Below are 42828 nucleotides of genomic sequence, written 5' to 3' on the forward strand. Positions count from 1 at the left end.
ACAACCTTTTTTCCCTGAATTTAAAATTACTTGCCGTCTTATAATATCAGGACAATCTTTTAATGCCCCATCAATTAAGGAAAAATTTTTATCAAAATCATTATATAAATTATACATAATTTAAGATAACCTTTTAGGTTGATTTAAACAAATGTCATTAAAATGTTATTGAACTAAACTGCTAACAGCAGCTATCTGTTTATCTTCCTAAATTCAAGTTTACTAACAAGTTACTTATATCATTGTTGCATTCTTGGTTAATTTCTATTAGGGGTAAAACCACGAAACCGATAAACTAATATAGCCCCATAAACCTTAGTTTAAAGGCCATATATTACATGAACGGTTTATATGTATATTTATCACCATATAATGCCACTTTATAAGCTATTAGTTCGGATTCATCTACGGTATACTCTATAATATTAATAAAATGTTCGAATTATTTCATACTTAACCAAGTATTTTGGGTTTATGGTACAAGTTTTAGGATATTTTACCTTTGCTAAAAAATGTAGTTTAAGTTATAATTTTATGAATAATGGAGGTGTGTTTATGAACGTTGATTTTTCTAATATTAATATGAATACCATTATTATGTTTGTATTAGCCATATTGCTTGCTTATCTTGGTATTTCTGTATTCAAAATAATTGGAAGGATATTAAGTATTACACTTGGTATATTTCTTTTAGTATATGTCCTTCAACAAATAGGTGTAACAATACCTCTTTTAACAGATATACTTAGCTTTCTTTTACAATTAATAAATCCAATTATAGATGTTATAAAGAATTTAATCAGTTCTGTAAAACTCAAGTAGGCACAGGGATATCCCCTATGCCTATTTTTGTACTTGCAAAATTTCTTTTATATCTTTTGAGTACTTAAGAAATCCCCTATCCACTGATAAAACTATAGCTCCTATTTCATTTAAATATTCAATATATGACATTGACATTCTTTCAATTAATAAATATTTGTATATATTTTTCACATTAATATTAAAAGTTTTAGTTACAACATTCATTATTTCATCCATTGTCATATACCCATCTATAACATCATATATTCTTGATGCTCTGTTCTTATAAAAATCTATATTATCAGTTATAAGTTGTGTAATATCATTATAGATACCTTTGTGTGCCACTACATATTTGCTAAATTTGAAATCGTACAGCTTTAATTTACTTAGCAAATCTTCACTTAATATGTATGCATATGGCATTTTAGCACCACTCATCACCTCATAGCTTATGAGTGTATCCCCTAAATATACAACATCATCTGGGGTACTAATACATATATGAGCAGGACTATGTCCTGGTGTATGAAATATTCTAAATTTAATACCTTGGATAGATATACTATTTTGAGTATTAGAAATCATAATATCTGTTTTGCAGATCATGCTTCCAAAATGCTTTTTAACATCAGTTAAAGTTTGGCTACTGTAATAAAGCTTAAGATTAATTACAGAGCTACAAATGAGAGCCTCATAATCTGGCATTGCAATAATGCAGTTATATTTTTCTTTTAAATATGCATTATTACCTATATGATCTATATGAGCATGAGTACATATTATCGCAACTACCTTAAAATTATTTTTTTCAAGTAGTTCATTTATTCCTTTCCTTTCTCCCTGTGCCCATCCTGAATCTAACATAATAATTTCCTTATTATTAACTTTATAAAAGGGTATGTATGTCATCCCAGTATCAATGCAGAATGTGTTCCCCTTTATTTCTTTTATTTTCATATTTCATTTTTAGCGAGAGAATGCATTACATATACACAAATCCACTAAATACTCGCTTCCTTTCTTTTATTCTAACTAACAAATTATTCTCTTACATATATATATCACTTAAATATGTATACTATCATCTATATTTTTCCAAGATGTCACATATTCCTCAAGTATTTTATGTAGTACCCTCCCAATTTCAGAGTAGTGCACATCATCGAGGTTTGCCAATGATATTCTAATTGACCATTCTGGCCCATCAAATCCACCACCACTTAATAAAACTATGGACGACTCTTGTGCTAAACGGAAAAGTATATCAACTGGCTTATAGTTTTCCTTTAAATACTTGGCAAATTCATCACCATAATAACTACATGCCCATTCCAACAAATCAAATTCTGTATAATAAGCAGCATCGTAAGGATCTTTTCGTAGTTCTAAACCCAAACCATCAAATAATAGTCTTTGACGACGGTGACAAATATCTTTTGTAAGTTGCTTATATCTATTTTCTTTATCAAGAAGTGCAAACACTGAAAAAAATGCCATTTGAATTTGCGCAGGAGTTGATAGCCCTGCAGTATGATTTAGTGCTACTTGCCTACTATCTGCAACAATTCTATCAATAAATAAAATTTCTTCAGGGTTAGTGGACAATATAGAATAGCGTCTCCTTGCTCTTTCTTTTTTATCTTTAGGGAGTTCTCTTAATAATTTATCAAATACATTATTTTCATGCAATGCAATAGTCCCCAGTCGCCATCCTGTTACACCAAAATACTTAGAAAAAGAATATACTCCTATAGAATTATATGGTAAATCAGCAACTAACGATCTGAAATTATCAACGAAAGTACCGTAAACATCGTCTGAAATAATCATTAAGTTTGGATTATCTGTTTTAACTATACTTTTTATAAGTTTTATTGTTTTAGGTCTCATAGCTACAGATGGAGGATTACTAGGATTAACAATAAATAATGCTTTTATAGACGGATCTTTGAGTTTCTCAATTTGAGAATCAGGATATTGCCAGGTATGTGTACCATCTGAAGTCTTTTCATCTGCTAAAAGCTCCACTACATCAAATTTGTATCTAGGTAAATGTGGAATTTCAAGATAAGGCGTAAATATTGGTGCCATAAGTGCAACTTTATCCCCAATTGATAATATGTTATTAGCAATCAAACTATCGAATATATAACACATACCTGCAGTGGCCCCTTCTACAGCAAATATGTTAAATTTTCCTTTTGGTGTGTCATTATAGCATAATTCTTGAATAAGATAGTCATGCACAACTTTTTCAACATGTGTAAGCATTCTATCTGGTTGCGGATAGTTATCGCCTATAATACCATCAGCAAGTTCGTGTACCCAGTCATCTGGATTAAATCCTTTTGTTACTATTCCATATTCAATAATATTTTTAAGAAGCAAAGCTCCTGGATAATTAGAATTTTCAGCAATAAATTTCTCAAAACGCTTTGCAATTCCTAATTTTTGAGGCATCCCAGCAAGATCGTTATTATTCCAGACTCTACGTGTTTCTAATGTTGAGAAAAGTCCAAACGTGAAGAAAGCTTCACGAGGAGTTACAGCTGTCCAATTAGGATTACCCCTTCCTGCATCTAATAATGAACGGGTACTTTTTTCTTTTGATTCAGATGCAAGACTTATTAACTTGTTTTTAAGTTCAAATGGACTTACCTTACCATAAATATGTTCTATTTCTTTGCGTTGAACCTCAAATCTATTCATATTTTTCCTCCTCATGCTTTTCTAATTAAATCATCTCCTGGGTCGCTGCAACAACATTTGAAAACAGACTTGAAGCTTCCAAAATGTTGTTAAAAATAGTTCAATATATTTTATACAAATTCAAATATTTCTAAAGTCACTAATACTTATAGTATAAACTTTACTTAACGACATACTTTCTATTACATTTTAACCTATTATTTAAAACTTATTTAGATACATTTTATATTCACTTAATAATCAACATTAAATTATAATTATTGTATTACTTTTATTTAAAATTGTAAAAATTACTTTTTACTTAAGCAAAACAGTAACTAATTGCAATGCATATAATAAATGCATAGACATTATCTTATTTTAATAGCATACTTAACTTGTTTACACCTTCCCAAAAATATAGTATATTAGATAATAAGTGTAACTAAATTTATGTATTTAAATATCAATAAAATATCAATAAAATATTTTAAAATAATATAAAGGAGGTAATAACAATGGGAAGTATCATAAAACCTAACTGTACTCTCCTTGAGGATATTCAATTTAATATTTATGACTCAGAAGTTTCATATTATGGTGGTAATCAATATTGGTTCCCGAAAAAGTTTAATCAGCTTAGTGGTTGTGGACCTGTTGTTGCCGCTAATATAACTGCATATTTATCTCAAACATTTACAGATAAATATAATGATTTATACCCCTACAAGGGTATTGTTAATAAAAAAGATTTTACTTTGCATATGGTTGAAATCAGGAAATATGTGAAACCAGGTATTTTTGGACTTACCTCTGTTAATAAATTTTCTGATGGTGTTTTGTCTTTTGCAAAAAATAGAGGTGTATCTTTAACTTCTCATATTCTAGATGAAAAAGCCGATAGTATTCAACAAGCTATAGACTTTATATTAGAGGCTTTATCTCAAAGACTTCCAGTTGCTATATTAATTCTTAAACATCAAAATAAAGAGTTTAAAGAATATACTTGGCACTGGATGACAATCACCGGTTTAAATTTGAACTCTCAGTCTAATAAATGTTTTATTTCAGTTTCTACCTATGGTGAGCATCGAGAAATAAATCTAGAATTGCTTTGGAATCAAAGACGCTTAAAAGATATAATTAGATTAGCGTATTTTACTTAATATCTTACATTTAAGTACCTCATAAGGCTTATATTTCTATCTCAGTTTTATGAGGTGACTTAGGATGTTTTTTAGTTTATTTTAAAATGGTAATTATTATGAGTATTATTGCTTTAGGGCAAACCTTTTGGATTTTAAGATTTACTATATAAAAAATATAAAGGAGATTAAAAATGATATCTAATAAAATGAAAGATTTAGTGGCTAATAGTTCTGCAATAAGGGCTATGTTTGAAGAAGGTAAGCGATTATCTGATATTTACGGTGAAGAAAATGTTTTTGATTATAGTTTAGGGAATCCCAATGTTGCACCACCTGAAAACATTAAAATTGAAGTTAATAAAATATTAAACGAAACAGCTCCTAAACTTGTACATGGTTATATGAATAATTCCGGGTATGAAGATGTCAGATCTAAAATAGCTGACTTTTTAAACAAAAAACATAATATAAATATTTCGTTTAATAACATAGTTATGACCTGTGGCGCTGCTGGTGGTTTAAATATTTTGCTTAAAACGTTGCTTAACCCAGAAGACGAAGTTATTGTTTTTGCACCATTTTTTGGTGAATACAGAAACTATGTAAATAATTTTGATGGCAAGCTTATAGTCATTCCTACAAATGTTGATACCTTTGAGCCTGATATGAAGTTATTAAAAGATAAAATAAATATTAAAACAAAAGCAATTATTATAAATTCTCCAAACAATCCAACAGGTATTGTATACTGCGAAAAGGTAATACAGGATTTATCAAAAATTCTACAAGAAAAAGAAGAAGAATTAGGTACAAGCATATATTTAATATCTGATGAACCATATAGAGAAATAGTTTATGATAATGTTTATGTTCCATATATTTTAAAATACTATAAAAACTCTTTTATTGGATATTCATATAGCAAATCCTTATCACTTCCTGGGGAACGAATCGGATATGTAGTTGCAAATACAGATATAGATTGCTTTGATGATATAATGACCTCACTAAATGTAGCCAACAGAATCTTAGGCTTTGTAAATGCACCCTCACTTTTTCAAAGGGTTATTGCAAACTGCCTAGAAGTTGAAGTTGACGTGAGCATATATGAAAGGAACAGAAATCTTTTATATAACCATATTACAAAAATAGGCTTTAAATGCATAAAACCACAAGGAGCATTTTATTTGTTTATGAGAACACCAATAGCAGATGATAAGAAGTTCTGCGAAGATGCTAAACAGTTCAACTTATTACTAGTAGCAGGATCAGCATTTGGATGCCCAGGACACGCAAGATTGTCTTACTGCCTTGATTATAAGAGAATACAAAACTCACTACCAGCGTTTGATAAATTAGCTAAATTATATAATATTACAAAATAGATATAGTTACTATCTCAATTTTGTAATAGATCTTATATTATTTATAAGCATACTACGCCTGGATAAAAAAAGGTGAATTTTTTAGGATAACATTTTGGGGTATATTTTACCCTTAAATGTTATCCTAACTTTAATAATGCTCACTAATAATTTAATAAACTGAAATATCCAAGTTTTGTTCCTTAGCCAATCTAAGAAGTTCACTTTCGCTTGCTTTATCAACAATCGCAACTAGTGAATTGCTTCCTAATATACCTACCTTATCTAACAAATCTTCTTTCAATTTTTCATAGTTCATATTAATCACCATTACCTTTCTAACATTAATTTTTTTAACTAATTATTTAACTAATTATTTAACTAATGATACCAGTTCTTCCATACTCTCTATAACATGATCTGACTCATACTTAAGTATAACATCTCTAGGAAGTGCACTCCATCCAACAACTACAGATTCTATCCCTGCATTTTTTGCACATAAAACGTCAAATTGTGTATCTCCCACAAAAATAGTTTCCTCCGGTTTTCCTCCTAATTCCCTTAACGCCATAAAAGCTGGTGTAGGATCTGGCTTATGTATTTCTGTATCATCTGCAGTTATAATACTCTCAAAATAATCAATTAATCCAAAATGTTTTAATCCCCTAATTGCCGAATTATTTAAACGAGAAGTAACTATTCCAAGTTTATAGCCTTGGCTGTACAGTTCTTTTACTCCTTCTTTTACTCCATCATGAATTCTAATTAACTTATCGAAGTTATCAATTTGAAATCTCCTATAAGTTTTAATTGCTTTTTCACTATTTTCGCTAAATTTTCTGTTTATTGTAACCTTTAAAATTTCTCCAAAACTTTTAATAATTTCCTCTCTGCTCACCTGTTTATTCAAATACTTCTTATAAGTATATTGAAATGATTGTATAATTAATTCATTTGTGTCCAGCAAAGTTCCATCCAAATCAAACAATATATTCTTAATTGCCATAAAAGTATACCTCCCCCTTATTTCTTTATACTAATTATAGTATTAACTTATGGTGTAAATAAAGCAACCCTTAAAAATAATTTAAAACCAACAATCCTATACATTTACGTTACCATGCATACTTATATTAACATTTATAACCTAATAGAAAACACAAGAAATATTACATTTTCTAGTGTTTTCTGTAAGAATTTATAAACCATCATGATTAAATTTGTTTTAACAACATTTTGGAAGCTTCAAGTCTGCCATCTTCTATAAGTTGCAGTTGTCTAGCCTAGGAAAATTACTTTAGTGGCAGTCTAAATCTGCTTCCAAATGTTGTCGCAGCTCCATAGAGGAGATGATTCATCTCTTTCAGAGCTGTTTGCATCTTCTTCAAAGCTGTTGCAGCGACCCAGGAGATGATTTAATATAATTTAAATATTCTTAGATATTTTTTCTTCTGGTAGTTCTCCATCAATCCCTAAATAATAGTGCCTAATAGGCTCCAGTTTATCATCTAATTCGTATACAAGTGGAATTCCTGTAGGTATATTCAAACTTACAATATTGTCACTTGATATTTTATCGAGATGTTTTACTAATGCTCTTATAGTGTTTCCATGTGCAGAAATTATAATTTTTTTACCTGCTTTAATTTGAGGTACTATTTCCTGATACCATTCAGCCATAACTCTCTTCACAGTATCCTCTAAACTTTCTGTTGTAGGAAGTTCTTCTTGTCTTAATTCTTTATATTTTAACTCCATACCAGGATATCTATCATCAGTTTTCAAAAGTTCTGGTGGTCTTACATCAACATATCTTCTCCATTTATGGACTTGTTCATCTCCATATTTTTTTGCAGTTTCAGCCTTATCTAAACCTTGTAGCGCTCCATAATGCCTTTCATTAAGCCTCCATGACTTATATACGGGAATCCACATTAAATCCATCTCATGCAAAACAATCCAAAGTGTTCTAATTGCCCTTTTTAATACAGAAGTATACGCTATATCAAAAACATAACCATTTTTCTTAAGTATTTGGCCTGCTTTTCTTGCCTCGATTAGACCATTTTCTGATAAATCTACATCTGTCCAACCTGTAAATCTATTTTCCTTGTTCCAAACACTCTCGCCATGTCTTATTAATATAAGTTTAATCAAATTATTACCCCCCCCTACTCATTTAATCAGCTTTCTTTATTTGCATACAATACAATTATAATACACTACAGCTCATTATATATTTCCTATAAATAATAAAAATTACTTATTATATTGACTAACTATCCTTAATATTGTTTTTAGACAAAATTTTTGTTAAATAAGTTATCAAAAATCCAAAAATTATAAATCCTACTGGTCCACCATAGTTTTTTAGAATTGGAATAATTGCTTCTGAAAAATTCTTGGATCCTGCAATATTTCCGTATCCAGCTCCAAAAAATGCTAGTACGCCTAATATAAATACAACCGTTGATGCCACGATAACAGCTACTTTTGATTTTAGCATTACAAACGGAGGTACATTACCTTTAAGTCTATATATTAAATATGCAGCCGCAAGAACAATATATGGTATTGCAAGAGACAACGCTGATAAAGTCGTTAATAAGTTAAAAAAATTATCTATGTTGTTAAGTCCAGCGAGTGGTACTATTATTAATACTAATAATATGATACATTGAACCCAAAGTGCATTAACCAATGTTCCATCTTTACGTTTCTTAGTTAAAAATTTAGGGAATGTTCCAATAGGAACCTCTGAGAACATAGCTCTAATTGGGGATTCAAGCCATACTACAAATGCTGCTATAGATGAAATAGTTAAAATAAATGCATATATTTGAACAGATATTTTGCCATTTAATCCCCAATTTTCTGCTAATATCTTATAAACAACATAACCTGCATCCTTAACGCCTGCTTTAGTTATTAAAGCGGGTGACGCTACTAAACATATTGCAAGGGATCCCAGTATATATGCTCCAGCTACAAATGCCGTTGCTATAATAACTGCCCTTGGAAAAATTTTTTTAGGGTTTTCGACATCCTTAATATATGTTCCTGCTACCTCTGCACCCGCAACAGCAAGAATTAACCATGAGAAAGTTGAAAAATAATTAGCATCAAATTTCGGAATAACTGTTGATGGTGTGAAACTTGTAGCTGATGGTTGCTTTCCAACTAATACTCCAACAACTGCAAATACTATAAAAATAACTGTAACAGTTAAAGTTAGCTTTCCACCTATGTCACTAATTTTTGAGAATCTTTTAACTCCAGTTGTTGCTATGTATGTTAATGCTATTGCTAGTCCAACTCCTATCCATGGTAGCAAATATGCATTAGTATCGTTAAATCTGTTTTCACCAAAAAGAGTCCAAGATATCATAACTGGTATTCTCGAAAAAACCATTTGTAAATAAAATAGATTTGCAACAAAATATGACCAAGTGCCTATGAATGCCCATTTGGGTCCAATTGAGCATTTTATCCAAGTATATAGTCCCCCCTCTTTATCTTTGTTAGCAGATGCAAGTTCTGCTATCATAACTGATAACGGTAAAAAGAATAATAATGAAACAATAAGCCATGATGGAATTGCTGCAGGTCCAAGCGTCACCGCATTTGAAGCAATATTTCCAAATCCAAAGGTTGGAACAAAAATTAGCATTACTAAAGTCCATAAACCTAGTTTTTTTGTATCATTCATAATTTCACTCCCTAATTTTATTGTCACCTTATAATATTCTATTAAATGAACAAAATTCCTCTAAAAGGTTATATTCTTTACTCTTTATGTTAATTAAATGTAATGCTCATATTAAATATAGAAAATATAGAAATCTTGTCAAACAATATAGGCATATTCCATGGAATATGCCTATATTAAATACGTTTTATAAAAAATTTTCTATTTTATAACTTCCATCACTATTATCATCTGTGTTATCTCGCTTGCTTGTCACATTACTCGCATTTTCTGATGACAAATCATTAGATTTTTTTTCAAGAAGTAGATCTTTTATACTATGACTATTTGCTATATTATTTAGTGCATCCATTGCATTAGCTTTTTGCATTTCATCTCGTTCTTTATTACTATTGTTATTATATATCATATATACTCCTCCTCATTTCTCAAATTATAATGTTATTATTAGCTTTTTTATTATTGTAATACTATGAGATAATTGGGATTTTATTAACACAAAAAAAGATAACTGGGATTTGTCAGTTATCTTTTTTTATATATTATAAAGATTTAATATTTTAACGACATTTCAGGAGGAAAGTCGTTAATCTTAGCGCAACCCAGGAGATGATTTAATCTATTGACCTAAAGATGTTTTAACAACGTCGTTAGCAAATTCAATAGGATCCTGTGGCGTCCACCTTTTATCTGTAATTATAAATTTATATGTTTTTTCTTTTACAACATTAGATACCTTCGCGTTCTTATATTCTTTTATTAAAGCATTAATAAAAATTTTGAGAACTTTAGTACTATATTCTTTTTCATTTGTTAACTTTAAGGTTTTAACCTGCTTAGTTGCTTCTGCTATTGTTTTTTGAGAATCAGCTTTGGTATTCATAATATATGTTGATTTCAACTTAACTTGTGAATATTTAGAAGTTTGAGAAACAATTTGTGTAGTAACTGATACTTTATCTAATCCACCTATATATGCTTGATACATTTGTTCTGTTTGCTTATCTTCAATTTTTAAATTTCCCGATTCAAAACCTGTTTTCAATGCATTTTTGTACGTAACCTTTTGTGTTTGTCTAAGTTTATTTGCTTTTTCTTTCGTTACACCAATTTTTGATAAATTAGTCATGTCTCCCTTAACTATATAGTTAAACCAAACCTTAGCCGATTGATCTGAATTCATTTCGGGTTTACAACCCACAAGCAGCATAGGTACCATAATTATAATTACAAATACAATCAGACTTGTTTTAGCTTTTTTCATGAAATGCTCCTTTTTATAACACAATTACTATATATTATAACATTTTTTTTGCAAATTCACTAAAATTAAACTCGTAATAAATATTATTACTGCTACCTTTTTCTTTGACCCTTTTTACTATCTTTTACTTTCTTTTTTTTATTTTTATTTTTGTGCTTGTTCATCTTATTAATTCCTACCATATATTGAGACTTAGGTAGATCATTATTTCTTGCGAAACATTCCCAACAACCTAATTCTTCTATAGTATCTTTAAAAAATGCATACCCCTCATTTTTTAATTTGGAGAATTTCTCTTTATCATGGATTTTAATAGCTCCATCAACCTCTTCTAGAGATATACACTCCTCATCTACTAAATTATCCACATATGCTTTTTTTATATACTCATATAATTCACTAGGACCCACTTCACAAGAATCATATATTAATTCATTCCAGACTTGTGAAAACTCTCGTTCAAGTTTTCCTTCAAATAAGCTTTTATAATATTCTATTATTTCACTTTGGGATTTAACACCTTCGCCTAAAAGTACAATAAAGGATTTAATAGCAGCACATCTAACATATTCATTAACATCGTTATCTTCCACTAATTTTTTTATTGGTTCTACATCTCCACCACAAACTGAAGCTAAAATTTTATGTAAATCCTGTGTAAGATACTCACCAAAAATGTCGTCTGGTATCTCCTTTTGCAAACTAACTAAATCTATAATTAATTTAAAACTTTTCTTTTCTTTGAACTGTGCTAACAAAAATGTTGCATATATATGTGCAAAATAATTATAATTTTTTAAAACGTCATTATAATTTTCTTTTGCGTTTCTTAATACATCAAGTAATTCAGGTATGAACTCCTCTTTATGTTTTATTATTTCCTTTAATTGTGCTTCTGGAAATTTACCATTATTATACTCGATTTTCTTAAGCATTTCGCTCATTAAATAAAACTCCTTCTTAATTATAATTTTAAAAGATTATGTTCTCTAGCTACATTTTTTAGTGCTATCTCTCACCAAACCCGTTTTTGCTTTCTATAATAACTTGCACAAATGCATCAACAATGTCTTTATCAAACTGCGTGCCCCTGCATTTTCTAAGCTCCGCAATAGCCTCTTTATATGTTTTTCTTGTATTGTAAGGTCTGCTAGAAGTCATGGCATCAAAGCAATCCACTACGGTTAACATTCTCACAAGATAAGGTATATTTTCTCCTTTTAAACTATCAGGGTATCCCGTGCCATCATATCTTTCATGATGATGTAATATTAACGGAATAATTTCCTGAAGCGATTCAACATGTTTTATAATCTCTGCTCCATTTATTGAATGTTGTTTCATTATTTCCCACTCATCTTGAGTTAATGGCATATTTTTATTTAATATTTCCTTTGGAATATTTATCTTTCCAATGTCATGCATATAAGCACCATATATTAAATTTTTCTTGTTTTTATCATTTAACTCAAGTTTATCTGCTAATAATCTACTATAAATAACTACCCTTTCAACATGCCCATATGTATATTTATCTTTAGCATTTATAACACTTATCAACGTTTTTATTGATGTAATAATATCTATACGTTCATCTTCTGTATCAACTTTTAACTCATCTAATATAGAAGTATAACTTTCTACTCTATTTTTATCAAAGAACTTAGCCCTATAAAGTGCATCATCCGCACTTTTAAAAAGTTCGATAGCATTTTTAGCTTTATATGGATAAATTGAGATTCCTATCGAAACAGTCAGCTTACCATTTGGCTGGTTTTCTTCACCTTTAAAATAAGTTTTTTCTATCTTACTTCTTAATCTTTCTGCGAGCTTCATGGCATCTGCCTCAGAAGTATTTGGAAGGATTATTGCAAATTCTTCTCCACCATATCTTGCTACTATATCATTTTTTCTAAAACTATTTTTTAATATAGAACCTATAGTGCTAAGAACTTCATCACCCATTTGATGTCCATTAACATCATTATAAACTTTAAAATAATCTATATCTAATAATATCATCGAAACTAAATTATTCTCTTGTTCACTTATTTTCATTATTCCATCAAATGCATCATAAAAAAACCTATGATTATAAAGCCCTGTGAGTCCATCTTCATTTGCAAGATTCTCAAGTTTTGTTATATGTTCATTTTCAATTTTCACATAAAACCCCAATGGCCATGCAGTAAGAATGAAAACTCCGGATAAAATTAAATCATTTTCAAAATACAGATTAACCGGTGAATTAGCTGGACCCATAAGCAGATCCAATACTAATATAAAGGTTGAAGAAATACATGCTATTATCATACCTTGTTTCATACCTTGTTGTATAGTTGTTGCTATTATAATGAATAAAAATAAAAATTTGTAGTCACTTGTGTTTTTCCCTGAATAAAGTATAACAATAATAAAAAACAAAACAAACAAAAGATTTTCCAACAATGAAACAATATTAATATATTTTATATCTATTTTTGTAACAGTTGATATTGACCATATAAAGTAAATTGAAAATAATAATAATATTACTACGAAAAATGAAATAAAACTGTAACTATTATTAGGTGTGATTTTTGCTATGTCACTGCCATTGAATATATATCTTAGGAACACTATTCCTGAGAATAATAATGATGCTAATTTTACTATTGACACTATTTCCTGAATTTTTTTTTGTTTTTCATTTTCTAAATTACCCATATTATCACTACCTCATCAAATTCATTATAATAAAATAATAAGGTCAGTAAAACTGACCTTATCTTTTTATTATTTTTCCCTTAGACATTTTGGTTCTTCAGGCTGATAAGCGCACCACCAGCATGCTGAAGAAGCTGCCGAAGTTGCAGCAATAGTGGTTACTACTGCAATTAAAGTGAATAAGTGTTTTTTTAAATTTTTCATATTACTTTACCCCCTTTTCTTAATTATATGATTTAAAAAGAGATCTACTTTACCTATTAATAAGTGTCCTGAAATCGTAAGCGTAAATGTTTGCCATAATATGCCTGCATATAAACATAAAACATATAAAAAAAGCTTTTTTTCACCATTACTTATATACAGCAGGATAAGAACTACTGTTATAATAAAATATACACCTAAAAGTATTATAGATCCTTTTTTCATCCGTCTCTTTTTTTCTGCTTTAACTATAGGCTTTGCAATGCTGTCTACTGGGGCTAATTTATAAATTATATAATAAGACCATATAAAAATTACAACCCCAAGTATTACAACTAATTTTAAATTAACCCCTGAGTTTGTTAAAAATGATACTAATATTGCTTGTCCTACACTTACAACAATGCCTATAAAATTACAAATCCATGGTGAACTTGTATGAACCCCGCCAGAATATTTTCTAAGAATACTGGCTGTAAATGAAATTATTAAAGCTTCAAAAACAACATGAAATAACAATCCAAATAAAAATACAAAAATTATAGAAATAATCATCTGCATTAATGCAAAAGTTCCATAAGCAATTACTTCTTTATTATCGTCATCTAAATTTAATTCTGAAGCTACTTTATTAGCAATGTTATTAGATATTCTCTCCATCTATTACCTCTTTTAGCTTTTTTCTTCTAGACAAATAAAAATAATATGTAAATACTATAGTTGCAAAAATCAACAATGATGGAATACCATATAATACTTTTAATAAAGGTTTACTTAAAAGTTTTACAATATTCACTTTAAATATATGCTGAATTATAAACATATTAATTCCTTCACAGATGAATTCCACAGTTAATGCCATGATACTCGCTTGTATGGCTTTAATTATATTAATTTTATTTATATTAACAGTTAATACAATAATCACTATTATATTAAGAATAATATGAACCCCATACTGAATTGGTAATAACCTTATTAAATAAACTGCAATAACAAAAATTAAACTTGATATTACATACCTTTTTATATTAATAACAGTCTTTGAAAAAGCATATACTGCAAAAATGATTAAAAATTCCTCCGGAAGACCTCTTAAAAAAATAACTAATAATGTCAATTTCAGCATATTTTGCTTCTCCTTTACAACTTGGTGAATACTTCTATATATATTAATAATTATATCATAATATTACAAAATAGGATATAATTCTTAATATAATTCGATTAAATATTAGATGCTATTCGTGCGTGTTTCATCTTTCAATATTTTTGTTTTATTAATGACTTTTATGGTATTAAACACAATGATAAAAGCAAAAACTCTTATACATATATCTCCAATACTCATAACGCTATACCCTACATCAATTATGTCTGTTAAAAACTTCAGCTTAGTAACTTCACTGCCCAAAATATGTATATCATTAACTCTTATAAATGAATCTGGTTTTGCATAACCCGTTAAATATGATAATGTTGGAAATACAGGCATTTTTCCATTATTAGCCGATATTGCAATTTTATTTAAAATAGTTCCAATAAAAATAAATATTGATCCTATAATTGCACTAATATTAAGTTTATATTTAATAATCAAAATGAGAAATGTTAAAAGATAAAAATAATGAAATGTACTAGCATATTTTATAAATGTATAATTACCATTAAATATCATAACCTCTAAAATCATATACATTATTACAAATGTTAATAAAGGATATATAGCCCAATTCTTAAAAAGTGGTGTTACTTTGTACCCTTTTATTTTCGAATAAATAATTGCTAAGAGTATAGGTTCAATCATATATATTCCTTTCATTCCAAATTTTAATAATTAATATGCTTACAATAAGAATTATACTAATTATTTTAATATATTTCTACCTTTTCACAAAATAATTATCTATCCTGCAAAGCATACAATTAATTATCAACTAATTATTCTAAAAATTCGCAATGCTCTATGTTTTATTAATTTCTTATATAAAGCTCTTTTCTAAACTTAAACCAAAAAGCCAAAAGTTTCAGCATTAATCCAATGCCCTACTTTTAGCTTTTATATTTTGATATTTTAAACATCAACTTTGTAATACTACGTTAGATTTTATCCCTTAACACTACCTACTGTAAGCCCACCAACAAGATATTTAGATAAACAGATAAATAGTATCATTACAGGAACTGCTGTAATTAAAGCCCCCGCAGAATATATACCCCATGCAGTTGAAAATTGTCCTTGCATACTTACAAGTCCAACTGGCAGAGTTAACTTTCCAGCATCATTTATTATTACACTAGCCACTATATATTCAGACCAAGCTCCCATGAAAGAGAATAATGCTGTTAATGCAACTGCTGGTCTTGCAAGTGGTAATATTATCTGATAGAAAGATCTAAACACTGAAGCCCCATCTACATAGGCACTCTCCTCGAGCGACTTAGGAATGGTATCATAGAATCCTTTCATCATCCAAATGTTAAAAGGAATTGATGTAGATACATAAATTACTGCCAATGCAAAATAACTATTTGTCATATTCAACTTAATTATCATTAAATATAGAGGTAACAAAGTCATAGCTAATGGGAACATTTGAGTAACTAAAATCAGAGTCAAGCCCATTTTTTTACCTCTAAATTCAAACCTAGAGAATGCATATCCAGCAGTAACTGAAAGTATTACACTAAAAACACAAGCACAACCTGATACAATTAAACTATGCCAAAGCCAATTTAGCATATCATATTGTATAAAAGCTTGTTTAAAATTATCAAATGTTGCATTTTTGGGAATTATATTTAAAGATTTGGTAAACAATGCATTTGATGGTCTTAAAGATATTGTTAATATATTTAATATTGGATAAACTGCGCATACGCATGCAACTATTAAAAATGCATATATCAATATTATTTTTCTAGGAGAATCTGTTCTATTAAATCTTCTACTTTTCATGCATTTCACCTCTAATCATCTGATTTTTGTGCTCTAATAAATACAGTACTAAATGCTAGTAAAATTAAGAATATAACTACCGAAAGCGCTGCTGATTGACCATACCTGAAATATTGGAACGCTCTCTTAAATACCATAGTTATAAGAATTTGCGATTCATCTGAAGCTGAACCACTTGTAATTATGTAAATTACATTAACCATATTAAACGTCCACACTGTTCCAAGTACTATAGCAGGAGTTAGGATTGGTTTTAATAGTGGTAGCGTTATGCCTTTGAATTTTTGAAAGTTCGTTGCCCCATCCAAATCTGCCGCTTCATATAACTCATCTGGGATACTTGAAAGTCCACCAAGTGATATCATCATCATAAAAGGAATTCCAAGCCATATATTAGTTATAATACAACCTACAAAAGTCCAACTTGGTATAGATAACCACGGAATGGCTGCCGCGTTACCAAAAATATGTGTTAAAATAACATTCACAGAACCATATTCAACATTAAACATGCCTTTCCAAGTCAACGCAGCAACATACTGTGGCACAGCCCAAGGTAAAATTAACAAAACTCTTATAAATGCTTTACCTGGCAATTTTCTATTTAAAATTACTGCAAGAAATAATCCTATTGAGACATGAAAAAATACATTAATGGCAGTCCATAATATTGTTCTTATTAAAGTTGAATAAAATAAACTATCAGCAAGTATATTTTTGTAATTATCAAGTCCAATCCAAGGATAAACCTGACTTTTTAAATTTAATAAAGTTACATTTTTAAATGAAATTATTATTTCGTATATAAGTGGATAAGCTACAACAACTATTAAGACTATAGTAGCGGGTGCTAAAAACAAGAAAGGTGTCAATTTACCTCTTCCTATTCCTAAATTACTACTTACTCGTTTCTTTTTTGTTTTTCTCACAATCGCCTTCATGTCAACTCTCCTTTCTTAAAATAAAAGGGGATTTCTCCCCTTTTACAAATGCATTCTATAATCCTAAAGCTTTTATTCCTTCCTCAGCTTTCTTCTGCATGATTGCTCCTGCATCCTCTGGTTTTGTTTTTCCAGATAATACATCTTGTTGAACTGGTTTCATAGCATCCCAAATAGCTCTCATTTGTGTAGCTACTGGCATTGGTACTGATTTAGATAATTGATCCTTTTGCCCTGCTATTAATGGATTTCCTGTAATCTTCGCATCTTTCATAGCCTCAATGTTAGTTGGGTATTGTTGATGTGCATCAACCATCTTTAACTGTGCATCTTTTGAGTTTACAAACATAAGGAATTTTTTAACTGCAGCTACTTTATTTGCATCTTTAACTCCTGCAGACACTGTATATCCTTTAACAGCTGTCATAGGCAATGGAGATTTACCTTTTATTGTAGGTATTGCCATTATACCTAGATCAATTCCAGCTTTCTTATAATCTGCAAAACCCCATGGTCCATTGATTATAAATGCAGCTTTTCCACCTTTAAACAAGTTGTCAGCAACTGTTGCATCAGCTTCTTTAGGAATTAAACCTTCACTGTGTATTTTTTTCATGAAAGTCATCCACTGAGTAACTGCTGGTGTATTTAGTGTTGGTTTAGGTGAAGTCGCATTAACATTATCAAATACTTTACCACCATAAGCTCCTAAGAAACCAATTGAGAAAAATGGTTCAACTTCATTAAATACTAAACCATAATCAACTTTGCCGTCTTTTTTAAGTTGTAATCCCATTGCCTCTAATTCTTCAAAAGTTTTAGGTGGCGTTGGAACTAATTTTTTATTGTAAGAAACTAAAACTTCATTACCGTTTCTATCTGGAATCATATATTGTTTTCCTGTAAACTTACCACCTTCTAATGATTTTGGATCCAATGTTTTCATAAAATCTGCTCCAACAATATTATCAATAGGTTGTACTAAACTGCCTGGAACAAATACTCCAAGATTATCATTTGGTGATAATACGATATCAGGTCCTGTTGTACCTAGTGATGCAGTTGAAAAATTCTTTCTTAAATCTTCAGTTTCATAATGTGTTCTTTTAACTGTTATAGTAGGATTTGCAGTATGAAAATCTTTAATTAGTGAATCGAGTACTTTCTGTGCATTTGCATCATCTTGATCCCAAAAAGCTATATTCACTGGTTTACTTGAATCTACTGCAGTGGATGATTTACTAGCCGACTTGGTACCACACCCCGCCATTGTCCCTACTACCAATGTTGAAATCATTGCAATAGTCATAATTGTTTTAATTGTTTTCATTTTTTTGCCCCCCTTAAATTTGAGAAAAAAATTCAAAACTTGTTTCATACTTCTTAACTAAGTAGTTTTTTATACTTAAAGTTGAAAACGTTTGTAATCGTTATGCAACCGTTTGCCTAAATTTATTTTACTATTAATTTTCTTATATGTCAAACTAAATTTCAAAAATTACAACCTTATTTTCAAGCATTAATTTACCTTGTATAACGTTAACCACTGTACCATCTATAATATTAATATATTCGCCTTCAGCAACATTTATACTAATGTCTCCTTGCTGCTTACCCACATTAAATATCCCAATAATTTTTTTATTTTTCATTGAATAGGATGCTACAATAACATCTTTATCCTCTGCAGTATGAATCTCATAAAAACCCTTAGCCATAATTTCTTTCTTCTTAATTGATCCAAAAGTTTTTAATAACTCTACAAAGTCTTCTTTTATTCCATTCCAATTTATTTTATCTAAATCAAAAAGACTTGGCGTGCTAACCGCTTGCGCTTCCTGCCCTGCATATAAAAGTGTACAGCCCTTTTGAAAATATAAAAAGCCTGTCCAAATTTTTAAAATATCTTCATCATGAATAAGGTTCTTAGCTCTAATCTGATCATGGTTTTCTAAAAACCTTAGCTTAACATAGTTATCTGGATATATTGATTCTTGAATTGATACTTTATCTATATATTGCTTTAATGAATTCTGTCCACTAAAATATCCTAAATATTCTTTATTTACATCGTAATCATAAGCAATGTCAAAAGCCTGATATATCTCACTATCAGATAAGCATGTAAAACCATTTTTTCTCATACTTAAAATAAAGTTTGGATCTACACTCTCAGATAACCACAAGGTATTTCCATTAATTTTTGCTACTTCCTCTCTTGCACTTAGCCAAAATTCTAGTGGTACAAGTGATGCCACATCACATCTAAACCCATCTACCCCCATATTTACCCAATACTTCAAGGTTTCAATTTGATAATTCCATAATTTCTTGTTATTATAATCAAGGTCAACTACGTCCGACCAATCTCCAACCTTATTTCCAAGATTTCCATCCGCTTTTCTGTAAAAAAACTCTTTATGATTTTCTGTTAGAAAGGAATCTGGTGAGGTATGATTGTAAACTACATCTATTATGCACAACATACCTAAGGAATGTATCTTGTTAATTAACCTTTTAAAATCCTCTAAAGTGCCATACTCAGGATTTACTTCTCTATAATTTTTTATTGCATAAGGGCATCCAAGTTCACCTTTTTTATTTTTTGTTCCAATAGGGTGAATCGGCAAAAGCCATATAATATCTGTCCCTAGGTACTTTATTCTTTCCAAATCCTCTTCAACATCTTTAAAAGTCCCATTAATTCCATGATTTCTCACAAATACAGAATAAATTACCTTGTTTCTTAAAGAAACGTTTGTATTTTTAGCCATAAACAACCTCCATCTTTTTATTATTATATTGTGCAAACGAATTCATAAAATATTAAAAAAATAATAAACCCATTTTATAACAATTATACTTGAAATAGCAAGGTTTATTTTCTTTTTATTATATAAATATATTTAAAGTACCTGGAAACTGGAGTTACTTAGTTGATTCTCTTTCGACTAATTTTGTTTTGACAATATAATTATTTATATATTCCTTCTCATTTTCTAACTTGTTTATTAATAGTTTCACTGCAAAATAACCTAATTCTTCAGAATTAATATCTACCGAAGATAGTGTCGGATTTCGAAAGGCAGCAAGTGGTGTATTATTAAACCCGATAATTGAAATATGCTGATCTGACAGCTCACTTACAGCTTTAGATGCACCAAAAGCAATTAAATCATCAGTAGTTACAACAGCTGTAGGAATCGCTTTACTTAAAATTCTTTTCATAGCATCATAACCACTGTTTTCTGTAAACTCTGCTGCTTGTATCATATTTTCATCTATCTTTTCACCAATGTTCTCCATAGCTTTCATGTAACCTTCTAGTCTATTTATAGTTACATTAAGCGTAGGTGGACCTCCTATAAATGCAATTTTTCTCTCACCCTTCTGTATAAGATAATTTACAACACTATACATTGCATGGAAATTATCATTATCTACCCATAAAACCCCTTCTGTATTTTCTGGTTTACCTATTACTACAAATGGATAATCTGCTTCTTTCAAATAAGCAACGCATTTATCATTTTTCCTTACTACTGGTAAAATAATTCCATCAACTCTTCTACTATTTATTAAGCTTGCTATATACTCTACTTCTTGATCTTCATTATTGCTGTAAGTATACATGATAAAATATCCTTTTTTTTGAGCATAATGACTTATACCCCTCATAATTTGAATAAAGAAAGGATTAACAAACAAATCTTCATCCGTGTTAGGTAAAATAAGTCCTATAGTCTTTGTTGTTTTACTAACTAAACTCCTAGCTATTGCATTAGGATGATAATCCATTTCCTTCATTGCTATGTAAACCCTTTGTTTTGTTTCATCACTAATTCTAGGATTATCTGCAAGTACTCTTGAAACTGTGGAGGGTGATACATTTGCTATCTTCGCTACATCTTTTATAGTTACTGACATGAAAACTTCACTTCCCAATTTGTAAAAATATTCTATGCTTATTATATTATTAATTTTAATATTAATCAAGGCTACTTTTACCCCTAACGTCCCATTTTAACCTAATTACGCAATATATTGATTTATATATATTACAACAATGCTTACATGTATAAAAAATAAATAAATTTATTTTGTGCAAACGCATTCACAAATGAATAATTTTATATTATTATATTAATATAAGTATTAAATTAATATTAAAGGAGAGTTCTATGGATAACATTAAAGCAATTATATTTGATTTAGATGGTGTATTGGTTAACACTGCTAAATATCATTATTTGGCATGGAAGAGACTAGCAAAAGAATTAAACATTGATTTTACTATAGAAGACAATGAGAGACTAAAAGGTGTAAGCCGAATGAAGTCACTAGATATCATACTCGAAATAGGTAATATAACATTAGATGACGATACTAAAAATGAACTTGCGCAAAAAAAGAATGCCTGGTATGTTGAATACATATCTAAATTAACTCCCGCTGATATTTTACCTGGGGTTATAGTTTTTTTAAAAAGCATCAAAGCAAATGGCATAAAAATCGCCTTAGGTTCAGCTAGTAAGAATTCTATGCTTATTCTTACTAAATTAAAATTAAAGGATTATTTTGATGCAATAATTGATGGCACAAAAGTTTCTAAAGCAAAACCCGATCCTGAAGTTTTTCTAAAAGGTGCTTTGGAACTTAATGTATTACCTTGTCAGTGTATTGTCTTTGAAGATGCCCAGGCTGGCATCGATGCTGCCATTAATGGAGGAATGCTTGCCATAGGAATAGGTTCTAAAGATATACTAAAAAAAGCCAACTTAGTACTTCCAGGCTTTTCTAATATAATTTTTGATAACTTAGAACTATAAAGTGAGAAACTGAAAAGCTAAACAATTAATAATTGTAAATGCCCCAGAGACTAATAAGGAGGATTTTAATGAAACACTATTATAAATTAGATGAGTGGAATATTATTGAGAATGGATTTAATGCTGATAAAAATGAAATATCTGAGAGCATTTTTAGCTTAGGTAATGGAAATATGGGACAAAGAGCCAATTTTGAGGAAGATTACAGTGGTAAATCTCTTATGGGAAATTATATAGCAGGAGTTTACTATCCTGATAAAACAAGAGTTGGTTGGTGGAAAAACGGATATCCAGAATATTTTGCTAAAGTTTTAAACTCAACAAATTGGATTGGTATAAGCATTAAAATTGATGGTCTCCCTTTGGATCTTGCTAAGTGTAATGTGCAAGAATTTGAACGAGTTTTGAATATGAAAGAAGGTTATTTACAAAGAAACTTTAAGGCTGTACTTATGAATGGAAATGAAGTTGAAGTGCAAACCAAAAGATTTATAAGCATGGTTCGGGGTGAAATAGGCGTTATAAAATATTCAATTAAACCATTAAATTTTAAAGGTAAATTAGAAATTTCACCTTACCTTGATGGAAACGTTATGAATTCTGATTCTAACTATGATGAGACGTTTTGGGATGAAATTTCAAAAGGCGTTAAACCCTATGATGCATATGTGATGTTAAAGACTAAAAAATTAGATTTCCACATTTGTACAAACATGACCTTCGAACTAACTAAAAATGGTGAGATAATTAAACCACTTGTAACGCTTAATCAAAGTGAGAAATATGTTGCAAATTCGATTTCAGTCAATTGCGATAAAAATGATGAAATTGTAATTTATAAATATGTTGCAAATACTTCATCAAGATATTACGAAATATCAGAATTAATTAAAATAACTAGAGAACTTGCACTCAAAGCTAAAAAAGATGGGTTTGAAATGCTTCTAAAAGAACAATCCGAGGCTTGGCATGAAAAATGGAAAGAGAGCGATATAGTTATTGAAGGTGATGTTTCTGCTCAGCAAGGGATTCGATTTAATATATTCCAATTAAATCAAACCTATACGGGCGACGATTCTAGACTAAACATAGGTCCAAAAGGTTTTACTGGTGAAAAATATGGTGGTGGCACCTACTGGGATACCGAAGCTTATTGCATCCCATTTTATTTAAGCACTTCGAAGAAAAGGGTTTCTAAAAATCTTTTGTTATATAGATATAATCAATTAGATAAAGCCATAGAAAATGCTGAAAAATTAGGTTTTACAAATGGAGCCGCACTATATCCCATGGTAACAATGAATGGTGAAGAATGCCATAATGAGTGGGAAATAACCTTTGAGGAAATTCATAGAAATGGTGCTATAGCTTATGCCATATATAATTACGTAAATTATACTGGAGACAAGTCTTGCCTTGGTGAATTCAGTTTTGAGGTACTTATAGCTATATCTAGATTTTGGGCTCAAAGAATCACTTTTTCTGCTAGTAAAAATAAATATGTAATTCTTGGTGTCACTGGACCTAATGAATATGAAAACAATGTTAATAATAACTGGTATACTAATAAAATTGCCTGCTGGACAATGCAGTATACAATTAAAGTTATAGATTATCTAAGTAAAACTGAGTCTAAAAGATTAAGTGAACTTGTAGTAAAACTTAATTTTAAAGATAGTGAGATAACTAATTGGAAAAAAATTATTAAAAACATGTACTATCCACAAAATAAAGACCTTGGAATTTTCCTTCAACAAGATGACTACATGGATAAAGAGCAAATATTAGTTAAAGACCTAGATAAAAAAGATATACCAATAAATCAAAACTGGTCATGGGATAGAATATTGCGCTCATGCTTTATAAAACAAGCTGATGTGCTTCAAGGTATCTATTTATTTGAAAATGAATATGATGTGGCTACAATTAAAAGAAATTTTGATTTTTATGAACCTAGGACGGTGCATGAATCTTCCTTGTCCCCTTGTATTCATACAATACTAGCTGCTAAAATTGGAAATCATGCTAAAGCTTATGATATGTATTTAAGGGCATCTAGACTTGATCTTGATAATTATAATAATGATACAAAAGATGGCTGTCACACAACTAGCATGGCTGGAACTTGGATGGCAGTAGTACATGGCTTTGGTGGGCTTCGTGTTATTGATAATAAACTGATTTTAAACCCATTCATTCCAGAACATTGGTGCTCATGCTCATTTAAAATAATGTTTAGAGATGCACTTCTAAATATTAAATTCACTAAAAACATCATTCAAATACAAAATGAAAATTATGTACCAGTGAACTTATTAGTGTATGGAAAAGATTATCCCTTAAATGGCAATGATTTGTTAGAAATTAAGATACAATAAAACTATAAGTAACCTCAATATAAACTATTTAGATATACTATATATCTCGCGCTATATGAACTCAATTTAAAGATAAAAGTGAGGTACCTAAAAATGAATAAACATGCAATATATCATATTACTGAAACGCCCTATGCTTACGGTAAAGATTTAAACACACTAGTTATACGTTTAAGAACTGCAAAAGATGATATTAATAAATGTTATTTATATTATAAAGATAAATATAATAATAAACAGCCATTTTCTATTAAATCAATGAAGATTACAGCTCAATCTGGTTTATTTGATTATTTTGAGACCACTGTATCCATAAAAAGAAATAGATATAAGTATTACTTTGAGCTTATTGATTCATGTAATGATAAAACATATTTTGATGAGAGAGGCTTTAGGGATGTACTTTTAGCTTTAGACGATTCCACAGCTTTTCAATTTGCCTATTTAGCACAAGGTGATTTGTATGAGGAAGAAAAGTGGTTACAAGAATCAGTTGTATATCAAATTTTTCCGGATAGATTTTGTAATGGGGATAAAAATATTGACCCAGAAAATATAGACTCTTGGGGTAGCCCTGTAAATAAAAAATCCATGTTTGGAGGAGATTTCAAGGGAATTATTGACAAATTAGACTATTTAGATGAATTAGGTATTAATTTGATCTACTTAACTCCAATATTTAAATCCTCTTCCAACCACAAATATAATACAACGGATTATTATGACATAGACCCTCAATTTGGAACTTTAGACGTGGCAAAAGAATTAATAAAAAAATGTCACGAAAGAGGGATAAAGATTATTTTTGATGCTGTATTTAATCACTCAGGAAGTGATTTCTTTGCTTTTAAAGATTTACTACAAAAGCAAGAGAAATCAAAATATAAGGATTGGTATTTTATTGATAGCTACCCCGTTAGCACTAATAATGTAAACTACTATACTTTTGGAAATGACGAAAATGAAATGCCCAAATTAAATACTCATAATAAAGAAGTACGAGAATATTTATTAGGTGTCGGAAAGTATTGGATAAAAGAAATAGGAATCGATGGTTGGAGACTTGATGTTTGCGATGAAGTCGATCATGATTTTTGGAGAGCTTTTAATAAAGTAGTTAAGGCAGCCAATAAGGATGCCGTTATTGTTGGAGAGATAATGCATGAAGCAACAGCCTTCTTAAAAGGCGATCAAATGGACAGCACCATGAACTATCCTTTTAAATTTGCTCTAGTAGATTTTTTCGCAAATAGGAGCATTTCCGCTGGTCAGTTTAGTGACGTACTATCCTTTAATAGAACTCTTTACATGAACAGCATTACAAGGCAACTTTGGAATCTAATTGATAGCCATGATACTAAGAGATTTTTAACTGAATGCAACCGTAATATAGATAGAATGAAACTTGCAATAACCTTCCAATTTTGCTACCTGGGCGTGCCATATATTTATTATGGAGATGAGATAGGTCTTGATGGTTCTGATGATCCTCAATGTAGAAAATGTATGATTTGGGATACTAAAAATCAGAATTTAGAATTATTAAACCACTACAAAACTATGATTTCTCTTAGAAAAAATAATAAAGTTCTAATCTATGGAGATTACAAAACTGTTTATTGCAAAGATGATGTATTGATTTTTGAAAGAAATTATCAAAGTAAAACTCTAGTTATTGCCATTAATAATAGTGATAAACAACATAATGCTCAAATAGCTTTAGGTAACGCCTCTATAGACATCTTAACTTCAAAGAAAGTAGACTTAAATAACGAGTTAATCATAGCTCCTATGGGATTTAAAATACTTGAATTGATATAAACATATAGATATAAAATCTGCAAAACAGTCTTAAATTTAACGACATTTCAGAAGGAAATAATTTAATTACCAATTCAATTAAGACTACTAATTAAAGTAGCCTTAATTGTATGTTATTATTTGTGTTTAAGTCATTTATAAAATATACATTGCTTAGCTTTCATGTACAGCATCAATATATTCAGCATTTGTCATTTCTGATAAAGCGTCTTGTACCGATATATCGTCTAAAATTCTTCCAGTAAGAATTAGGCCTTTTTTTAAATCCTCATCCCATTGAAAATCAGTCATCACACTATCAATTCCTAAATCCTCAGCCATATCATTTGCACTAATATTATATTTTTTGTAATTTTCTAGACCATCTTCGCTAATTGTTATTTCATAGATTTTTCTTTTTTCTGCCATGCTTATACCTCCACAAATTATAATATAATACGTTTGAAATACTACATATACTATGCTACAAAGATATAAATATTATTCCTTTATTTTTTATGTAGAGTATAATACAAAGCTAAAATTAACTATGCCCATTATTGTTCAAAAACTAATATTATTATTCCATCTGTTAGATCTCATATAAATTATACACATTACAAGTGATGCAAATGTTGAAAGCGGAGACGCAAACCCAATTGCATATAACGTAATGCCTGCAATTTTGCTTAAAGCATATGACAAAGGAATACGAATGATAAATGTAGCTAATAAACTGTGGATCATTGGAAACAAAGAATTGCCACAGCCACTAAAATACGAGTTCATGCAAAATACGAAGCATACTAAAATACAATCAATGCTATATGATTTTAAATATAATGCGGCTGTTTCTATGACCTCTATATCCTTTGAAAACAATGCTGTAAGTGATGTTGGATTCAATTGTACATATATGTAAAAGATTATGCCAATTACCAAAGAACATGCAATTCCTATGTATAAACACTGTTTTGCTCTTTTTGGCTTTTTTGCGCCCATATTTTGAGCTGTCATTGCAGCAATCGATGAAGCAAATGCAATTGTTGGAAGCATTGCAAAAACAATTATCTTTTCTACAACACCTACAGATGCAGAAGCAGTAAGTCCCATTTTATTAATAATTGCTGTAATTATTATAAAAGAAATATTAATTAAACCATCCTGTAATGCAATTGGCAATCCTAATTTAAATATTTTTTTAGCTTTTTCTGTTTCAATTCTAATATAATTACGATTAAACTCAAAAGTGAAACCCTTGTTTTTCATAAAAAAAATTCCAAGTATGAAACTTATAGCTTGAGAGGATACAGTAGCAATTGCAGCTCCCATTGCTCCCATATGAAAAAGACACACTAATATTAAATCTACGATAATATTTATTATGCAAGCAACTGCAATAAAAAGTAACGGTGCTTTTGAATTACCTAAACCCCTTAGAATACCACTTAATGCATTGTACCCAATAATAAATGGAATACCACAAGAACATACAAAAATATATTGTTTTGTATATTTAATTGCCTCTGTTGGTGTGTTCATTAAATTTGTAATAGTACCTGTCATTAGCACCATAATCACAGTCAAAATGGCGGCCATTATGCCAAATATGCAAATAATAGTTCCGATTGACTCTGCGATATCTTTATGTTTTTTAGCACCTAGATAGTGTCCAATTAAAATGGTTCCCCCTGTGCTTAAGCCAAGAATAATGCCTGTAATTGTCTGCATAATTTGACTTCCTGTTGCCACTGCAGAAACTTGTGCTGAATTAGAAAATTGGCCAACAACTAACAAATCTGCCGCACCATAAAGTGCTTGTAGCAAACTGGCTAATAAAAATGGTAACGCAAATTTCAATAATGTGGGAATAACTCTTCCCTCTGTTAACGTATTAGATTGTTCCATAATATATATACCTCCTAAGATCAAAAAATGCTGGGTAAAACAGTTGATTTTACCCAACCATCTTATCCAGCATATAGTTAAATATATATACCCTCCGATGAATTAATAAATAAATTTTAACACATCCATATAATCTTGTCGATGAAAGCTTCAGTAATTACCATTTTCTAAATTAAATTTTAAATCTTGATAAAAGTTAGTCTTAGCCGTCTCATAATAAGGATTAATCCAAAGAAATGCTATTCCTATAGTTATTACCCCTAATATAAACCATCCTATATAGCTACACCATAACTTAAACAGTCCAAATTTGAAGCCAACCATCATAAGTTTACTTCTATCTAATGCTTCAAAAGCACTTAACTCAGGATTATCAATCATAATGTAATATGCCATAGAATATCGCAAAGAAGCAATAATTCCTGGGATAATAAGAAGCAACGTCCACAAAATCGTGAAAAGTTTAATAAGTAAATTTAGAACGAATGATTTAATGAAAAATTTAAAACCACCAAATATATTTTCAATGATTGGTCCTTCATTTCTTACCAACTTAAGAAAATAAGAAGATACTCCAAGTGTTATTGGGCCCGACAAAACAAAACTTAATAAACTACCTAAGCCATTGGATGAGTTTGTAGTTGGAACTCTAACTAGTTCTCCATTTTGCCAAATGTTTTGAAAAGAATGTACTACATTTCCTCCTGTGAATGTCATTGTAACTAACCAAACAATAAAACACGCGATTCCAGCTTGAAGCCAATTACCCTGAAGCTGCTGCTTTGCCCTACGTTTTAAATTATAACTATTTTGTGGCATGTTTTCTCCCCCTTAATAATTTAACTAAGCACGATTAATTTGTGGACCTATTAATTATCATTCCATATTAATAGTATTCATTTATTGAGTAAAATAACTCTTCTTTTGCTTTTTTATATATCTAAAACCATATCATACCACTTCGCTCCACCATGTACTGATTCAGAAATACCCATATTTACGTATCCAAACTTTGTATAATAATGAATAAGTTTTGCTTTGCACGTTAAAATAACACCCTTTCGGCCAGCTACTTTTGATACGTCTATCATATAATTCATTAATTTTGCTGCAATTCCCTGATTACGATACTCTGATATCACATCAAGTCCAAAAATAGTCTGGTATTTACCCTCTGGGATATGTAGTGTAGAATCTTCGTAAAGTTTATCATAGATAACAGTTCCATTGATAACACATCCATTAACAAAACCAATTATTGTTCCATCTATTTCTGCAACAAAAAAGCTTTCAGAAAACGTCTTAATCCGTTGCTCTAAAGATACCCTTGTAGCTGCTTCTGCAACTGGGAAACAGCTTGCTTCCACTTTTGTTAGTGCATCTAAGTCTTTTATGCTTGCCTTTCTAATTTCAAGTTTCATTATAATTTTCCCTTCATAAACATTATTTTTGGATTAAATTTATAGCCATTACTCTTGAATTAGAAAATTATATCATGTCCCTTATGTTATTGCAATTGTATTCCAACCATGTTATAATTCTTTAAGCATATTTTTACATACGATTTTAAAAGAGTATTATCATTCTTGAGTATTTAAAGGTTGCTTAATGCACCTTTTTTTAAATTAATAACTTATCCTTTTCCCTCACCCTTTAATGAAAAACATATTTTCCACATAAATATATAAATTCTAAAGAATACAATTCAAATATTCTTTATACATAATATTTATTGGCATTTTATTAGTAAAACTAATTTAATGCTTTTACCCTACATAATTTAATTCATCTGGAGGTATACATAATGAAAAATTCAACAAAACATTCTTTGGTTATAGGTTTTGCACTATTTGCAATGTTTTTCGGTGCAGGGAACCTAATCTTTCCACCATTTCTCGGGAAAGCTGCAGGCAATGCATTTTTTGCATCTATTATAGGCTTTCTAATTACAGGAGTCGGCCTTCCACTAACTGGCATTATTGCCTGTGCTAAAATTAATGGCACTTATAACAAAATGGCCAATAGAGTAGGTAGAAAATTTTCTATAATAACAAGCGTAGCTCTAATTCTTGTTATAGGACCGTTATTTGCAATTCCAAGAACCGCTGCAACAACTTTTGAACTTGGAGTGCATCCTTTATTTGCATCCGTGCCACAAAACGTAGTAGTTATATTATATTTTGCAATAGCACTTGCATTTGTTCTTAAACCTTCTTCAATAATTGATAACGTAGGTAAGATACTTACACCTGCACTTTTATTAATGCTCGCTATAATTATATTTAAAGGAATAATAGATCCTATTGGACCTATTGTAAATACATCTTACAAAAATGGATTTTCAAAAGCTTTAATAGAAGGATATCAAACAATGGACGTTATGGCTTCTGTTGTATTTGCAGGGATAATTATTTCATCCGTTAAAGCCAAAGGTTATAAAAATGCAACTGATATAATGAAAATGACTATAAAATCAGCATTAGTCGCTGTAACAGGTTTAACCTTTGTATATGGTGGACTTATGTATATAGGAACACAAACTAGTACTTTATTCCCACCAAATATAGCTAGAACTAGTCTAGTTACGCAACTTGTTAAGTTAGACCTAGGCAGTATCGGTTCAGTTATTCTTAGTTTATGTGTCTCTCTTGCATGCTTAACAACTGCTATAGGATTACTTGCAAGTGGTGCTCAATTCTTTTCTAAACTTTCAAAGAATATATTACCTTACAAACCCACTGCTATTATTCTTGCTGTAGTAAGTGGATTACTAGCTACAAACAACGTTGATAGCATAGTTACACTAGCAGGTCCTGTTTTACAAATTTTATATCCAATTGTAATTGTTCTAATAATCATTACATTGCTTGGCGATAAAGTTAAAAGTAATATGGTTGTTGCTATAACTATATACACAACACTATTAATAAGTATTTTAGATACCATAAATGGTATCTATGCAAATAGCATTGGTTTTATTAAATTTATACCTCTCGCTAGCGCAGGATTCTCATGGATTTTACCTACTTTAATAGCATTTGTAATTTCCAGCATTCTAGTAAAACCAAAAGAAGATGCGATCAAAGATGAAGCTGCTTCAATCTTTGAAGCATAAGTTGCTTCAATCTTTGAAGCATAAGCTGCTTCAATTTTCGAATCAAAATATACTGAAACACTGATGTTAAGAAAGTAATATAAATTAGAATAAATTTAAACAAAATAGTGAAAGAATTTCTCTACTCGAAAATTCCTTTCACTATTTTTTTGAATAATACCTGTAACATATTACATCACTAATTATGTTGCTTATTTTTAATATATTTATTGCTAAAATTAATCATACCATTCAGCCACACCATGTACTTATTTGAATATGACCTTATAATTTATCGTTACTTTATCTGTACCCATTTTTTTTATCCAATGCCTCATCTTTAACTTCTGATCTCATACCGTTAATAGAATCTTGTCTTCTCTCATTCTTCTGTTCTAATATTCTTTTACCTTTTTCATCATCTGTTTTTTCAATAGTTTCTTCAGCAAGATTATAATTTTCGATAGTATTCGTAATATTGTTTTGAATTTTATCTACATTGTCTTTTCTGTCGTCTGGTTTGTTATTCATAATTTTATATCTCCTTTTATTTGAGTTAATAACCTATCCGTTATTATTATATCTACAAATATGTTTAATATACGACAAACCATTAACAAAATAAAAATTATAACAATTCTCAATCCTTCAATATCAAGCAATAAACAAATTAATCTGCTAAACCTACAAGTTTTATATTTATATTGCTTTCCTTTTTATCACTGCCTTTAACTTTTAGGGTTACTGAATTTCCAACCCCAACACTATAAAGAGTTGACCTGAATTCTATCATAGTATTTACCAAGCTCCCATTAACAGATAAAATTATATCACCTTTTTCTATTCCTTTAACATCAGCAGGGCTCCCACTTTTAACTTCATAAACGTATATCCCATTTTTTACTTTAATATCAGAAACGAAACCTGCCATTTGTTTATCTATTCCTTGAATTCCTATTATAGGGGTTACAAAATTTCCTTTTTCCTCTATACTTTTTAATATGGGTTTTACTATATTTATAGGAATGGCAAAACCCATGCCTTCAGCACTTGTCACTTTTACAGTATTAATTCCAATAACTTCACTATTAATATTAATTAATGGTCCACCACTATTACCAGGATTAATTGAAGCATCAGTCTGAATTAAATCCTCCATAAAAAATCCGCTCGCGTCACCAATAGTTCTATTGATTGCGCTTATAATTCCAGATGTAACTGTTCTTTGAAATGTAAGTCCCAGTGGGTTTCCTATAGCAATTGCTGTATCACCAACAGTAAGTATTTTAGAATTACCAAGTGGTGCAACCGTCAAGTTGTCTCCAGTAATTTTTAGAACTGCTAGGTCTAAGCCTTCATCTGCCCATACAACCTTTCCTTTTAAATCTCTTCCATCAAATAAAGAAACTGTAATATCATTTGCTTGTTTACTTGCTACATGATTATTAGTAAGTATATAACCTTTTTTATCTACTATTATTCCAGAACCAATCCCTGATTCACCTTTTGAGGTTGCAGTTGGATTGATTGTAGACGTTACACCTACTACCGCTGGCATTAAATTTTTAGCAACTATACTTATAGTTGAAGTCCCTGTTTTTTTACTACTAGGTTGTTGTATTACCAAGGTTTGAGAATTTATATTTTTATCCTTTACAGTACCTTTTACAAATGGACCATATCGAATAATTGCCAAAACTAATCCAACGCCTACTAATACACCTATAAATGAAGATATAAAGTAACTGAATTTGGAATTTCCTCTTTCCATGTTATTTTTCTCCTCCTTTAATTAATTTTCCTGTTTAAGCCATTAAACAAGATTAGATTTTCCAAACGGCTTGTATATTATAAGTGTGTAGTCTACTGTTGTTTTCACCATTAGTTTTAGCAAATAGTAATATAATTATTCTATCCCTTGATTCTCTAGTAGCATATCTAATTTACCAATCAATAAATCTATTTCTAATAATATTGCTGTATCACTTGATGCTGCATATTTTAGAATATTGTTAATGTTTTTATCCATATCTGTTGGTACTTTTAAATTATTATCTTTTATGATTTTAAGAATTTTTTTCTCACCTGGATGTACCATTTCATTTACAGCAAATATAATATCAAAATAACTTGCTAGCAATGCTGCTACTCTATGGTTTACGCTAATATAATCATTTCTTTTTAAAGCCTTCTCTATTTGATAATAATATGAAGGCATCATCTGCTTTAATAATGGATAATTCTTTTTTATTATGTTTTTCTTTAATTGATTAGGGTAGCTTATCATATATTTTTTTTGCAATTTATTTAAATTACCATTCTTATCATAAAGTATAATTGAATTTATGAAATTAGCCCAAAAACAAGTAGTATATCCTGTATCTGCTTCACATTTTACTAAGGTTCTATTTAACAAACCGTCAATCCAATCTAAGTCTCTATATATAATTTCCACAGGAATATTACCTTCTTTTAGAAATCCATCATCTTCTGTCTCCCAAAAGGTATTATTTAGTTCCATGTAACTACAATATTTATCAGTAATTACCTTTCTCTTTTCTAGTGATATCTCCTTAAAAGTATAAATGTATATATCATAATCTGAGTCTTTATCATTAGTTTTTGTTGCATGTGATCCACTTAATAAGATGCCATCTACTTCTTCTATTTTTGAAAAATCATTAACCATTGAGCTTACATTTGCATTAATATTCATAAAAAAGTTGCTCCTTTTCATTATTAAATAGAGTGTATATTTGGTTTTTCCGCAAACCCCACCCTCTAATCATTCTTATCTAATCTTTAAAAGATATTGTTTTTACAAACCTATCGGTTCCAATAATAGTCTCTTTAAATATACTCTCTGCTCTGTCCTTATATTCCTCAGGGTTAAGCATTGAAGGACTAAAATGTGTTAATAAAAGTTCTTGTACCTTTCCTTTTAAAGCAAGCTCTGCTGCCTCACTAAAAGTCATATGTTTGTTTCTTATAGCTTTCTCAATATCATCTTCATTCCCATAAGTACCCTCACAAATAAATAGGTCACTTTCTTTAATAAATGTTGTTATTTTAGAAATTGGTCTAGTATCCGTTATAAAACTAATCTTTATCCCTATTCTTTTTTTCCCAAGTACCATACTTGGCAAATATGTTTTACCATTTTCATTTATAATCTCATTTTTCTGAAGTCTACTCCAAAATTTCTTTGGTATATCATTTTTAGTTGCACTCCCTACGTCAAATTTTGGTTTTCTATTAAAATAGAAACTATATCCCAAACAATTAGTTGAATGCTCAAGTTCTAATGTAGAAATTATCAAATCATTAAATTCTCCTAACAAAGGATTTTCACGATTTGTTGGAGCTTTTATTTTCACGCTTCCCTCTGGATTTTCTAAAATATTAATTTCATAAGGAAGGTAAGGTGCTACAACCATCAGCCCTTTCACAATATCTGTAATTCCAATAGGTCCAATTATAGTAATAGGATCTATTCTACCACTATTCCCAATTGTTAAAAGAATCCCTGGAAGTCCCAATATATGATCAGCATCTCCATGCGTTATACAAATCACGTCTATCGATTTAAAACCCCAACCAAGCATTTTCATGGATACCTGTGTTCCTTCCCCACAATCAAGTAATATCTTTCTTCCTTTATAACTTATGAGAAGTGAAGATAGATATCTTTCTGGAATTGGCATCCCTCCTCCACATCCTAAAAGTGCTAAATCAACCAAGCAAATTACCTCCTCTGTTGTTCCTTATTTTTATCTTCGCTTTTACTTTTTTTATACCCTCCGCTCAAAGTCGTGATTTTCAGGCTTTGCATAATTAAACTTTAGTTTAAAACATTCTTGTGTTAATATTCCCTTTTCTAAAGAAAAATCCATTACTTTATCTAAAATTTGGACTATCTTTTCTTTTTCGTAGTCATGAATATCTAATTTTACTCCATATCTATATTTACCAGCTTTAACTTCTGACGTCAATAACGCATAACCTTTAGCATAAATGTTTATATCATCAATAACTATATTAAACTCTAACATTATATCCTCATCAATTGGTTCTTCAATATCAGTAATAAATTGAATGCCATCTTGTGAGATATTTTCTATTACTATAGTTACCCACTTCGAGATTCCAGATTTATTGCTTATTTTGTCTACTCTCATTTTTGCAACAAAATTGTTAAGTTGATATCTTTTATACATTCTTTTGCTTTTTCCATAAAAACCTTCCTTTCTTAATGAAAATATATTATTGTGTGAATTTCTGTACATATATTATTAGTTTTATATTTATATATTATTTAATAGCTAAATTTATAATCACTTTAGCCTTATTATAAGAAATATTATAACTTTAATATGCTTTATTATCGTAGCATTTCACCAAGTTCTGAACTACTAATTTCTTCAAACACTCCTAATGTATTAGATAATACTGTGACGGATCTTATATTTGGATTGATATTATCTACGGCAAGAAGGATTTGTGAATTAGATAAGTATATTAAAGATGGTAATTGGAAAGCTGATGATGATAAAAATCTTTTCGGAGTAAATGTTCACCATTCTACCCTTGGAATAATTGGAATGTTCAGAATAGGTGGGTTGTAGAAAAAAGAGCAAAATTAGGAGAAAATCCATCTACTGTTGTACCAGAATTAAGAAAATAAAGCAAAACACAGGAATAACGATATTCTCGTCAATCCTGTGTTTACTTTTAATTATATATATATGTTTTACTCTGAATAACTTAAATTTCATCAAGAATCAAAAGTCATTTTTTATTCTAGTTAACTCTCAGATAAAAGCGACTTGTCTGGCGTTACAAGTATTTTTACCTGTTTCTTCTTTTCTGGTCCAGTTAAAGTTTCGAAGCCTTCCTTTACTATATCATCAAGAACTATTTTTTTAGTTATATATCCTTCAGCCTTAATTCTTCCATCACTCATTAATGCTATGGTTGATGGGAATTCATGCCTATATGCTATTGAGCCTATTATTTTCTTTTCAGAGAATACTAAAACATTTGGATTAAAGCTTACATCACCTTCCCAAATACTTGTTATAACCATAGTTCCTTCATATTTTATACTATCAATCCCTGTATCAAAACCTATTTTGGCTCCAGTAGTTTCAAAAGCTACATCTACGCCTACTCCATCTGTAAGTTTTTTAACTTCTTTAGCTATATCAACTTCATTTGGATCAAACACAAAATTTGCACCTGCTCTTTTTGCATATTCTTGTCTTATTGATTTTCTTTGTAATACTATTATAAGTCTAGCTCCTGCAGCTTTTAGGCATTCAATTGTTGCAAGACCTATTGGACCTGAACCAAGTACAATTGCAGTATCGCCTGTCTTGAAATTAGCCATTCTAATAGAATGAAGAGCAACTGCTATTGGCTCTATCAATGCCGCTTGTTCATAGGACATATTATCAGGTATTTTGTGTACATATTTTTCTGGGAATACAGTATATTCAGCAAGTCCACCGCCACTTCCACAAAGTCCATGAAATCCTAATGATGAACATAGATTATATTTTTCTTCTTTGCATGCTGGGCATTCACCACAAGCTACAATCGGTTCCACGGTAACTCTATCTCCGATTTTAATTTTAGTTACGTTTTCTCCAATTTCTACAACATCACCTGAAAATTCATGTCCTAAAACAACTGGTGCAACGTTACCGCTTAAAGGATGAGGTGTTCCAACTGGTATAAAAATTGGGCCGCCTAAATATTCGTGTAAATCTGATCCACATATTCCACACCATTTTACTTTAATTTTAATATATCCTTTAGTAACCTTTGGTTCTTCTATTTCTTCAACTCTAACATCTTTTTTATCATACCATAATGCTGCTTTCATAATAAAATCCACTCCTTTATAATAAAATTATATGTTTGGATTATTAATTTCCTCACATACTTATATAGCAATTGTCATTCCAAAATAATAATTGCTATACACTATTATTATAACCGATTTATATCACTAATAAACTCCCTTTACATCACTACCATAGAATAGCCACATGAAACAAGTTCTGCATTTTCTTTAATTTTAGATTCTACGGACACCTTATAAGCATCATTACCACGCCCGTCCGTAAAATCTACACCATATTCCTTGCATCTTTTCCAGGAGTCTGCTATTTCTAATCTTACCTCATTACTCATATCTCCTTGCTTCACAAATTCTTTCCAAGCCTTAGAAATAAATTCCATATACCCTGACATATTCTCCACTCCTCACATCCCCTTAGTACCGCACACATGGCAAGTAACAAGTTATAATTGGCATCTTATTATATATTTTCACACAAAAGAGGTTTCATATTCTATTTTTCCCTACTTTCTATATAATATTATTTTTCTTATTATAACATAGCGAATGTTTTTTTTATTAGTAATGTGAGCTAACATCAGAAAAGGTATAACAAAATAAAATTGCTATACCTTTTCCACTATCCGTTCACTACAACTAACATCATTTTAAATCTCTCATTAGCCACGAGTCCATGAGGTGTATTGGCTGGCATTAATATCATTTCACCTTCATTAACATTAACAGGATCATTATCTCCTATTGTTATTGTAACTTGACCTTCTGATACATATACTAAAGCATCTCCAGGTGCTGAATGTGTACTTATTTCTTCTCCCTTATCAAAAGCAAATAATGTTATACTAACGTTATTTGTTTGTGTTAATGTTTTACTCACAACTTGATTTTCTACATATAATACCTCATCTTTTAGTCCTAATGCTTTTGCAACCTCTATATTTTTGAAAAATTTAGTGTTCATATTTTTTCCTCCTAATATTTTATTTTCACATATTTTTGTTTTCCTATAGCTTTATTATATATTTATTTAAGTTATAAGAATGTGATTTGAATCAAATTATTAAGATTATAAATATTTTTAATTTAATACCCTTAAAGTAATGGGTTCCGTTTTGAGATGCAAAATAACCTAAGCCTAATAAATTCACAAGTAATATTTAATTTATTTTATTAGGATAACAAAATAAAAAAAAAGCCATTAAGCTCCATCTTATTGTTAAGCAACATTTTTAATTAGAACTTTGCTTATTCTCTTGCTATCACATTCTAATACGATAAAATCATAACCTTCATAAGTGACTTTATCATTAACTTTGGGATATTCAGTAAGTTGTGAATAAATCCATCCTCCAATGGTATCAATATTTTCTGATTTCATAGAAATCTTTAGCAATTCATTTGTATCATCAAGAATAATTTTTCCATCTACAATGTAATTATTATCCTTAGTTTTAATGATTTCAGCATCGTCTTTATCAAACTCATCCTGAATCTCACCAACAATCTCTTCTAAAATATCCTCAATGGTTACGAGTCCGGAAGTGCCTCCATATTCATCAATAATTATAGCCATTTGTGCTCTTTCTTTTTCTATTTTAAATTCCCTTAATAATTCGCTTATTGATGCATACTCTGGAACAAAGTTAATCTTACGAATAATGTCTTCTATATTTTTATTAGTACCCTCAATTTTCTTTTTATATAAATCCTTAAGGTGTATAAAACCAATAACATTATCTTTACTATCCTTACATACTGGATATCTAGTTAGCTGTTTCTCTAAAGCAAATTTTATAATTCTATCAAAAGAATCCTCAATAAAAATACATTCCATATCAGTACGAGGTATCATTATTTCATTTACAGTTTTCTCAGAAAAATTAAATATATTATCTACAAGTGTTAATTCAGTTTTATCTATTAACCCATGCTTATAGCTCTCTTCAAGCAATAGCTTTATCTCTTCATCAGTATGAGCTGATTCATGTTCTTTTACCTCTGTGATACCCCAAATTTTCAAGACTAAATTAGTACTGTGATTCAAAGTCCACATTATTGGATAAGTTACTTTATAAAATAGTACAAGTGGTAGAGATGTATGCACAGCTATCTTTTCCGTATTTATAATTGCTAATGATTTAGGAGCTAACTCTCCAAACACAATCTGAGTACCCGATATAATTGCAAATCCCAGTATATCTGAAACTGAGTGTACAGTACTTTCTGAAAAATGGAATAAATTAAACAAAGGAGTTAGTATATTTGAAACAGCAGGTTCGCCTATCCATCCGAGTCCTAAAGATGCTAAAGTTATTCCTAACTGACATGCAGATAAGTATAAGTTCAAATTTTTAACAATTGTTAAAGTGTGTTTTGCATTTCTATCTCCATCAAGCACTAATGTTTCTATCCTAGATTTTCGTACTTTTACCATGGCAAATTCTGTTGCTACAAAAAAGCCATTCATAAATACAAGTAAAAATACAATAATAATGTTTATCAGATTAATCATATGTTAATAGTTCCCTCCAACGTCATTATGTATCTTTTATTAAAAAAGCATTACATAAATAACAACTCTAATTATACCATATATTATTAATCGCTTTTAAAAAATACTATTTTACCTAAATTACTTGATAAGGGAATTGAAGACTAGTCAATAACATCTGAGAAATTTTTATTCTCTTGTTGTCTTGTTTCCACAATTTCATCCATTAATTCTATATATTCAGCTCCTTTTACAGTGTTATATTGACCTTTCCAGGAATATTTTTTGAATTACGAAACATATTTTAGATATCCAAGATGATTTTCGTTATGTTATATGTATTTTAAAATAATTACAAATGTCATTTGTTAACCCAGTTATACAATTAGACACTTTATGTTAAATTAATATCAATTATAATAATATATTTATTATTATATTCAAGAAAAGCTAGTGTTTTCCCTTATCTTATATAAATCTATTTTTATAAAGTTAAAGTACAATTCATTCTTATTATGCAATTCTTGATATAAATACTAACTTTAGTTTTTCGCTTAGTTTTTTAATACATGTGATTTTATCAGTTATTTTTCATCATATATATCTGAAAACTCTATATTCATTTTATCTACATAATTAGAGTTAATATTGCTGTATCCAGGCTCTTTTTTAATTTCATCTGTTAATATAATTGGAAGTTTAATAATAAAATTGCTTCCCTCACCATAGGTGCTCTCCACAGTTATTTTACCACCATGCATTTCAACAAATGATTTAACTAGTGCTAACCCTATACCACTTCCTTCGCTATTTCTATGTGAAGTATCCTCTACCTGGAGGAATGTATTTTAATTAACAAAATAGTAGGCTATCTCCCTACTCTTTCAAATTTATTCACTTATTTCCAGTAAACTCTCTCCCTTACACCCTAAAATTACAATAATCTTCAAAATGAAATTTCATGCAAATAAAAAAACATCCCAATGGATGATTTCAATTAGTATTAATTATTTTTCAAATAATCTATTCCTTTTACTGTTAGCTTTGGGTTATTACTGGCTATTATTATTTTGCCCTCAACATGTAAAACTTCAACACCTAAAATCAAGGTATCATTGTTCATTGTTTCAATTATTTCTCCATATTGTTTTTCATTTAATTTTAATTTATCTTGCTCTAATAACTTATTTTTTTCATGCATATTCTTTAGAATTTTTAATGTTATTTCCTTTTTCATAACTATCAATTTCCACCTTCCATTTAATAACAACATTCTATATTTTCAAAAGAGTTATATATTGGAATAGATTTGGGTGGAATAAACTCAACATTATTTTTTCAATTATTGTCTATTAAACCATAATATGTTCTATTTAGGAATCAAATTTAAATATTAAAAGGATACTGTAAATATGATGTTAGGATTTTCTTCTAATAATAAAGGACGACTAAAAATATCCTAGCACTTTCGCTAGGATATCACGCTACTTAGAACTTTAGTCTTATAAGAAGGATTTAACCTTTTAATTACTGTACTAACTGTATTGTCGCAGAACTTTCTGATATATAAGGTAATTGTTTTATAATATTGTAAATATATTTTGGTATCAATTTATCATTGCCTAAAAACTGTTCTAAAGATAATTCTTTATAGTACAATAACTTGCACCAAAAGCTCGAGAAATCATCTTTTGTAATAAAAGTTACATTATCGCTATCGTTAACTACAAATCCACAATTAGATTTCTCTGAAATATTTATACCTACATATTCTTCATTTGATAACAGTAACAGTACATCATCCCACATTTTCTTAAATGTAATCATTAAATAAAATCTCCTCCTAAATAAATAGTTTATTTAAATATAATGCCCCTTAATTATTTAACTACTCTAAAAATATATTGTCCTTTATAGAACAATCCTCTATCAACATTTTTTCTGCTAATTGTAATTTCATAAGATTTTGTTTTGACACTATTTTATTTTCTTTCTTGTCTTCTATTATAAATTCATCTGATTTTTCCATTGTTAGTACATCCCCTTTGATTTTAAGTGTATTTTTATAAATAGAAATTATTTTCTTGATTTATTTTAATCCTATTAATATTTAGTACCTTTTTAGTAGCTTTATAATCTAAACCTTCATCATTCAATTTAAATATAAATTTAAATGTTTCAATGTCATTTTTACTATACATTTTTTCTCTATCATTATTTCGTTTAATATTTAAACCCACAGTTTTTTCTATATATCTTAAATTAAAATTTTCTATTTTAAGCAATTTGCATACTTGATCCATTGAATATGTTTCATTATCAATTATTATAGTCATCTCCTAATATTATAGTTTTAATAGTCTTAACAAAAGTTGTTATAATCTTATTGGATTAATCACTTAGCAATAAAAAATACTGCACTTTGGTGAGTGCAGTATTTTTATTGCTAGGAGATTTTCCAACAAAAACTTATGCTGTATGATTTTATTATATACTACTTTACATATTTATTCTATGTATTTGGTAAAAAAGTATTATTTTTACAACTAATATTTTAATCCTCAATTGCAAAAGTAAATTCCACCCCAATACATAAAACAGTGGAAGTTAGTCTTACAAATTAAAAGGTAGATTTTACCTTTACAAATTATTATAATAATATTAGATAT

The 42828-nt window shown here is 29.5% G+C and carries 45 protein-coding genes; 8 read left to right on the top strand and 37 right to left on the bottom strand.

All coding sequences use genetic code 11. The features are described 5' to 3' along the window. Positions 1-555: 555 nt before the first annotated feature. Positions 556-822, top strand: a complete 267-nt coding sequence (locus KPL38_RS07770; RefSeq protein ID WP_216288581.1) for a hypothetical protein — start codon at positions 556-558, stop codon at positions 820-822. A 21-nt stretch (positions 823-843) separates the two neighbouring features. Here KPL38_RS07770 and KPL38_RS07775 read toward each other — a convergent pair whose 3' ends face one another. Together KPL38_RS07775 and aspD are read right to left on the bottom strand one after the other, a co-directional pair. Further along, a complete protein-coding gene (locus KPL38_RS07775) occupies positions 844-1764 on the bottom strand; it encodes an MBL fold metallo-hydrolase (protein ID WP_216288582.1) in 921 nt (306 codons plus the stop codon). A 108-nt stretch (positions 1765-1872) separates the two neighbouring features. Continuing rightward, positions 1873-3516, bottom strand: coding sequence for an aspartate 4-decarboxylase (aspD, locus tag KPL38_RS07780; protein ID WP_216288583.1), 1644 nt, complete (start codon positions 3514-3516; stop codon positions 1873-1875). 497 nt (positions 3517-4013) lie between these two features. Between aspD and KPL38_RS07785 the strand changes: the two genes are divergently transcribed. Both KPL38_RS07785 and KPL38_RS07790 read left to right on the top strand, forming a co-directional pair. Beyond that, complete coding sequence (locus KPL38_RS07785; RefSeq protein WP_216288584.1) at positions 4014-4661, top strand: hypothetical protein; 648 nt, start codon at positions 4014-4016, stop codon at positions 4659-4661. A gap of 173 nt (positions 4662-4834) precedes the next feature. Beyond that, entirely contained in the window at positions 4835-6028 is a 1194-nt protein-coding gene (locus KPL38_RS07790) for a pyridoxal phosphate-dependent aminotransferase (protein WP_216288585.1), read from the top strand. A 151-nt stretch (positions 6029-6179) separates the two neighbouring features. On the opposite strand, the gene KPL38_RS07795 is transcribed toward KPL38_RS07790, so the two are convergent. The 17 genes from KPL38_RS07795 to KPL38_RS07875 all read right to left on the bottom strand — a co-directional run bounded on the left by KPL38_RS07795 (position 6180) and on the right by KPL38_RS07875 (position 21720). After that, positions 6180-6326 carry a hypothetical protein gene (locus KPL38_RS07795; protein ID WP_216288586.1) on the bottom strand — a complete coding sequence of 49 codons (147 nt, stop codon included), beginning with the start codon at positions 6324-6326 and terminating at the stop codon, positions 6180-6182. A 54-nt stretch (positions 6327-6380) separates the two neighbouring features. Then, positions 6381-7016: a pyrophosphatase PpaX gene (gene ppaX, locus KPL38_RS07800; RefSeq protein ID WP_216288587.1), complete on the bottom strand. Its 636-nt coding sequence runs from the start codon at positions 7014-7016 to the stop codon at positions 6381-6383. A gap of 419 nt (positions 7017-7435) precedes the next feature. Beyond that, entirely contained in the window at positions 7436-8167 is a 732-nt protein-coding gene (gpmA, locus tag KPL38_RS07805) for a 2,3-diphosphoglycerate-dependent phosphoglycerate mutase (RefSeq protein ID WP_216288588.1), read from the bottom strand. 118 nt (positions 8168-8285) lie between these two features. After that, positions 8286-9719: an amino acid permease gene (locus KPL38_RS07810; protein WP_216288589.1), complete on the bottom strand. Its 1434-nt coding sequence runs from the start codon at positions 9717-9719 to the stop codon at positions 8286-8288. 187 nt (positions 9720-9906) lie between these two features. Next, the gene (locus tag KPL38_RS07815) at positions 9907-10128 is read right to left on the bottom strand and encodes a hypothetical protein (RefSeq protein ID WP_216288590.1); all 222 of its coding nucleotides are present in this window, start codon (positions 10126-10128) and stop codon (positions 9907-9909) included. A 210-nt stretch (positions 10129-10338) separates the two neighbouring features. Continuing rightward, on the bottom strand, positions 10339-10983 hold the full coding sequence (locus tag KPL38_RS07820; RefSeq protein ID WP_216288591.1) for a hypothetical protein: 645 nt from the start codon (positions 10981-10983) through the stop codon (positions 10339-10341). 92 nt (positions 10984-11075) lie between these two features. Continuing rightward, positions 11076-11927, bottom strand: coding sequence for a DUF1186 domain-containing protein (locus tag KPL38_RS07825; protein WP_216288592.1), 852 nt, complete (start codon positions 11925-11927; stop codon positions 11076-11078). 64 nt (positions 11928-11991) lie between these two features. Further along, positions 11992-13689 carry a bifunctional diguanylate cyclase/phosphohydrolase gene (locus KPL38_RS07830; protein WP_216288593.1) on the bottom strand — a complete coding sequence of 566 codons (1698 nt, stop codon included), beginning with the start codon at positions 13687-13689 and terminating at the stop codon, positions 11992-11994. A 69-nt stretch (positions 13690-13758) separates the two neighbouring features. Then, a complete protein-coding gene (locus tag KPL38_RS07835) occupies positions 13759-13893 on the bottom strand; it encodes a cyclic lactone autoinducer peptide (RefSeq protein ID WP_216288594.1) in 135 nt (44 codons plus the stop codon). 6 nt (positions 13894-13899) lie between these two features. Beyond that, entirely contained in the window at positions 13900-14553 is a 654-nt protein-coding gene (locus tag KPL38_RS07840) for an accessory gene regulator ArgB-like protein (protein WP_216288595.1), read from the bottom strand. After that, entirely contained in the window at positions 14537-15022 is a 486-nt protein-coding gene (locus KPL38_RS07845; RefSeq protein WP_216288596.1) for a hypothetical protein, read from the bottom strand. Before KPL38_RS07845 ends, KPL38_RS07840 begins: the two co-directional genes overlap by 17 nt. A 105-nt stretch (positions 15023-15127) precedes the next feature. Then, positions 15128-15700: a DUF5317 family protein gene (locus KPL38_RS07850; protein ID WP_216288622.1), complete on the bottom strand. Its 573-nt coding sequence runs from the start codon at positions 15698-15700 to the stop codon at positions 15128-15130. 300 nt (positions 15701-16000) lie between these two features. Beyond that, on the bottom strand, positions 16001-16852 hold the full coding sequence (locus tag KPL38_RS07855; RefSeq protein WP_216288597.1) for a sugar ABC transporter permease: 852 nt from the start codon (positions 16850-16852) through the stop codon (positions 16001-16003). Positions 16853-16863: 11 nt separating this feature from the next. Next, a complete protein-coding gene (locus tag KPL38_RS07860) occupies positions 16864-17793 on the bottom strand; it encodes a carbohydrate ABC transporter permease (RefSeq protein ID WP_216288598.1) in 930 nt (309 codons plus the stop codon). Positions 17794-17848: 55 nt separating this feature from the next. After that, on the bottom strand, positions 17849-19123 hold the full coding sequence (locus KPL38_RS07865) for a sugar ABC transporter substrate-binding protein (protein WP_216288599.1): 1275 nt from the start codon (positions 19121-19123) through the stop codon (positions 17849-17851). A gap of 154 nt (positions 19124-19277) precedes the next feature. Next, the gene (locus KPL38_RS07870) at positions 19278-20567 is read right to left on the bottom strand and encodes an alpha-amylase family glycosyl hydrolase (protein ID WP_216288600.1); all 1290 of its coding nucleotides are present in this window, start codon (positions 20565-20567) and stop codon (positions 19278-19280) included. 154 nt (positions 20568-20721) lie between these two features. Continuing rightward, positions 20722-21720, bottom strand: coding sequence for a LacI family DNA-binding transcriptional regulator (locus KPL38_RS07875; protein WP_216288623.1), 999 nt, complete (start codon positions 21718-21720; stop codon positions 20722-20724). A 254-nt stretch (positions 21721-21974) separates the two neighbouring features. Here KPL38_RS07875 and pgmB point away from each other — a divergent pair, with 254 nt between their 5' ends. From pgmB to KPL38_RS07890, 3 genes are all read left to right on the top strand, one after another. After that, complete coding sequence (gene pgmB, locus KPL38_RS07880) at positions 21975-22622, top strand: beta-phosphoglucomutase (RefSeq protein ID WP_216288601.1); 648 nt, start codon at positions 21975-21977, stop codon at positions 22620-22622. 68 nt (positions 22623-22690) lie between these two features. Next, positions 22691-25000, top strand: coding sequence for a family 65 glycosyl hydrolase domain-containing protein (locus KPL38_RS07885; RefSeq protein WP_216288602.1), 2310 nt, complete (start codon positions 22691-22693; stop codon positions 24998-25000). 93 nt (positions 25001-25093) lie between these two features. Then, entirely contained in the window at positions 25094-26821 is a 1728-nt protein-coding gene (locus KPL38_RS07890; RefSeq protein WP_216288603.1) for a glycoside hydrolase family 13 protein, read from the top strand. Positions 26822-26974: 153 nt separating this feature from the next. On the opposite strand, the gene KPL38_RS07895 is transcribed toward KPL38_RS07890, so the two are convergent. The 4 genes from KPL38_RS07895 to KPL38_RS07910 form a co-directional block, all read right to left on the bottom strand. Continuing rightward, the gene (locus tag KPL38_RS07895) at positions 26975-27229 is read right to left on the bottom strand and encodes a hypothetical protein (protein ID WP_216288604.1); all 255 of its coding nucleotides are present in this window, start codon (positions 27227-27229) and stop codon (positions 26975-26977) included. A 135-nt stretch (positions 27230-27364) separates the two neighbouring features. Further along, on the bottom strand, positions 27365-28708 hold the full coding sequence (locus KPL38_RS07900) for an MATE family efflux transporter (protein WP_216288605.1): 1344 nt from the start codon (positions 28706-28708) through the stop codon (positions 27365-27367). 150 nt (positions 28709-28858) lie between these two features. Then, complete coding sequence (locus tag KPL38_RS07905) at positions 28859-29527, bottom strand: DUF975 family protein (RefSeq protein ID WP_216288606.1); 669 nt, start codon at positions 29525-29527, stop codon at positions 28859-28861. 113 nt (positions 29528-29640) lie between these two features. Beyond that, positions 29641-30129, bottom strand: coding sequence for a GNAT family N-acetyltransferase (locus KPL38_RS07910; RefSeq protein ID WP_216288607.1), 489 nt, complete (start codon positions 30127-30129; stop codon positions 29641-29643). A 380-nt stretch (positions 30130-30509) separates the two neighbouring features. Between KPL38_RS07910 and brnQ the strand changes: the two genes are divergently transcribed. Then, a complete protein-coding gene (brnQ, locus tag KPL38_RS07915) occupies positions 30510-31823 on the top strand; it encodes a branched-chain amino acid transport system II carrier protein (RefSeq protein WP_376769027.1) in 1314 nt (437 codons plus the stop codon). 282 nt (positions 31824-32105) lie between these two features. On the opposite strand, the gene tlp is transcribed toward brnQ, so the two are convergent. From tlp to KPL38_RS07940, 5 genes are all read right to left on the bottom strand, one after another. Continuing rightward, positions 32106-32333 (bottom strand): small acid-soluble spore protein Tlp, encoded by a 228-nt coding sequence (gene tlp / locus KPL38_RS07920; RefSeq protein ID WP_216288609.1) that lies wholly within the window; start codon positions 32331-32333, stop codon positions 32106-32108. A 139-nt stretch (positions 32334-32472) separates the two neighbouring features. Then, positions 32473-33573 (bottom strand): S1C family serine protease, encoded by a 1101-nt coding sequence (locus tag KPL38_RS07925; protein ID WP_246577872.1) that lies wholly within the window; start codon positions 33571-33573, stop codon positions 32473-32475. Between the two features lie 135 nt (positions 33574-33708). Beyond that, a complete protein-coding gene (locus KPL38_RS07930; protein WP_216288610.1) occupies positions 33709-34518 on the bottom strand; it encodes a DUF4037 domain-containing protein in 810 nt (269 codons plus the stop codon). Positions 34519-34597: 79 nt separating this feature from the next. Continuing rightward, a complete protein-coding gene (locus KPL38_RS07935) occupies positions 34598-35542 on the bottom strand; it encodes a ribonuclease Z (protein ID WP_216288611.1) in 945 nt (314 codons plus the stop codon). A 51-nt stretch (positions 35543-35593) separates the two neighbouring features. Continuing rightward, positions 35594-36088 carry a PilZ domain-containing protein gene (locus KPL38_RS07940; protein WP_216288612.1) on the bottom strand — a complete coding sequence of 165 codons (495 nt, stop codon included), beginning with the start codon at positions 36086-36088 and terminating at the stop codon, positions 35594-35596. Positions 36089-36175: 87 nt separating this feature from the next. Between KPL38_RS07940 and KPL38_RS07945 the strand changes: the two genes are divergently transcribed. After that, positions 36176-36427, top strand: coding sequence for an NAD(P)-dependent oxidoreductase (locus KPL38_RS07945; RefSeq protein WP_216288613.1), 252 nt, complete (start codon positions 36176-36178; stop codon positions 36425-36427). A gap of 179 nt (positions 36428-36606) precedes the next feature. On the opposite strand, the gene KPL38_RS07950 is transcribed toward KPL38_RS07945, so the two are convergent. The 9 genes from KPL38_RS07950 to KPL38_RS07990 form a co-directional block, all read right to left on the bottom strand. Then, the gene (locus tag KPL38_RS07950; protein WP_216288614.1) at positions 36607-37689 is read right to left on the bottom strand and encodes a 2,3-butanediol dehydrogenase; all 1083 of its coding nucleotides are present in this window, start codon (positions 37687-37689) and stop codon (positions 36607-36609) included. 140 nt (positions 37690-37829) lie between these two features. Then, on the bottom strand, positions 37830-38060 hold the full coding sequence (locus KPL38_RS07955) for a hypothetical protein (protein ID WP_216288615.1): 231 nt from the start codon (positions 38058-38060) through the stop codon (positions 37830-37832). A gap of 227 nt (positions 38061-38287) precedes the next feature. Then, positions 38288-38629, bottom strand: a complete 342-nt coding sequence (locus KPL38_RS07960; RefSeq protein ID WP_216288616.1) for a cupin domain-containing protein — start codon at positions 38627-38629, stop codon at positions 38288-38290. A 255-nt stretch (positions 38630-38884) separates the two neighbouring features. Beyond that, the gene (locus KPL38_RS07965; protein ID WP_216288617.1) at positions 38885-40180 is read right to left on the bottom strand and encodes a hemolysin family protein; all 1296 of its coding nucleotides are present in this window, start codon (positions 40178-40180) and stop codon (positions 38885-38887) included. A gap of 563 nt (positions 40181-40743) precedes the next feature. Next, positions 40744-40899 carry a hypothetical protein gene (locus KPL38_RS20315; RefSeq protein WP_246577873.1) on the bottom strand — a complete coding sequence of 52 codons (156 nt, stop codon included), beginning with the start codon at positions 40897-40899 and terminating at the stop codon, positions 40744-40746. 263 nt (positions 40900-41162) lie between these two features. Beyond that, positions 41163-41396: a YjcQ family protein gene (locus KPL38_RS07975; protein WP_216288618.1), complete on the bottom strand. Its 234-nt coding sequence runs from the start codon at positions 41394-41396 to the stop codon at positions 41163-41165. Positions 41397-41686: 290 nt separating this feature from the next. Next, positions 41687-41986 (bottom strand): hypothetical protein, encoded by a 300-nt coding sequence (locus KPL38_RS07980; protein WP_216288619.1) that lies wholly within the window; start codon positions 41984-41986, stop codon positions 41687-41689. 61 nt (positions 41987-42047) lie between these two features. Next, on the bottom strand, positions 42048-42188 hold the full coding sequence (locus KPL38_RS07985) for a hypothetical protein (protein ID WP_216288620.1): 141 nt from the start codon (positions 42186-42188) through the stop codon (positions 42048-42050). 34 nt (positions 42189-42222) lie between these two features. After that, positions 42223-42495 (bottom strand): MerR family transcriptional regulator, encoded by a 273-nt coding sequence (locus tag KPL38_RS07990; protein ID WP_216288621.1) that lies wholly within the window; start codon positions 42493-42495, stop codon positions 42223-42225. Between the last annotated feature and the right edge of the window lie 333 nt (positions 42496-42828).

The sequence above is a fragment of the Clostridium psychrophilum genome, from assembly GCF_018861705.1.
Taxonomy (GTDB): Bacteria; Bacillota; Clostridia; order Clostridiales; family Clostridiaceae; genus Clostridium_AD; species Clostridium_AD psychrophilum.

Excerpts from the sequence above, each read along its gene's own strand:
- KPL38_RS07795 (WP_216288586.1), bottom strand. The coding sequence starts at position 6,326 with ATGAACTATGAAAAATTGAAAGAAGATTTGTTAGATAAGGTAGGTATA.
- ppaX (WP_216288587.1), bottom strand. The coding sequence starts at position 7,016 with ATGGCAATTAAGAATATATTGTTTGATTTGGATGGAACTTTGCTGGAC.
- KPL38_RS07895 (WP_216288604.1), bottom strand. The coding sequence starts at position 27,229 with ATGGCAGAAAAAAGAAAAATCTATGAAATAACAATTAGCGAAGATGGT.
- KPL38_RS07910 (WP_216288607.1), bottom strand. The coding sequence starts at position 30,129 with ATGAAACTTGAAATTAGAAAGGCAAGCATAAAAGACTTAGATGCACTA.
- KPL38_RS07955 (WP_216288615.1), bottom strand. The coding sequence starts at position 38,060 with ATGTCAGGGTATATGGAATTTATTTCTAAGGCTTGGAAAGAATTTGTG.
- KPL38_RS07870 (WP_216288600.1), bottom strand. The coding sequence starts at position 20,567 with ATGGCTAAAAATACAAACGTTTCTTTAAGAAACAAGGTAATTTATTCT.
- KPL38_RS07885 (WP_216288602.1), top strand. The coding sequence starts at position 22,691 with ATGAAACACTATTATAAATTAGATGAGTGGAATATTATTGAGAATGGA.
- KPL38_RS07770 (WP_216288581.1), top strand. The coding sequence starts at position 556 with ATGAACGTTGATTTTTCTAATATTAATATGAATACCATTATTATGTTT.
- KPL38_RS07820 (WP_216288591.1), bottom strand. The coding sequence starts at position 10,983 with ATGAAAAAAGCTAAAACAAGTCTGATTGTATTTGTAATTATAATTATG.
- KPL38_RS07860 (WP_216288598.1), bottom strand. The coding sequence starts at position 17,793 with ATGAAGGCGATTGTGAGAAAAACAAAAAAGAAACGAGTAAGTAGTAAT.
- KPL38_RS07830 (WP_216288593.1), bottom strand. The coding sequence starts at position 13,689 with ATGGGTAATTTAGAAAATGAAAAACAAAAAAAAATTCAGGAAATAGTG.
- KPL38_RS07905 (WP_216288606.1), bottom strand. The coding sequence starts at position 29,527 with ATGCCACAAAATAGTTATAATTTAAAACGTAGGGCAAAGCAGCAGCTT.
- KPL38_RS07855 (WP_216288597.1), bottom strand. The coding sequence starts at position 16,852 with ATGAAAAGTAGAAGATTTAATAGAACAGATTCTCCTAGAAAAATAATA.
- KPL38_RS07960 (WP_216288616.1), bottom strand. The coding sequence starts at position 38,629 with ATGAACACTAAATTTTTCAAAAATATAGAGGTTGCAAAAGCATTAGGA.
- KPL38_RS07865 (WP_216288599.1), bottom strand. The coding sequence starts at position 19,123 with ATGAAAACAATTAAAACAATTATGACTATTGCAATGATTTCAACATTG.
- KPL38_RS07825 (WP_216288592.1), bottom strand. The coding sequence starts at position 11,927 with ATGAGCGAAATGCTTAAGAAAATCGAGTATAATAATGGTAAATTTCCA.
- KPL38_RS07790 (WP_216288585.1), top strand. The coding sequence starts at position 4,835 with ATGATATCTAATAAAATGAAAGATTTAGTGGCTAATAGTTCTGCAATA.
- tlp (WP_216288609.1), bottom strand. The coding sequence starts at position 32,333 with ATGAATAACAAACCAGACGACAGAAAAGACAATGTAGATAAAATTCAA.
- KPL38_RS07835 (WP_216288594.1), bottom strand. The coding sequence starts at position 13,893 with ATGAAAAATTTAAAAAAACACTTATTCACTTTAATTGCAGTAGTAACC.
- KPL38_RS07900 (WP_216288605.1), bottom strand. The coding sequence starts at position 28,708 with ATGGAACAATCTAATACGTTAACAGAGGGAAGAGTTATTCCCACATTA.
- KPL38_RS07810 (WP_216288589.1), bottom strand. The coding sequence starts at position 9,719 with ATGAATGATACAAAAAAACTAGGTTTATGGACTTTAGTAATGCTAATT.
- KPL38_RS07785 (WP_216288584.1), top strand. The coding sequence starts at position 4,014 with ATGGGAAGTATCATAAAACCTAACTGTACTCTCCTTGAGGATATTCAA.
- KPL38_RS07815 (WP_216288590.1), bottom strand. The coding sequence starts at position 10,128 with ATGATATATAATAACAATAGTAATAAAGAACGAGATGAAATGCAAAAA.
- KPL38_RS07925 (WP_246577872.1), bottom strand. The coding sequence starts at position 33,573 with ATGGAAAGAGGAAATTCCAAATTCAGTTACTTTATATCTTCATTTATA.
- KPL38_RS07990 (WP_216288621.1), bottom strand. The coding sequence starts at position 42,495 with ATGACTATAATAATTGATAATGAAACATATTCAATGGATCAAGTATGC.
- KPL38_RS07840 (WP_216288595.1), bottom strand. The coding sequence starts at position 14,553 with ATGGAGAGAATATCTAATAACATTGCTAATAAAGTAGCTTCAGAATTA.
- KPL38_RS07775 (WP_216288582.1), bottom strand. The coding sequence starts at position 1,764 with ATGAAAATAAAAGAAATAAAGGGGAACACATTCTGCATTGATACTGGG.
- KPL38_RS07890 (WP_216288603.1), top strand. The coding sequence starts at position 25,094 with ATGAATAAACATGCAATATATCATATTACTGAAACGCCCTATGCTTAC.
- KPL38_RS07875 (WP_216288623.1), bottom strand. The coding sequence starts at position 21,720 with ATGTCAGTAACTATAAAAGATGTAGCGAAGATAGCAAATGTATCACCC.
- KPL38_RS07945 (WP_216288613.1), top strand. The coding sequence starts at position 36,176 with ATGCTTTATTATCGTAGCATTTCACCAAGTTCTGAACTACTAATTTCT.
- KPL38_RS07950 (WP_216288614.1), bottom strand. The coding sequence starts at position 37,689 with ATGAAAGCAGCATTATGGTATGATAAAAAAGATGTTAGAGTTGAAGAA.
- KPL38_RS07980 (WP_216288619.1), bottom strand. The coding sequence starts at position 41,986 with ATGATTACATTTAAGAAAATGTGGGATGATGTACTGTTACTGTTATCA.
- KPL38_RS07845 (WP_216288596.1), bottom strand. The coding sequence starts at position 15,022 with ATGCTGAAATTGACATTATTAGTTATTTTTTTAAGAGGTCTTCCGGAG.
- KPL38_RS07975 (WP_216288618.1), bottom strand. The coding sequence starts at position 41,396 with ATGAAAAAGGAAATAACATTAAAAATTCTAAAGAATATGCATGAAAAA.
- KPL38_RS07965 (WP_216288617.1), bottom strand. The coding sequence starts at position 40,180 with ATGATTAATCTGATAAACATTATTATTGTATTTTTACTTGTATTTATG.
- KPL38_RS07940 (WP_216288612.1), bottom strand. The coding sequence starts at position 36,088 with ATGTACAGAAATTCACACAATAATATATTTTCATTAAGAAAGGAAGGT.
- KPL38_RS07930 (WP_216288610.1), bottom strand. The coding sequence starts at position 34,518 with ATGAATATTAATGCAAATGTAAGCTCAATGGTTAATGATTTTTCAAAA.
- KPL38_RS07850 (WP_216288622.1), bottom strand. The coding sequence starts at position 15,700 with ATGATTGAACCTATACTCTTAGCAATTATTTATTCGAAAATAAAAGGG.
- aspD (WP_216288583.1), bottom strand. The coding sequence starts at position 3,516 with ATGAATAGATTTGAGGTTCAACGCAAAGAAATAGAACATATTTATGGT.
- KPL38_RS07985 (WP_216288620.1), bottom strand. The coding sequence starts at position 42,188 with ATGGAAAAATCAGATGAATTTATAATAGAAGACAAGAAAGAAAATAAA.
- pgmB (WP_216288601.1), top strand. The coding sequence starts at position 21,975 with ATGGATAACATTAAAGCAATTATATTTGATTTAGATGGTGTATTGGTT.